Origin of the sequence: Mesonia sediminis (assembly GCF_042684705.1) — a bacterium.
GTDB lineage: Bacteria > Bacteroidota > Bacteroidia > Flavobacteriales > Flavobacteriaceae > Mesonia > Mesonia sediminis.
On record NZ_JBHULZ010000041.1, the window covers coordinates 636890 to 694560 of the forward strand.

General features: G+C 36.9%; 52 protein-coding genes and 3 tRNA genes (1 of these 55 cut by a window edge). 22 read left to right on the forward strand and 33 right to left on the reverse strand.

What is annotated here, in order from left to right; all coding sequences use genetic code 11:
* The first annotated feature begins 539 nt into the window (after nt 1–539).
* The 3 genes from ACFSQ0_RS10955 to ACFSQ0_RS10965 are packed head-to-tail and all read left to right on the forward strand — an operon-like array spanning nt 540 to nt 1763.
* Nucleotides 540–902 carry a DoxX family protein gene (locus ACFSQ0_RS10955; RefSeq protein ID WP_379048198.1) on the forward strand — a complete coding sequence of 121 codons (363 nt, stop codon included), beginning with the start codon at nt 540–542 and terminating at the stop codon, nt 900–902.
* 2 nt (nt 903–904) lie between these two features.
* Entirely contained in the window at nt 905–1501 is a 597-nt protein-coding gene (locus ACFSQ0_RS10960; RefSeq protein WP_379048201.1) for an alpha-ketoglutarate-dependent dioxygenase AlkB family protein, read from the forward strand.
* Nucleotides 1482–1763, forward strand: a complete 282-nt coding sequence (locus tag ACFSQ0_RS10965; protein ID WP_379048204.1) for a TIGR03643 family protein — start codon at nt 1482–1484, stop codon at nt 1761–1763. Before ACFSQ0_RS10960 ends, ACFSQ0_RS10965 begins: the two co-directional genes overlap by 20 nt.
* On the opposite strand, the gene ACFSQ0_RS10970 is transcribed toward ACFSQ0_RS10965, so the two are convergent.
* On the reverse strand, nt 1764–2549 hold the full coding sequence (locus ACFSQ0_RS10970) for a S1/P1 nuclease (RefSeq protein ID WP_379048206.1): 786 nt from the start codon (nt 2547–2549) through the stop codon (nt 1764–1766).
* A gap of 161 nt (nt 2550–2710) precedes the next feature.
* Here ACFSQ0_RS10970 and ACFSQ0_RS10975 point away from each other — a divergent pair, with 161 nt between their 5' ends.
* Both ACFSQ0_RS10975 and ACFSQ0_RS10980 read left to right on the forward strand, forming a co-directional pair.
* The gene (locus tag ACFSQ0_RS10975; protein WP_379048208.1) at nt 2711–3979 is read left to right on the forward strand and encodes a DUF819 family protein; all 1269 of its coding nucleotides are present in this window, start codon (nt 2711–2713) and stop codon (nt 3977–3979) included.
* 20 nt (nt 3980–3999) lie between these two features.
* A complete protein-coding gene (locus tag ACFSQ0_RS10980) occupies nt 4000–4722 on the forward strand; it encodes a DUF4369 domain-containing protein (protein WP_379048210.1) in 723 nt (240 codons plus the stop codon).
* 180 nt (nt 4723–4902) lie between these two features.
* On the opposite strand, the gene dnaK is transcribed toward ACFSQ0_RS10980, so the two are convergent.
* The gene (gene dnaK, locus ACFSQ0_RS10985; RefSeq protein ID WP_379048212.1) at nt 4903–6825 is read right to left on the reverse strand and encodes a molecular chaperone DnaK; all 1923 of its coding nucleotides are present in this window, start codon (nt 6823–6825) and stop codon (nt 4903–4905) included.
* Nucleotides 6826–7176: 351 nt separating this feature from the next.
* Here dnaK and ACFSQ0_RS10990 point away from each other — a divergent pair, with 351 nt between their 5' ends.
* The gene (locus ACFSQ0_RS10990) at nt 7177–8610 is read left to right on the forward strand and encodes an L-serine ammonia-lyase (protein WP_379048214.1); all 1434 of its coding nucleotides are present in this window, start codon (nt 7177–7179) and stop codon (nt 8608–8610) included.
* A gap of 39 nt (nt 8611–8649) precedes the next feature.
* On the opposite strand, the gene ACFSQ0_RS10995 is transcribed toward ACFSQ0_RS10990, so the two are convergent.
* The 14 genes from ACFSQ0_RS10995 to ACFSQ0_RS11060 all read right to left on the reverse strand — a co-directional run bounded on the left by ACFSQ0_RS10995 (nt 8650) and on the right by ACFSQ0_RS11060 (nt 23411).
* The gene (locus ACFSQ0_RS10995) at nt 8650–9051 is read right to left on the reverse strand and encodes a hypothetical protein (RefSeq protein WP_379048216.1); all 402 of its coding nucleotides are present in this window, start codon (nt 9049–9051) and stop codon (nt 8650–8652) included.
* 134 nt (nt 9052–9185) lie between these two features.
* Nucleotides 9186–10454, reverse strand: a complete 1269-nt coding sequence (locus ACFSQ0_RS11000) for a Glu/Leu/Phe/Val family dehydrogenase (protein ID WP_379048218.1) — start codon at nt 10452–10454, stop codon at nt 9186–9188.
* A gap of 174 nt (nt 10455–10628) precedes the next feature.
* Nucleotides 10629–11027: a group III truncated hemoglobin gene (locus ACFSQ0_RS11005; RefSeq protein ID WP_379048220.1), complete on the reverse strand. Its 399-nt coding sequence runs from the start codon at nt 11025–11027 to the stop codon at nt 10629–10631.
* Between the two features lie 14 nt (nt 11028–11041).
* Nucleotides 11042–12310 (reverse strand): acetyl-CoA hydrolase/transferase family protein, encoded by a 1269-nt coding sequence (locus tag ACFSQ0_RS11010; RefSeq protein ID WP_379048222.1) that lies wholly within the window; start codon nt 12308–12310, stop codon nt 11042–11044.
* A gap of 62 nt (nt 12311–12372) precedes the next feature.
* A complete protein-coding gene (locus ACFSQ0_RS11015; protein WP_379048223.1) occupies nt 12373–13098 on the reverse strand; it encodes a sulfite exporter TauE/SafE family protein in 726 nt (241 codons plus the stop codon).
* A gap of 2 nt (nt 13099–13100) precedes the next feature.
* Complete coding sequence (locus ACFSQ0_RS11020) at nt 13101–13547, reverse strand: FixH family protein (protein ID WP_379048225.1); 447 nt, start codon at nt 13545–13547, stop codon at nt 13101–13103.
* Between the two features lie 12 nt (nt 13548–13559).
* Nucleotides 13560–14987, reverse strand: a complete 1428-nt coding sequence (gene ccoG / locus ACFSQ0_RS11025) for a cytochrome c oxidase accessory protein CcoG (RefSeq protein ID WP_379048227.1) — start codon at nt 14985–14987, stop codon at nt 13560–13562.
* A 120-nt stretch (nt 14988–15107) separates the two neighbouring features.
* Nucleotides 15108–15986 carry a cbb3-type cytochrome c oxidase N-terminal domain-containing protein gene (locus ACFSQ0_RS11030; RefSeq protein ID WP_379048228.1) on the reverse strand — a complete coding sequence of 293 codons (879 nt, stop codon included), beginning with the start codon at nt 15984–15986 and terminating at the stop codon, nt 15108–15110.
* Nucleotides 15983–16168 carry a CcoQ/FixQ family Cbb3-type cytochrome c oxidase assembly chaperone gene (locus tag ACFSQ0_RS11035; RefSeq protein ID WP_147862045.1) on the reverse strand — a complete coding sequence of 62 codons (186 nt, stop codon included), beginning with the start codon at nt 16166–16168 and terminating at the stop codon, nt 15983–15985. The genes ACFSQ0_RS11030 and ACFSQ0_RS11035 overlap by 4 nt, the downstream gene beginning before the upstream one ends.
* A 14-nt stretch (nt 16169–16182) precedes the next feature.
* Nucleotides 16183–18375, reverse strand: coding sequence for a cytochrome-c oxidase, cbb3-type subunit I (ccoN, locus tag ACFSQ0_RS11040; protein WP_379048230.1), 2193 nt, complete (start codon nt 18373–18375; stop codon nt 16183–16185).
* A 10-nt stretch (nt 18376–18385) separates the two neighbouring features.
* Complete coding sequence (ccoS, locus tag ACFSQ0_RS11045) at nt 18386–18571, reverse strand: cbb3-type cytochrome oxidase assembly protein CcoS (protein ID WP_379048232.1); 186 nt, start codon at nt 18569–18571, stop codon at nt 18386–18388.
* A gap of 57 nt (nt 18572–18628) precedes the next feature.
* Nucleotides 18629–21016 (reverse strand): heavy metal translocating P-type ATPase, encoded by a 2388-nt coding sequence (locus ACFSQ0_RS11050; protein WP_379048234.1) that lies wholly within the window; start codon nt 21014–21016, stop codon nt 18629–18631.
* Between the two features lie 218 nt (nt 21017–21234).
* Complete coding sequence (locus ACFSQ0_RS11055; RefSeq protein ID WP_379048236.1) at nt 21235–22932, reverse strand: DUF6029 family protein; 1698 nt, start codon at nt 22930–22932, stop codon at nt 21235–21237.
* Nucleotides 22932–23411, reverse strand: coding sequence for a TlpA family protein disulfide reductase (locus ACFSQ0_RS11060; protein WP_379048238.1), 480 nt, complete (start codon nt 23409–23411; stop codon nt 22932–22934). The genes ACFSQ0_RS11055 and ACFSQ0_RS11060 overlap by 1 nt, the downstream gene beginning before the upstream one ends.
* A 147-nt stretch (nt 23412–23558) precedes the next feature.
* Here ACFSQ0_RS11060 and ACFSQ0_RS11065 point away from each other — a divergent pair, with 147 nt between their 5' ends.
* The 3 genes from ACFSQ0_RS11065 to ACFSQ0_RS11075 are packed head-to-tail and all read left to right on the forward strand — an operon-like array spanning nt 23559 to nt 27132.
* Nucleotides 23559–25289: a T9SS type A sorting domain-containing protein gene (locus ACFSQ0_RS11065; RefSeq protein WP_379048240.1), complete on the forward strand. Its 1731-nt coding sequence runs from the start codon at nt 23559–23561 to the stop codon at nt 25287–25289.
* A gap of 49 nt (nt 25290–25338) precedes the next feature.
* Nucleotides 25339–26070 carry a T9SS type A sorting domain-containing protein gene (locus ACFSQ0_RS11070; RefSeq protein WP_379048242.1) on the forward strand — a complete coding sequence of 244 codons (732 nt, stop codon included), beginning with the start codon at nt 25339–25341 and terminating at the stop codon, nt 26068–26070.
* A gap of 12 nt (nt 26071–26082) precedes the next feature.
* Nucleotides 26083–27132 carry an Omp28-related outer membrane protein gene (locus tag ACFSQ0_RS11075; RefSeq protein ID WP_379048244.1) on the forward strand — a complete coding sequence of 350 codons (1050 nt, stop codon included), beginning with the start codon at nt 26083–26085 and terminating at the stop codon, nt 27130–27132.
* Nucleotides 27133–27205: 73 nt separating this feature from the next.
* Here the strand turns inward: ACFSQ0_RS11075 and cmk are convergent, their stop codons facing one another.
* The 3 genes from cmk to ACFSQ0_RS11090 all read right to left on the reverse strand — a co-directional run bounded on the left by cmk (nt 27206) and on the right by ACFSQ0_RS11090 (nt 30114).
* Nucleotides 27206–27904: a (d)CMP kinase gene (cmk, locus tag ACFSQ0_RS11080; RefSeq protein WP_379048835.1), complete on the reverse strand. Its 699-nt coding sequence runs from the start codon at nt 27902–27904 to the stop codon at nt 27206–27208.
* 96 nt (nt 27905–28000) lie between these two features.
* Entirely contained in the window at nt 28001–29026 is a 1026-nt protein-coding gene (gene porQ / locus ACFSQ0_RS11085; protein ID WP_379048246.1) for a type IX secretion system protein PorQ, read from the reverse strand.
* A 143-nt stretch (nt 29027–29169) separates the two neighbouring features.
* On the reverse strand, nt 29170–30114 hold the full coding sequence (locus ACFSQ0_RS11090) for an FKBP-type peptidyl-prolyl cis-trans isomerase (RefSeq protein WP_379048248.1): 945 nt from the start codon (nt 30112–30114) through the stop codon (nt 29170–29172).
* 66 nt (nt 30115–30180) lie between these two features.
* Here ACFSQ0_RS11090 and ACFSQ0_RS11095 point away from each other — a divergent pair, with 66 nt between their 5' ends.
* Both ACFSQ0_RS11095 and ACFSQ0_RS11100 read left to right on the forward strand, forming a co-directional pair.
* Nucleotides 30181–30612, forward strand: coding sequence for an RNA-binding S4 domain-containing protein (locus tag ACFSQ0_RS11095; protein ID WP_379048250.1), 432 nt, complete (start codon nt 30181–30183; stop codon nt 30610–30612).
* Nucleotides 30593–31087, forward strand: coding sequence for a phosphoribosyltransferase family protein (locus ACFSQ0_RS11100; RefSeq protein ID WP_379048252.1), 495 nt, complete (start codon nt 30593–30595; stop codon nt 31085–31087). The genes ACFSQ0_RS11095 and ACFSQ0_RS11100 overlap by 20 nt, the downstream gene beginning before the upstream one ends.
* Here the strand turns inward: ACFSQ0_RS11100 and ACFSQ0_RS11105 are convergent.
* Nucleotides 31076–31594: a shikimate kinase gene (locus tag ACFSQ0_RS11105; RefSeq protein WP_379048254.1), complete on the reverse strand. Its 519-nt coding sequence runs from the start codon at nt 31592–31594 to the stop codon at nt 31076–31078. The two genes, ACFSQ0_RS11100 and ACFSQ0_RS11105, sit on opposite strands and share 12 nt — an antisense overlap.
* A gap of 125 nt (nt 31595–31719) precedes the next feature.
* Between ACFSQ0_RS11105 and ACFSQ0_RS11110 the strand changes: the two genes are divergently transcribed.
* The 3 genes from ACFSQ0_RS11110 to ACFSQ0_RS11120 all read left to right on the forward strand — a co-directional run bounded on the left by ACFSQ0_RS11110 (nt 31720) and on the right by ACFSQ0_RS11120 (nt 32209).
* Nucleotides 31720–31792, forward strand: a tRNA-Lys gene (locus ACFSQ0_RS11110).
* Between the two features lie 144 nt (nt 31793–31936).
* Nucleotides 31937–32009 (forward strand) — tRNA-Lys (locus ACFSQ0_RS11115).
* Nucleotides 32010–32125: 116 nt separating this feature from the next.
* Nucleotides 32126–32209: transfer RNA gene (locus ACFSQ0_RS11120), tRNA-Leu, on the forward strand.
* A gap of 283 nt (nt 32210–32492) precedes the next feature.
* On the opposite strand, the gene ACFSQ0_RS11125 is transcribed toward ACFSQ0_RS11120, so the two are convergent.
* The 5 genes from ACFSQ0_RS11125 to ACFSQ0_RS11145 form a co-directional block, all read right to left on the reverse strand.
* Nucleotides 32493–32738 (reverse strand): hypothetical protein, encoded by a 246-nt coding sequence (locus ACFSQ0_RS11125; RefSeq protein WP_379048256.1) that lies wholly within the window; start codon nt 32736–32738, stop codon nt 32493–32495.
* Between the two features lie 94 nt (nt 32739–32832).
* Nucleotides 32833–34026 (reverse strand): cytochrome-c peroxidase, encoded by a 1194-nt coding sequence (locus ACFSQ0_RS11130; RefSeq protein WP_379048258.1) that lies wholly within the window; start codon nt 34024–34026, stop codon nt 32833–32835.
* Nucleotides 33971–35533 carry a DUF6850 family outer membrane beta-barrel protein gene (locus ACFSQ0_RS11135; RefSeq protein ID WP_379048260.1) on the reverse strand — a complete coding sequence of 521 codons (1563 nt, stop codon included), beginning with the start codon at nt 35531–35533 and terminating at the stop codon, nt 33971–33973. The genes ACFSQ0_RS11130 and ACFSQ0_RS11135 overlap by 56 nt, the downstream gene beginning before the upstream one ends.
* A 10-nt stretch (nt 35534–35543) precedes the next feature.
* On the reverse strand, nt 35544–36899 hold the full coding sequence (locus ACFSQ0_RS11140; RefSeq protein ID WP_379048262.1) for a DUF4876 domain-containing protein: 1356 nt from the start codon (nt 36897–36899) through the stop codon (nt 35544–35546).
* A gap of 27 nt (nt 36900–36926) precedes the next feature.
* Nucleotides 36927–39650: a TonB-dependent receptor gene (locus ACFSQ0_RS11145; RefSeq protein ID WP_379048264.1), complete on the reverse strand. Its 2724-nt coding sequence runs from the start codon at nt 39648–39650 to the stop codon at nt 36927–36929.
* A gap of 270 nt (nt 39651–39920) precedes the next feature.
* Here ACFSQ0_RS11145 and ACFSQ0_RS11150 point away from each other — a divergent pair, with 270 nt between their 5' ends.
* The 5 genes from ACFSQ0_RS11150 to ACFSQ0_RS11170 are packed head-to-tail and all read left to right on the forward strand — an operon-like array spanning nt 39921 to nt 44749.
* Complete coding sequence (locus ACFSQ0_RS11150) at nt 39921–40823, forward strand: MerR family transcriptional regulator (RefSeq protein ID WP_379048266.1); 903 nt, start codon at nt 39921–39923, stop codon at nt 40821–40823.
* Nucleotides 40823–42286, forward strand: coding sequence for a phytoene desaturase family protein (locus ACFSQ0_RS11155; protein ID WP_379048268.1), 1464 nt, complete (start codon nt 40823–40825; stop codon nt 42284–42286). The genes ACFSQ0_RS11150 and ACFSQ0_RS11155 overlap by 1 nt, the downstream gene beginning before the upstream one ends.
* A gap of 1 nt (nt 42287) precedes the next feature.
* A complete protein-coding gene (locus ACFSQ0_RS11160) occupies nt 42288–43127 on the forward strand; it encodes a phytoene/squalene synthase family protein (RefSeq protein WP_379048270.1) in 840 nt (279 codons plus the stop codon).
* Nucleotides 43128–43129: 2 nt separating this feature from the next.
* A complete protein-coding gene (locus tag ACFSQ0_RS11165; protein ID WP_379048272.1) occupies nt 43130–43579 on the forward strand; it encodes a beta-carotene hydroxylase in 450 nt (149 codons plus the stop codon).
* Nucleotides 43580–43603: 24 nt separating this feature from the next.
* Nucleotides 43604–44749, forward strand: a complete 1146-nt coding sequence (locus ACFSQ0_RS11170; RefSeq protein ID WP_379048274.1) for a lycopene cyclase family protein — start codon at nt 43604–43606, stop codon at nt 44747–44749.
* Here the strand turns inward: ACFSQ0_RS11170 and ACFSQ0_RS11175 are convergent, their stop codons facing one another.
* The 6 genes from ACFSQ0_RS11175 to ACFSQ0_RS11200 all read right to left on the reverse strand — a co-directional run bounded on the left by ACFSQ0_RS11175 (nt 44750) and on the right by ACFSQ0_RS11200 (nt 53060).
* Nucleotides 44750–45310, reverse strand: coding sequence for a TlpA family protein disulfide reductase (locus ACFSQ0_RS11175; protein WP_379048276.1), 561 nt, complete (start codon nt 45308–45310; stop codon nt 44750–44752). It abuts the gene before it with no gap.
* Nucleotides 45311–45400: 90 nt separating this feature from the next.
* Nucleotides 45401–47665: an aconitate hydratase gene (locus ACFSQ0_RS11180; RefSeq protein ID WP_379048278.1), complete on the reverse strand. Its 2265-nt coding sequence runs from the start codon at nt 47663–47665 to the stop codon at nt 45401–45403.
* Between the two features lie 236 nt (nt 47666–47901).
* A complete protein-coding gene (locus ACFSQ0_RS11185) occupies nt 47902–48855 on the reverse strand; it encodes an AAA family ATPase (RefSeq protein ID WP_379048280.1) in 954 nt (317 codons plus the stop codon).
* A 3-nt stretch (nt 48856–48858) separates the two neighbouring features.
* On the reverse strand, nt 48859–50295 hold the full coding sequence (locus tag ACFSQ0_RS11190) for a peptidylprolyl isomerase (protein WP_379048282.1): 1437 nt from the start codon (nt 50293–50295) through the stop codon (nt 48859–48861).
* Nucleotides 50279–51163 carry a peptidyl-prolyl cis-trans isomerase gene (locus ACFSQ0_RS11195; RefSeq protein ID WP_379048284.1) on the reverse strand — a complete coding sequence of 295 codons (885 nt, stop codon included), beginning with the start codon at nt 51161–51163 and terminating at the stop codon, nt 50279–50281. The genes ACFSQ0_RS11190 and ACFSQ0_RS11195 overlap by 17 nt, the downstream gene beginning before the upstream one ends.
* Nucleotides 51123–53060 carry a peptidylprolyl isomerase gene (locus ACFSQ0_RS11200; RefSeq protein WP_379048286.1) on the reverse strand — a complete coding sequence of 646 codons (1938 nt, stop codon included), beginning with the start codon at nt 53058–53060 and terminating at the stop codon, nt 51123–51125. Before ACFSQ0_RS11200 ends, ACFSQ0_RS11195 begins: the two co-directional genes overlap by 41 nt.
* Nucleotides 53061–53178: 118 nt before the next feature.
* Here ACFSQ0_RS11200 and ACFSQ0_RS11205 point away from each other — a divergent pair, with 118 nt between their 5' ends.
* On the forward strand, nt 53179–53637 hold the full coding sequence (locus ACFSQ0_RS11205; protein WP_379048288.1) for an SRPBCC family protein: 459 nt from the start codon (nt 53179–53181) through the stop codon (nt 53635–53637).
* Nucleotides 53634–53870 (forward strand): hypothetical protein, encoded by a 237-nt coding sequence (locus tag ACFSQ0_RS11210; RefSeq protein ID WP_379048290.1) that lies wholly within the window; start codon nt 53634–53636, stop codon nt 53868–53870. The genes ACFSQ0_RS11205 and ACFSQ0_RS11210 overlap by 4 nt, the downstream gene beginning before the upstream one ends.
* A 137-nt stretch (nt 53871–54007) precedes the next feature.
* On the opposite strand, the gene carB is transcribed toward ACFSQ0_RS11210, so the two are convergent.
* Nucleotides 54008–56863: a carbamoyl-phosphate synthase large subunit gene (gene carB, locus ACFSQ0_RS11215; RefSeq protein ID WP_379048292.1), complete on the reverse strand. Its 2856-nt coding sequence runs from the start codon at nt 56861–56863 to the stop codon at nt 54008–54010.
* A gap of 103 nt (nt 56864–56966) precedes the next feature.
* Complete coding sequence (gene rpmH, locus ACFSQ0_RS11220; protein WP_013071475.1) at nt 56967–57125, reverse strand: 50S ribosomal protein L34; 159 nt, start codon at nt 57123–57125, stop codon at nt 56967–56969.
* A gap of 345 nt (nt 57126–57470) precedes the next feature.
* On the opposite strand from rpmH, the gene ACFSQ0_RS11225 reads away from it, so the two are divergent.
* A protein-coding gene (locus ACFSQ0_RS11225; protein WP_379048294.1) for a DUF2892 domain-containing protein crosses the window boundary here: on the forward strand, nt 57471–57671 show its start. The gene runs 315 nt beyond the window's last position; 201 of the gene's 516 nt are visible here — the first part of the coding sequence; its start codon is at nt 57471–57473; its stop codon lies off the right edge, out of view.

The window sequence follows — 57671 nt, forward strand, 5'->3', positions numbered from 1 at the left end:
TGTTTCTGCCAAAATAAATTTAAAGTTTTTTAAAAATTTATTTTTGACAACCGCTTAGCTTATTTAAGAAGGCAAAGATAAAAAGTCTTTCTTTATCTCACAACCCCTAAACTAAACTATTTCGCTTTTTAATGAACTTACAATGACTTGCGCCGTTTGCGGGTGCAAATGTAGAACCTTTATTCCATTGCGCAAACTTTTTATGGGCTTTTTTTTGATTTATTTTTTAATGAAATACTAATGGCTTGCTAACAAGTGATTTAACCGCCTGAAGTTTTTTAAAAGTTTTTTTCCAGGCTTACTAAAATGGAAGTTTACTTGCTTATACTCTTATTCTATAGGCTTATTCTTATTGCAAAAATTCAGGATCGGAAAAGGATCAACCCGCTTCCCTCCTATATATGTTAGTACAATTAATAATAGGTAACGAGAATAATTCCGCGAAAGCGAAGGGATAAGAATTCAAGACATCTCTGCAACAAATATTAATTATATGATAAAATGAAAAAACGCGCTATCTAATTTTTTACCTTTATGCAATGGATTATTATTCTTGGCACCTCTATTTAATGTGTGCAATGTATATTTTTGCTGGGGTAATGCATTTTGTAAAACCCAAAGCGTATGTGCGCATAATGCCCAGTATTTTTAAAAATAAAAAACGCTGGGTGTTACTAAGTGGTGCTGCTGAAATTTTATTAGGGGTTACCCTACTTTATGAACCATTTAAAGATTATGCGATTTATGGTATTATAGCGATGCTAATTGTTTTCCTGTGGGTACATTTTTATATGCTTAGTTCAAAAAAAGCCGGACTTGGGATTCCTAAATGGATTTTAATTTTACGTATTCCACTACAGGGAATACTTATTTGGTGGGCTTTCTTTTATTTACAATTTTAATTATGCCAGCTATCGATTTACCAGATGCCGATTTATATTTTGATCCGCTTTATTTACCAGTTTCTGAGGCTGACCTCTTATTTGAACATCTGTTACATCAAACAGATTGGCAAGAAGATTGTATTAAAATATTTGGAAAAGAATACTTACAACCAAGACTTACTGCTTTATATGCAACCAACAAAAACCCGTATTCCTATTCTGGTCTCACTTTACAGCCCGCACCTTTTCCTGAACCGATACTAAAAATAAAAAATAAGTTGCAAAACGATTTTGGTATACAATTTACCACTTGCTTATTAAACCTATACCGCAACGGTGAAGACAGCAACGGTTGGCACGCCGATAATGAAAGAGAATTGGGTAAACAACCTAAAATAGCATCGATAAGTCTTGGAGCCACCCGAAAATTTAAATTAAAACATATCTACAATAAAAGTTTAAAACACGATATAATGCTACCGCACAGAAGTCTTTTATTGATGCAGGGAAACACGCAGCATTTCTGGAAACACCAAATCCCGAAAACTAAAAAGCTTGTTGGGCCAAGAATAAATTTAACCTTTAGAATAATTAAAAATGACAAACAAAAAATTTAGCTTACGAGAAATTGATCGTATAATTGAAATGGCCTGGGAAGATCGCACTACTTTTGAGGCCATTGAATTCCAATTTGGAATTCCAGAAAAAGAAGTTATTAAACTTATGCAACACGAATTGAAACCTTCAAGTTTTAGATTATGGCGTGCACGGGTACAAGGAAGAAAAACAAAGCACCAAAATTTGAGAAATTTTGATGCTGGAACTTTTAAATGTAGCCGACAAAAAATAATAAGTGGCAACAAGATAAGTAAACGCTAATTAACCGTAAATTTCATTTAAAATTTTTGCCAAGCGTAAGCCACCTTTTTCTAATTGCGCTTTTAAAACAGGAAACCATTCATACATATAACTATAACGAAAATTATAGTTTTTAGATGCATCGGCATAAAGTTTAGTTGCTATTTTTTGAGATTCCAACGCCCATTCGGCCGGAGTTCCTTCTTGCAAGCTCATTATTTGATTTTTATTGAGAGAGGGTCTATGCTCTGCTAATTCGGTAAAACTCATATCGTAACTCGCTATCATTTCAGAATCCCAAACACGGTGTAAATTACTGGGTTTTCCAAACCAAATAACATCAATGTCATTTCCGCCCCGATCTTCTGCCCTACCCACATGCATGGGTTGGTGTAAATCTCCTACCAAATGTATAAGCATTTTGAGATGGAACTCTTGTTCTTGCTCTGAATGCTTTGAATCTTTTAAAACTTCAACACATTTTTCAATCGCCCAAACTATATTCTCTTCTTTTAGATTATTGATTTGAGCTATACTGGCACCTTCATCAATATTGATATAATGCCAAGCATTATACTTTCTAAAAGCTCTATCGCTTTTGATTTCATCAGAAAAAGTGGAGGCCACGGCCAAGCTCTCACCTTTTAAAATTTCTTGAACACGTTTTAGGGTATTCTTTTTAAGATATTGCTGAGCGATTTGCGCAGTTGAACGGTGACCGTTTTGCCCCCAATCACTAGGGGTATTTTTTGCTACTGCGGTTAGCGGCAGCAGGATTAAGCAAAAAGCCAAAATTAAATTCTTCATATTTATTTTTTATGCAAATATATTGTTCCCAAAAAAGATTTAAATAAATTAGCTGATTTTTTTTATGTATTTAAATACACCCCTTGTGTATCCCGATTAATTATTGAAATCACTTTCCAGTTTTGTAAAAGTATTTATATTTACCAAAATTGATTTTACCTATGGAGAATACCCCGGTTTTTACCAATGATGCCATCGTTTTTGGTTTATTAATGGTTGTTTTAGCACTGGTCTTTTACACCAATGAATCAAAAAATTCATTTTGGCAAAAGTTTTATAAAGTCGTACCTGCTTTATTAATGTGCTACTTACTCCCTGCAATTTTAAATACATTAGGAATTATTAGTGCAGAAAATTCTCAGCTATATTTTGTAGCTAGTAGATACTTGTTACCAGCATCTTTAGTTTTAATGACGCTTAGTATTGACTTAAAAGCAATTTTTAATTTAGGTCCAAAAGCATTGATAATGTTTTTTACTGGCACATTAGGTATTGTCATCGGTGGCCCCATAGCTATACTTCTAATATCTATGGTCTCCCCAGAAACTGTTGGAGGTGCGGGACCCGATGCCGTTTGGCGCGGATTAGCAACTTTGGCCGGAAGTTGGATTGGTGGTGGAGCCAACCAAGCGGCAATGTTAGAAATTTTTAAGTTTAATCCCGAAAAATATGGGGGGATGGTTTTTGTTGATATTGTGGTGGCCAACATATGGATGGCTATTGTATTAATGGGGATTGCTAAAACAGACAAAATTGACAAATGGCTTAAAGCCGATTCTAGTGCTATAACAGAACTTAAGCAAAAGGTTAGCTATTACACTGCAAGCATCTCCAGAACACCAAAACTGTCAGATTATATAATTATGCTAGGCTTAGCCATGGGAGCAGTAGGTCTAGGACATTGGGGAGCCGATGGAATTTCTAATTTTCTCAAAGACAATTTCTCTGTTTTTAACGATAAAAGCTCTGCCTTATCCTCGTTTACTTCTACCTTCTTTTGGATGATAACCATAGCTACTTTTATCGGTATTATTTTGTCTTTCACTAAAGCCAAACAATATGAAGGTGCAGGAGCTAGTAAGATAGGAAGCATTTTTATTTATATTCTTGTGGCTACTATAGGAATGAAAATGGATTTACTGATGATTTTTGACAACCCTGGCTTAATTGCAATAGGTTTAGTATGGATGGCCATTCACGCAGGCTTATTAATTGGCGTTGCAAAAATAATAAGAGCCCCCTATTTCTTTTTGGCTGTGGGTAGCCAAGCAAATGTAGGCGGGGCAGCCTCTGCTCCTGTTGTGGCTGCAGCCTTTCATCCATCACTGGCAACCGTTGGAGTTCTACTAGCAGTATTAGGTTACGTAGTTGGTACTTGGGCAGCTTATTTATGTGCTGTGCTTATGGAAGTAGCCTCTAACTCTATTTAAATTATATTTTTTAACCTATCATGAAAAAAACAATTACCGCAGTTTTAATTAGCTTTCTTGTATTAGCTTGTCAAGACAAAGAATCCAATTTTACGCTTAATGGAAAGGTAGACGGTCTGAGAAAAGGAACCCTTTATTTACAAAGGGTAAAAGATTCATTTGTAATTGACCTAGACTCGATACACGTTCGAGGCGAAGAAAGCTTTAGTTTGAAAACCAACTTAAAAGAGCCAGAAATCTTATTTGTGTATTTGGATAAAGGAGTTGGTGAAAACAGCGATAATATTGTAGAAATTTTTGCTGAACCCGGTACGCTAAACTTTAAAACTGATTTAAAAGAATTTTCGTACAATGCCAAAATCGAAGGGAGTACTAACCATAAGCTTTTGCAAGATTATTTTGCGGTTATAAAAAAGTTTAATGACGAAAGACTAGATATTGTTGAGGCCAGCTTTAAAGCTTACCAAGATCAAGATGAAGAAGAGACGAAAGCCATCCAAAAAAAGTTCAACCAGCTTTTAAAGCGCAAGTATCTCTACACTGTGAATTTTGCTATCAATAATAAGGACTACGAAGTTGCTCCTTATATTATGATTACAGAAGCATTTGATGCTAATGTAAAATATTTAGATACGGTTTATAATTCGTTGCCTAAACCAATTAAAAAATCTCGGTACGGTAAAACATTTAAAAATTTAATTAAAGAGCGTAAGAAGCTTAGTAAATTAGAAGAGAAGAAATAACCTAAAATTTCTATTTTTTATAAAATCAATTTAGGTAGAACAAAATCTTCTTTTCGATTAAAAGTCTCCACAATTAAGAAAAGATTTACTGCTTTTGAACGTTTAAAAAAGTACTACAAAAATCATAAAAAAACGCGATCGTTACCGATCGCGTTTTTATTTATTGTGATTTAATAAAGTTTATTTTACCTCTTCAAAATCTACATCTTCAACATCGTCTTTAGAAGCGTCTCCTCCTGCTTCACCTTGCGCACCGGCGTTGCCTGCATTTTGGGCGCCAGCTCCGTTTTGCTGAGCTTCTGCCTGCGCTTTGTACATCTCTTCAGATACACTCTTCCAAGTTTCATTTAACTTGTCTAGCGCTGGAGTGATTGCTTCTAATTCTTTGGTTTCATAAGCTTTTTTAAGCTCTGCTAATGCATCTTCAACCGGCTTTTTCTTATCATCAGATAATTTGTCGCCAAACTCTTTCAATTGTTTTTCAGTTTGAAAGATCATCGCATCAGCTTCATTCAGCTTATCTACTTTTTCTTTTGCTTTTTTATCCGCTTCAGCGTTAGCCTCTGCTTCACTCTTCATTTTCTCAATTTCCTCCTCGGTTAATCCAGAAGATGCTTCGATTCGGATATCTTGTGATTTACCAGTAGCTTTATCTGTAGCGCTTACTTTAATAATACCATTGGCATCAATATCAAAAGTCACTTCAATTTGTGGTGTACCGCGTTGTGCTGGTGGTATACCATCTAAATGGAACCTACCAATAGTTTTATTATCGGCAGCCATTGGTCGTTCTCCTTGTAGCACGTGAATTTCTACAGAAGGTTGATTATCTGCTGCGGTAGAAAATATTTGTGACTTCTTAGTAGGGATGGTAGTATTGGCTTCAATTAACTTGGTATTTACACCTCCCATAGTCTCAATACCCAATGAAAGTGGTGTTACATCTAGTAAAAGAACATCCTTTACATCTCCTGTTAATACCCCACCTTGAATGGCAGCTCCTAAAGACACTACCTCATCTGGGTTTACACCTTTACTTGGTTTCTTACCAAAGAAGTTTTCAACCGCTTCCTGTACAGCAGGAATTCGAGTAGAACCTCCTACTAAAATTACTTCGTCAATATCGCTTTTTGATAAACCAGCTGCTTTCATAGCCTTTTCACAAGGTGCTATAGTTCGCTTTACAAGGTCACTAATTAACTGCTCAAACTTAGAACGAGAAAGTTGTTTTACCAAGTGCTTAGGTCCACTAGCAGTAGCGGTAACATAAGGCAAATTAATTTCTGTACTTGAAGAACTTGATAATTCAATTTTAGCTTTTTCTGCAGCTTCTTTAAGACGCTGTAAAGCCATAGGGTCTTTGCGTAAATCGATATCTTCTTCTTTTTGAAACTCATCGGCCAACCAATCTATTATCGTTTCATCTACGTCATCTCCACCTAAGTGTGTATCCCCATCGGTAGCTAAAACTTCAAATACACCGTCACCTAATTCTAAAATAGAAACATCATGCGTACCTCCACCAAAATCAAATACTACAATCTTTTGGTCTTGTCCTTTTTTATCTAAGCCATAAGCTAAAGCTGCAGCTGTAGGCTCATTAATAATTCTACGCACTTTTAAGCCAGCAATTTCACCTGCTTCTTTGGTAGCTTGTCTTTGCGAATCATTAAAATAAGCCGGAACGGTAATTACCGCCTCACTTACGTCTTGACCTAAATAATCCTCGGCAGTTTTCTTCATTTTTTGAAGAATCATAGCCGATAATTCTTGTGGGGTATACAAACGCCCATCGACATCTACACGCGGGGTGTCATTATCTCCCTTTACCACTTTATAAGCAACACGATCTGCTTCTCTATTTGATTCAGAATACTTGTTACCCATAAAACGCTTGATAGAAGCAATTGTTTTTTCTGGGTTAGTCACCGCCTGTCGCTTAGCCGGATCTCCTACTTTAATCTCACCATCTTCAACAAAAGCTATTACAGACGGGGTAGTTCGCTTACCTTCAGCATTAGGAATTACTACAGGCTCATTCCCTTCCATCACAGAAACACACGAGTTAGTAGTACCTAAATCTATACCTATTATCTTACTCATAATTTATATAATTTATTTTTTTTAAACTTTAAATTCGCTTAGCATTATTCAATCTTTGTGCCAGCAGATTAAATATGACATCATGTCACCTTTATACTTTTATTACTTGTCATTGTGCCTGTTGGGGGTTCTTTCTTTTTATAAAAAACAAAAAAAGAAAGCCGGGCTATACGCTTAAAGTCCGCAAAATCAAGCTTTAAAAAAGCTTGATTTTTTACGGGCTAACGCTGCTATCCCTAACCCGATAAAATACTCAAAGCATTTAAAATAGCAAACAAATAAGTAAGCAGACATGTGGAAAGATGAATTTTTTCTTTCATCTTTGTAGTTGCCATAATTTAATTGGAAGAAATGAAAAAAGTTGAGTGCATCAGTGTTTTTGATATGCTAAAAATAGGTGTAGGGCCATCTAGTTCCCACACCCTAGGCCCTTGGCGTGCTGCCCAGCGTTTTATAGATGAATTAAAAGAAGAAGAAATTTTTAATCGAGTTACAAAAATCCATGTTGATTTATACGGCTCATTATCGCTGACCGGTATAGGTCACGCTACCGATATTGCGGTATTATTGGGCTTATTGGGCTATGATCCCGTAAAAATGGATTTAGATTTGCTAGAGCCTAGTATAACTAAAATTAAAGAAAGCCATATACTTCATCTTAACCAAGAACGAGAACTCAATTTTGACCCTGCCAAACAGGTGGTTTTTAATAAGAAATTTCTTGATTTTCATCCTAATGGTATGACCTTTATTGCTACAATAGATGATACAAGTCAATATAAAGCTACGTTCTATTCTATTGGTGGTGGTTTTGTAGTTAAAGAAGAGCGAGAAAATGCTAAGAAAAAGGTAGAGGTATTTAAACAATTCCCTTTTAGTATTGAAAAGGGAACTGAGCTATTGGCTTTTTGCAAGCAAGAGAATAAAAATATCGCTCAAATTGTATTAGAGAATGAAAAATCGCTAAGAAGCGAAAAAGAAATAGACGAGGGCTTAAAAGCAATTTGGCATGTAATGCTCGAGTCTATGTATGTAGGTTGTCATACCCCTGGAATTTTACCAGGCGGTTTAAAAGTACAACGCCGAGCATTTGGAATTCACGAGAAGCTTATTGGCGATCAAGATTATTCCAATCCTCAAGACTGGCTGGAAGCCATACGTAAAACAGAGGTGAAATTCAGACAAATTTTAAAATGGGTAAGTTGTTATGCCATTAGTGTTAACGAAGTAAATGCTAGTTTAGGCCGAGTAGTAACTGCCCCCACCAATGGTAGCGCTGGTACCGTACCCGCGGTAATGATGTACTATATGACGATAGAAAATCATCAAGCTACTTTTGAACACCTTAAAGAGTTTATGCTGGTTGCTGGCGAGATAGGCAGCTTGTTTAAAAAGGGAGCAACCATATCGGCAGCTATGGGTGGGTGTCAAGCAGAAATCGGTGTTTCATCGGCCATGGCGGCTGGAGGTTTAGCGCATCTTCTTGGAGGAACGCCAGAACAAGTACTTGTGGCAAGTGAAATTGCTATGGAGCATCATTTAGGCTTAACCTGTGACCCTATTGCTGGTTTAGTTCAGGTGCCTTGTATAGAGCGTAACGCGATGGGCGCCATTAAAGCGATAAATGCCGCCGAAATAGCCTTAGAAACCGATGCTACCAAAGTAAAAGTACCACTAGATAGTGTTATTGAAACAATGTGGGATACGGCAAAGGATATGAATTCAAAGTACAAAGAAACCTCAGAGGGAGGCCTAGCTGTTAGAGTAAACCTAAGTGACTGTTAAAAAAAATCCCTATTTTGATAGGGATTTTTTTATTTTAAATTATAAGTTTTCTTGTATTAACTTAAACAATACTTGTTTATTATCTTTGTGTAATTTTAAATGGTCGCGAACGCGTTTTTTGTAGTCCTGATGCTCATTGAGGTAATAGGTTTCGCAAGATAAATCGTCGCATTCTTGGATGCCATTAGACACCACATCATAATCGATTAACTCTTCTAAAAACTTTTTGGTAGTCTCTAGATTTTCGGCTAATATCTGTTTAACTTCTTTATAGTTAGGCGAAGTATTAAACTTTAATTCATCTTTAGCCAATAACTGTTTAAAAAAAGTTATTTCAGTAACCATAAACTTAAGTTCGTCTACCCAAAAGTTCAAATCTTTATTCATATTGAGTATTTGGATTTCTTCTTCGCTGTAATGTTCCTGTATTTTATCGGGCATAACCTGAATTTTTGCGTTGCGGCGATGAAATTACAAATTTTTAGGATAAAAAAAACCTTCTCTATATCAATTTATCTTTTTGTTGATAAGATAAATTGATATAGAGAAGGTTTAGTTTCTTTGAAAGAATGATTTTATGGGAAAATTCCGCGTTGCTTATAAGCCATTTCTATTCGATAAATAGCCAAAACATATGCAGCCGTTCTCCAGTCTGTTTGTCTTTCTTTTACCTCGTTTTCAACTTTCTTAAAAACGCCAGTTAGTTTTTTCTCTAAACGAATCATAATTTCATCTAACTGCCATAATTCTCCGTTACGGTTTTGTAACCATTCAAAATAACTACCAATTACACCACCCGAATTACATAAAATATCAGGTATAATAGTAACCCCATTTTCTAATAGTATCTTCTCTGCTGCATCGGTGGTTGGCCCGTTTGCTCCTTCTGCGATTAAGGGCGCTTTAACATCGGCTGCATTCTCTTCGGTAATTTGATTTCCTAGGGCTGCTGGAATTAAAATATCACATTCTAAGCCAAAAAATTGTTTAGGGTCAATTTCTTTATCATCTGCGAAACCAGCTATAGAATTCTTTCTAGGTTTGCTGTGCTCAAACAAATCTTCTACGCTAAATCCTGCTTCATCGTGTATGGTAGCATGTGCATCTTGAACTGCAATTAGTTTTGCACCATCTGCCTCTAAGAATTTAGAAGCCCAGTAGCCTACATTTCCAAAACCTTGCACAATAAAGGTTTTACCTTTTAAAGATTCACCTCTACTTTCATGGTATAATCTTATAGTTAAATAAACTCCAAAGCCTGTTGCACGGTCTCTACCTTCTAATCCTCCAGAACCTACAGGTTTACCGGTCACTACGTGTTGATGTTTTGATCTTTCAGATGGAGATTTAGTACTCATATAAGTATCTGCGATCCACGCCATAGTTTGAGCATTGGTATTTACATCGGGGGCAGGAATATCATGCTCGGCACCAATATTTTCTCCCAAAGCATAAGTAAATCGTCGCGTGATTCGCTCTAACTCGGTAATAGAATATTTTCTAGGATCTAATTGAATTCCTCCTTTTGCACCACCGTAAGGCAATCCTGCTAAAGAGGTTTTCCAAGTCATCCAAATAGCCAAAGCCTTTGCCGCTTCTACATCAACATCGGCGTGATAACGCAAACCTCCTTTGTAAGGACCTAAGGCATTGTTATGCTGAACGCGGTATCCAGTAAAAATTTCTACATCACCATTATCCATCCTTACGGGAAAATGAATAATGATCTCATTATTAGTTACCGCTAAGATTTTTCTGATATTCGGATCTAAATCCATGTAATCTGCAACTTTATTGTATTGCTTCATTACATTATCATACATGGTTTCTTTTTTATTAGCCATATATTTTTATTTTTAAATTTTTAGAGCAGTATAAGAACAATAGCTGCCCTACCCTGCTTTCTTTTTAAACAATTATTTATCAAATTTATGAAACCTAAAAGACCTAATCAGCATGATAATTGAAAAATATTAGAATATTTTAATTATTTTACCAATCGATTAATTTACAGAAACTTACAGCAAACTCTTTCGTTCTCTAGCCATAAAAATTTTCATATGAAAATTGGTTCCTAAATTTCTAGCTAACTCTTTGGCTCTTTCGGCGCGTTCTCCTTCGTACAATTGGTCTATGGTCTGCCACCACAAATTTAACCAAACACCAAAATGCTTTGCCTCAATACTATTATCAAATTTTTGGTCAACCATAATGTGTGCCCTACCGGGGCGGCCTCTAAACTTATCTACATAAAACAAATTGCTTTCCCAAAAGTCGGTTAATTTCTCGAGGTGTTCCTCCCAGTCTGATATGGTCTCATTAAAAAAATGTCCTATTTCTTTATTCTTACGCACCTTTTGGTAGAAGCTTCTTACCAACAAAGCCACGTCTGCTCGTTCTTCAATTTCTTTTAACATCTGCAGGCTTATTTTTAATTATTTAATCGTTCATAGGCTAATTTACTCAACTCTTCTTGATGATCGGGGTGTGCTATAGAAATTAACGCCTTTGCTCTTTGCTTTAAGCTTTTTCCAAATAAATTTACAACTCCGTTTTCGGTAACCACATAATGAACGTGTGCACGTGTTGTGGTTACCCCTGCCCCTTTCTTTAGGTAAGGGGTGATTTTTGAGATGCCTTTGGCGGTAATAGAAGGCATGGCTATGATTGCTTTACCGTCTTCTGAAAGACTTGCTCCTCGTATGAAATCCATTTGGCCTCCAACTCCAGAGAATTGCATTTTTCCAATGGTATCTGCACAAACTTGCCCAGTAATATCTATTTCAATTGCCGAATTTATAGCAGTTACCTTAGGGTTTCTACGTATTATAGAAGTGTCATTGGTATAAGCCGCTTCTTTAAAATGCACCATTGGGTTATCATCAATGAAATCATATAATTTGGGAGATCCCATAGCAAAACAGGTTACAATTTTACCGTTTTTCACCATTTTCTGACTGCCATTTATGATTCCTTTTTCTACTAAAGGAAGAATACCATCTGAAAACATCTCGGTATGAATACCAAGATTTTTATGGTTTTTTAAATTATTTAAGACCACATTAGGTATGGCTCCAATACCCATTTGTAAGGTAGCACCGTCTTCTATCAATTGGGCTACGTGATTACCAATAGCTAATTCTGTAGCCGTCGGTTCAGAAAGAAATACTTGGTGTATAGGTTCATCGACCTCAACCATGGCATCAATTTGCTGTACGTGAATTATTCCATCGCCGTGAGTTCTCGGTACATTTGGGTTTACTTGTGCAATTACACGTTTTGCATTTTCTATAGCCGATAAGGTTACATCTACAGAAGTTCCTAAAGAGCAAAAACCATGTTTATCTGGTGGAGAAACTTGAATAAAAGCTACATCTAAAGGCAATATGTTACGCTTAAACAATAAGTGAACCTCACTTAAAAATATGGGTATATAATCTCCTTGTTGTTGATTGACCGCTTTTCTTACATTGCTACCAACAAAGCAAGAATTTACTCGAAAGATTTGATTGTAAGGCTCTTGAGTATATTTAGCTTCTCCTTCGGTGTGGAGTTGTACTATTTCTACATTATCTAATTCTTTATATCGATCGCACAGCGCTTTAATGATTAACTTTGGGGTCATCGCGGCTCCTTGAAAAAACAACCTAGAATTAGATTTAACTTGTTCTACTGCTTGTTGGGCGGTAATATATAACATAATAAGTACTTTAAATTTTATGCAAAATTACACGTACAGAGCGAAGTAAACTATGATATTTATTAGTTTTGTGGCAAATTTGGTGCACAGTCAAAATTTGCTTCGGGCGACTCAATAAAGTTAACCGATTCTGGCGAAACATAAGGAATACCTAATCCTAACCCTCGTAAAATAAAAAGTATACCAATTACGACCAAAGCATATGGTATTATTTTTTGAAATCTATTGCGCCATTTTTGATTAAGGAAATCTTTTGCATATATCACTAAAGTCATTAAGGGTATTGTTCCTAAACCAAAGAGCAGCATATAAGTGGTGCTTAAGGCCATAGACTCGAATGTGAAGGTTGCAAATACCGCCATATAAAGTAACCCACAAGGTAAGAATCCGTTAAGGAAACCAATAGTAAGGAATGTATCTGGCGTACGCTTTTTTAGTTCTTTACCTAAAGCCGATTTTACTTTAGCAATTAATTTATATATAGGATTAACCACATTTATATTCCTAAATGTACGGCTAGGTAGAACAACCACTACAATCATTATCACCCCAATTAAAATAGAAATAAACTGCTGAAAACCAAATAAGTATAATCCTTTACCAATTAAGCCGAAAAGTAAGCCAATGATGCAATAGCTTATTAATCTACCTAAATGATACAAGCTTAACTGAAAACCTTTACGTATACGATTGGTGCGGTCTAGAGGCAGCATAAAGGCAATTGGCCCGCACATACCTACACAATGCAGGCTGCCCAACAAACCTAATAGAAAAGCAGACCAAAGCATAGTTATAAATGAAGCTCTTTTTTAAATCGGTAATTTTTATTGTTTTCTTCCCATTCTATTATAACCGACCAAATGCCCCCGACCAATTTTTCTTTGGGTACAAACATTTCTCCATTCTTCAGTTGAAAAGGCAAGGTGAAATCTAGTTTTTTGTTTGATGGTCTGTACATAAGAAGTGTACCTTTAGCCAATTCACTCACCTTATCTTTAGGCATTTTGATACGTAAATCTCCAGCTATTTCTTCGACCACAATATCCTTTTTAAATGGTAATACATTTTGCTCTGCCTCAATTTGTCCGTTTAACTTTAACTCTTGTTTGTAATACTCTTCTACTACCAAATCGTGCTCATACGCATCATTGGTAGAGACTTTTATAACAAAATAAAGTATAAAGCTTATAAATCCTATAAAGGCAATCACGATACCCCAACCCCAATTAATTTTCATAATTTTTCTTTTTTATCTGAAACTTCTTGGTCCTAAAAATGCAGTTACCGTAGTTTCAATTAATTTTTCACCGCTGTAAACACCAATTTTCAATCGTTCTCGATCGCTCTCAATGGCTGGCAAAGGAATTTCAATAAATAAAGTACCCTGTGCCATACCTTGTTCTGGAACTTCAAAAGAGTCTTGAGAGACAACCTCTATAGTACCCTTATGGGAAATTAACTTAAAGTTTACATCTTCAATTTTTGAAGTAGTTTTATTAATTAATTTATAAGTGTAGACATTACTTATAATATTATTTTCTTTCTTCTCATACAACTCTCCAGGTAACCGCAAAATACTGGCTTCAACATCGTTACGCAAAAACAACATACCAATAAGGACCGCTATTAGTATACCCAATACAGCGGTATAGCCTTTTAATCTTGGTGAAAAAGTAAAAGGTTTCTTTTCGGCAATGTTTGCTTCACTCGCATAACGTATAAGCCCTTTTGGTAGATTTACCTTTTCCATCATGGCATCGCAAGCATCTATACAGGCGGTACAGTTTACGCACTCAAGTTGGGTGCCGTTTCTAATATCTATACCTGTAGGACAAACTTGAACACATTGAAAACAATCGATACAATCACCCTTACCGCTGGCAGCTCGATCTTCGTTTTTCTTAAATTTAGCCCTTCCTTTTTCTTTTTCACCACGTTTATAATCATAGGCTACAACAATAGAGTTTTTGTCTAATAAAACCCCTTGAAGTCTTCCGTAAGGGCAAGCGATTATACAGACTTGTTCTCTAAACCAAGTAAAAACAAAGTAAAATACACCGGTAAATATAAGCAATGGCAAAATAACATCGGTATGCGCTAAGGGACCTTCAATAATGTATTGAATAAGCTGATCGCTACCTATGAGATAAGCCAAAAATACATTTGCTATTAAAAATGAAATGATAAAAAATATAAACCATTTTAAGGTTTTCTTCTTTATTTTATCCGCATTCCAATCTTGCTTATTGAGTCTAATTTGTTTACCGCGGTCTCCTTCTATCCAATATTCAATGCGTCTAAAAACCATCTCCATAAAAATGGTTTGCGGGCAAATCCATCCACAAAAAATACGCCCAAATGCTACGGTAAATAGAGTAATAAACACCACACCAATTATCATAGACATTACAAAGAGATAAAAATCTTGTGGCCAAAAAGGTAAACCGAAAATATTGAACCGCCTTTCTAAAACATTAAACAAAAGGAATTGATTTCCGTTGATTTTTATGAACGGTGCGGCAAATAGAAACAACAATAAAAAATAGCTTACATATTTTCTATAATCGTAGTATTTACCCACGGGTTTTTTAGGGTATACCCAAGCTCGTTTTCCTTCTTCGTCTAAGGTCCCTATGGAGTCCCTAAACTTTTCATTACCTTCTTCAAATTTACTCATACTGTAAAATGCCTATTATGATAATTCAACCTTTTCTTAAAAAAAAGACTTCTAACCAAAATCAGAAGTCTTTTATCGTGCTAAGATTTAGTTATAATTTTGGTTTGCAAAAACAAGATACTACTCATTACCTGCCCATAAATCGCCTTGTGGTTCTTTTGCGCCTTCTGGGTTGGTACCACCTAATGAAATAACATAGCTAGCTACTTGTGCCATTTCAAGAGGCTTCAAAGTTTGTTTCCAAGCTACCATTCCTTTACCATCACGACCTCCTTCTGAAATGGTTTTAAAGACGTTTTTAACCCCACCGCCAAGTATCCAATACTCATCGGTTAAATTAGGCCCGATACTTCCGCCTCCATCGGCTTTATGGCAAGCAATACAGTTTTGCATATATATATTTTCGCCAGCTGTTAGGTCTGAAGCATCTGTCAATAAGGTTACCGTGTTAATATCGATCAAGTCTTTTGCTGTTCTCTTATACTCTTCTATCTCTTTTTCTGCTTGAGCTAATTCCATTTCAAATTCTTCATGTTGCGTGTAATCTACAAAGATGTGAAAACGTACCATATAGACAACTGCAAAAATAATTGTCGCATAAAACAAGTAGGTCCACCAAGGCGGCAAGTTATTATCGAGCTCTTTAATACCGTCATAATTATGATCTAAAATGATTTCATCTTCATTCTCGATAGGCTTTTTATCAAGCATTTTATGATAAGTTTCTTTTAACCAAAGCATAACTTTTGATTCTTCAGCTTGACTGGCCTCAAAACCAAGTTTTTTATCTTCAGGTAAGGCTTTATATAAAACACTATTTAGCGCCTCAACAGCAATTTCTAAAGCTACCACAACCAATACCGCAACACCAAAAACTAGCCAAGCTATGGGGTACACCATAAAGGTGGATTGATCTCCTGTTTCTACTGTATACTCTATAAGCAGATATGCTAAAAGTACAAATAAGGCTAAGCGGATGTATGAACCGATTGTTTTCATAATTCTTGATCGTTTTGGTTATCTAAAGGCAAGTTACTTACCTCTTTTATATAGTCTTTTTTGGCGGTAAATACCCAGTAGAATAATGCTGAAAAGAATAGGAAAAATATTAGCAATGAAATAATTGGGTAAATCTCGATATTTTCGATGGTCTCTAAATGACCTTTTACAAATTTAAACATCGTGTAATGGTTTTTTAGTTTGTACTAGAAACTTCTTCTTTTACATTAATATCTGTACCTAATCGTTGTAGATAAGCAATAACGGCAACTACTTCTCGATTTCGCATTTCAACAAACTCTAATCCGTTTTCTTGAGCATAAGCTTTATCGGCTTTATAGGTCTCGGCAAAATCGGGATCGGTGTGTAGGTTCTCCTCGATAGCAGCACCTTGTTCCTCCATCCATTTTTGCGCATTGGCAATCTCTTCATCGGTATATGGAACACCCAGTTTTACTAAGGTACGCATCTTCGCTTCTGTATTCGATTTATCTAAGGCATTGGTGATTAACCAAGGGTATCGTGGCATAATACTACCGGCCGAGGTAGTCTGCGGATCATAGAAGTGATTGAAGTGCCAGTTATCAGAATATTTTTTACCGATTCTGTGTAAATCTGGACCAGTACGTTTACTACCCCATAAAAACGGACGATCATATACAAACTCTCCCGCTTTTGAATACTCCCCATAGCGTTCTACCTCACTTCTAAAGGGTCTAATCATCTGTGAGTGACAAGAAACACAACCTTCACGGATGTAAATATCGCGCCCCTCTAGCTCTAGTGGAGTATAAGGTTTAACGGTAGAAATAGTCGGGATGTTGGACTCTACCAATAGGGTAGGTATAATTTGTACAGCTCCTCCAATCAAGATGGCAATAGTGGCATAAATAGTTAATTTAACGGGTCTTCGCTCTAACCAAGTGTGATAACCCTCACCTGCCGTTCTTTTCTTTGTAACTTTAGGTAATGCTGCAGCTTCGGCCAATTCATCGGTAACGGCAGAACCTTTTCTTACAGTCATAACCACATTATACAATAAGATAAATGCACCTACAATATACATAGAACCACCAATAGCACGCATCCAATACATAGGCATAATTTCGGTAACGGTTTCAAGGAAGTTTCCATACACCAATGTACCATCTGGGTTAAATTGCTTCCACATAGAAGCTTGTGTAAATCCGGCTACATATAGCGGAAGCGCATACAGAATAATCCCTAAAGTTCCCACCCAAAAATGCACATTGGCTAGGGCAATAGAGTATAATTTAGTTTTAAACAAGCGTGGAATCAACCAATAAATCATTCCAAAGGCTAAAAATCCGTTCCAAGCAAGTGCTCCCACGTGAACGTGAGCAATGATCCAATCGGTAAAGTGACCAATAGCATTAATGTTTTTTAATGATAGCATAGGTCCTTCAAAAGTGGCCATACCATAACCGGTAATGGCAACTACCATAAATTTAAGAATAGGATCTGTTCTTACTTTATCCCAAGCACCTCGTAAGGTCAATAAACCGTTGATCATACCTCCCCAAGACGGAGCGATAAGCATTACCGAAAAAGCCACCCCTAAATTTTGAGCCCAATCTGGTAAAGAAGAGTACAATAAGTGGTGCGGTCCTGCCCAAATATATATGAAAATTAACGACCAGAAGTGAATAATAGATAGTCGGTAAGAATAAACGGGCCTATTGGCTGCTTTAGGCACAAAATAGTACATTAAACCCAAGAATGGTGTGGTTAAGAAAAACGCAACCGCATTATGCCCATACCACCACTGCACCAAAGCATCTTGAACCCCGGCATAAGCAGAGTAACTTTTTAAGAAAGTTGCAGGCAATGCTAAACTATTGAAAATATGTAAAACTGCCACCGTTACGAACGTAGCCAGGTAAAACCAGATCGCAACATACATATGACGCTGTCTACGTTTTAATATAGTAGCTATTAAGTTCCAACCAAAAACAACCCAAACTACCGCAATAGCTATATCTATTGGCCACTCTAACTCAGCATATTCTTTTGAGCTGGTAAAACCTAAGGGTAAGGTAATTGCTGCAGCTACAATGATGAGCTGCCAACCCCAGAAATTAATATTACTCAAAGCATCGCTAAACATACGTGCTTTAAGAAGGCGTTGAGTAGAATAATACACTCCTGCAAAAATCGCATTCCCTACAAAAGCAAAAATCACCGCATTAGTATGCAGTGGTCGTAGCCTACCAAAACTCAACCATGAAATGCCGTCGGTTAGGTTAGGAAAAATAAACATAAAGGCTAATAGCAAGCCCACAGACATTCCTACGATACCCCAAAATATGGTTGCATACAGGAATTTTTTTACAATCTTATTGTCATAATAAAATTTTTCGATTTCCATAATATAATAATTAGTCTTTGGTTTTTATTGATTGTTTTTGATTTTCTTCTTTAACCAATTCATCTTCAAAAAGCATTCTCACGGCGGGTGTATGCACATCATCATACTGCCCACGTTTTACGGAGTAAATAAATACTCCAAAAAAAATAAGAGCAACTAAAATACTCAATGCCAATAAAAGATAAATTACACTCATGTTTAAATTCTAGTTTTCAAAATTACTTGTGAAAGCTTTCTTAAAAAATGACAATTATCAATTTTTAAATAATTTCAACTTTCTACTGGTATAATTGGTTAGCAAGGTAACAAAAATCAATACACTAATAGAGCTTAAGGGCATTAAAATAGCTGCAATCACAGGTTTCAGCTGTCCAGTTACCGCAAAATAAAGTCCGATTACATTATAAAGGAAAGACAAAACAAAACTATATTTAATCGTGTTCACTGTCTTTCTAGCTGCTAACAAAAAACTTGGCAGTTTATGCATTTGTTCGGCATCTAAAATAGCATCACAAGCTGGCGAAAACACATTTACATTTTCAGAGATAGCTACCCCTACCTCACTTTGAGCCAAAGCTCCAGCATCGTTTAGACCGTCACCAATCATCATTACTTTTTCACCTTTCTCTTGCAGTCCTTTTACAAAATTTAGTTTGTCATCGGGTTTTTGATCAAACAACAATTGGGTGTTTTTGGGTAACATTTTGGCTAGTTGTTCTTTTTCACCTGCATTATCACCCGATAAGACGACCACCTTATAAGAACGGGACAGCGCATTAAATACTTTTTGAACGCCAGACCTATACTGGTTATTAAAAGTGTACTTCCCTTTATATTCTTGATTGGCCTTTACGTGAACCGTAGTTTGTAATTGACTGTCAACCTGCGGGCTACCTACAAACGACGCCGAGCCAACTTGAATGCTATTTTCTGCTTGTCGAGCTACCATCCCCTTACCAGTAATTTCTTCAAAACTGTCTAGGGTGCTAATAGATTGGCTAGCTAAAAAGGTGTACAAAGATCTACTCAACGGATGGTTCGAAGCCCGTAAAGTGTTTTTCAACAAAGAAGCCTCCTCCTCGGTTAAATTCATACCTTCATAAGTAATAGCTACTTTTTTATTAGTGGTTAGGGTTCCGGTTTTGTCAAATATAATCGTATCGAGATCATTTAATTTTTCGATTACGTGGGCATTTTTTAAATAAAACTTAGCCCTACCAAATATACGAAGCATATTTCCTAAAGAGAAAGGAGTTGACAGCGCCAGCGCGCATGGGCACGCGATAATTAGCACCGCAGTAAAAACATTAAGTGCCATGCTAGAGTCATAATAGATCCAAAAGGCAGTTGCTACCAGCGAAATAACCAAAAGTACACTTGTAAAATACTTGCTTATTTTATTGGTCAGATTTACAAAAGAGGCATCTTTATTCTGACTAAACACATCGTTACTCCATAATTGGGTCAAATAACTTTGCTCTACAGATTTTAAGGCCTCCACTTCAATTGCGCCATCAAGTTGCTTACCACCAGCAAACAACTTATCGCCAGACACTTTACGCACTGGGTCTCTTTCTCCTGTAACAAAACTATAATCTATTTGTGCCTCGCCATTAATTAAAATAGCATCTACCGGTAAAAGTTCGCTGTTGCGGATTAAAAGCCTGTCTCCCACTTCAATATCATATACTTGAATGTTCTCTTCGGATTTATTTTGTTTGTCTATCCGGGTAACCGCAATAGGAAAATAAGATTTATAATCTCTCTCAAATGAAAGGAAGCTATAGGTTTTTTGTTGAAAAAATTTACCCACAAGCAAAAAGAAAACAAGACCAGTTAGCGAATCAAAAAAGCCTGTACCCCAATCGAATAATATTTCTATGGTACTCCGTAAAAACAAAACCAAAATACCTAATGCTATGGGTACATCTATATTTAAAATTTTAGCCTTTAATCCTTTATAGGCTGATATAAAATAATCTGTCCCCGAATAAAAAACCACGGGTAGAGAGAAGCTAAACATCAACCACCTAAACAAGTGCTTGTACTCTTCAAGCCAATACTCCTCTACCTCAAAATATTCAGGAAAAGACAAGAACATAACATTACCAAAAGCAAATCCGGCAATAGCCAACTTATAAATAAGGCTGCGGTCTACTTCTTTTTTTCCTTTATCAAAATCATCTAAACTGATGTAGGGTTCATACCCAATGCGACTGAGCAATTGCACCACCTCTTTTAAGCTTAAAGCGGATGATTTATAGGTTATTCTAACTGTTTTTTTAGGGAAATTTACCTGAGCTGTTCGAATATGTGCTTGCAGTTTATGTAGGTTTTCTAAAATCCATATGCAAGAACTGCAATGCATATGCGGAACGTACAAATTTACCACTTGAATATCGCCATCGTCAAATTCAACAAGTTTCTCAACTATTTTCTGATTATCTAGATAATCAAATTTACCAGCTACCTCTTCTGGAATGGCACCTGGGGCATCTTGCAAATCATAATAACAGCCTAAATCATTGCTAGAGAATAACTCATAAACGGTTTTACAACCCCTACAACAAAAAGCTTTTTCGTCAAATACAATTGCATCTTGATCACAAGAGTTGCCACAATGAAAACAATTATCCTGCATAACAGCTTATTTTACCTTGCAAAGGTCTTTTTAATGTACCTATATAACAATGACCAAAATCATCGTTTAATACTGCTCTAAGTTAAAAAACCATTTTGTAGATAACCAATACCAAGCTTAAATTATAATGGTTCTAAATAAAAAACCATTTCGAGTCACAACTGACCTGAAATGGTTTAAGAATAATTCTTATCTCGTAACAGACAAGATAAATTGATTTAAAACGAAGTAGATAAGTTGAGTGTAAACCCTGTATTTTCGGGTACAAAGCGGCAAACGCCACCAACACACACCAAACCTCCTCGTTGGCGTCCGTAATTTAAAGCTATTCGTGTGGCGCCAAAACGATAAGCCCCTCCGAAATTATAGTAATGATTCTTTTCTGCTTCTTTTTTTGTACCATAGTTGTAGATATCCCAAAAGTAAACCGATAGGTTTCTATTGAAGTTAAACTCTACGGTTGCTCCTGCCCAATTGCGTCTATCGGCGTCGGCCCACATATGCTCTAGCTCGACTCTTAAAGATTTTTTATTGGGTAAGCTAATCACATTCTCTACTGCTAAAATATCAGCATTTACTTGATCTCCACCTTCAACCAATCGCTTATCATAATACTGGTGCACGTAATAGAAACCGCTACGCCAATTTTTACTGAAACGCTTACGGATTTCTAGGTTATAATCAGAAAAATACTTTTGCCCTCGTCCAAAAAACTGCGTGTCATAATCTTGAGGAAAATACCGGTATTCTCCCGCCAAATTGTACCAGCTAGCAAAGTTTGCTGCTATTTCGGTTCCGTATTTACCTCCTAAACTTGTTCCCTTTTTAAAGGTATAATATACATCGAGTTGCCCGCCTGTTTCTCCAGACTTTAGAATATCAACATCTAGATTTCCTACACGGTATTGCGCTTGAAATACATAGATATTAGCTAGATTAGAGTGATGTTGTTTGGTAAGACCTGGCACATAGTTCATTATTTTATCGTTGTAATTGATACTGGTATTGTTAGCATCAATCACTTCGGGCTTACGTTCTGAGAAAAACCCCATATTTTCAAGCCTTCTTAAAGTCAAATCTATACCCAAACCACTTTTGGTGTACCCAAGGTTTATTTGATAAGCAGAACCGTCCTTAACCAAATCATTTGAAATATCATTGTTGGCATTAATAACAGCATCTTCCGTTTTATAATTAGCTTCTCCATTTACATAAAAAGAACCCAAGTAATAATTAAATCGAAAAGCCATCGCGCTGGTCAATTCAGAAAAATCTGGATTCTCGATATTGGTTTCCTCATATCGTCCTACATAAGAAGCTCCCACCGATAAATCTGATTTTTCTAATTGCAACCAATCGGTTAGATAAAATTCGCTATCAAATCCGTAAATATCTCCATCGGTCACATCAAAACCACTACGTTGTTTTCCGTAAAGGCCAGTTAAACGGATGTTATGATTAGGTCTGTACACTATACGTGCTCCACGAAGAGCATTATTGATTCCTAAAGCGCGATCTTCCCAGGTTCGTAAAAGCAATCCGCTACCAAACTGTTCATAAAAATGTCCTAAAGTAATATCTATTTTATCACTTTTGTAATTGACATAAAATGTTGCCAGATTAGTCCCTTCAAACTTAGGGTTATAATTAAGCAGCGAGTTAGCTTCGTAGGCTTCTACTTGCACTCCCGCGGTAAACTTCCCATAATTATAATTGGCGTTTAAGTAATTGTTAGATCTAAAACGATCATCGAACTCAAAATCGCCCAATTTTGGGTCATCTACATAATATTGCATATTAGATTCTAGCCCACCATAAAATCTACCTTTTATTTTATTTTCATCATCTGTTTCTTGAGCCTGAGAAATCAAACCTGCCGCCAGAAAAACTACTAGCGTTGATATTCTTTTTATCATTACAAAGCTTTTATTTCTTCGAACAATTCTTCTTCGGCACCTTCGGCGTAGCCATTAGATACGTGCATTACCTTTTGATTCTTAACCACAATGGTATGCGGTACATTGTTGATTTGTAATTTGCGTTTAAGTTCTTGGTTGGTATCTAATAAAATTTCATACTCCCAAGCTTTACCATTTACCATTGGTTTTACTCGTTTTACGGTACGAGCATCGTCTATTGAAATAGCGATTAGTTCTACATCTACCTCTTCTTGCCAGTCTGTGTAAACCGCTTTAATCGCCTCTAATTCATTAATACAAGGCGCACACCAAGTGGCCCAAAACGAAAAAATATACACTTTATCGTCTTCAGCATAATCTTTATATACATTTTTTAATTGATTGTCCATATTTTTCAATTGAACATTAGGCATTTGAGATTGAGCCTGTGAAAAATGAGCCATCATAACGGCTACAAAAATTAGTAGAATTCGCATAGTTTTATTAATTGTTTGTTAAAGCTGAGCAAATATATAATTTATAGCCTAGATAGAAAGAAACTTCATATTTTAAATTAAAAAAAAAGCAACTTTTGATATTAATTGTATATTTGTGATAATCTTAACTTTTAAAACTAAACTTAGATGAAAAGAATTTTACTTAGCTTGGCTTTGCTTTCGGGTAGTATGGCTGGTTTTGCACAGACCATTGTGTCTACCACACCCGAAAACAAGAATGTGATTTTAGAAGAATTTACAGGTATCTACTGTGGTTATTGTCCGCAAGGGCACGCAATTGCTCAAAGTTTAAAAACCAATAACCCAGGTGACGTTTTTCTGGTAAATGTGCACACGGGTGGTTATGCTAATCCTGGACCTGGTGATCCAGATTTTAGAACAAATTTTGGAGCCGCTTTGGCCTCGCAATCAGGCTTAACGGGGTACCCTGCCGGACAGGTAAACCGTCACGAATTTCCTAGTTATGCGATGGCATCGGGAGCAACCGCAATGGGAAGGAATTTCTGGACCGTTGCAGCCAATACAATTTTATCAGAGTCTTCTTATGTAAATGTAGCAGCAACAGCAAACATTGATCTGCAAACAAGAGAACTTACCGTTTATGTAGAGGCTTACTATACTGGTAGTAGCCCAGTATCAACTAATAAGCTTAACATTGCTTTAAACCAAAACAATACCGCTGGACCTCAATCTGGAGGAAATATGGGAAGTAATTACAATCATATGCACCGCCTTATTCACTTTCTAACAGGACAATGGGGAGATGTAATAAGCACTACCACACAAGGAAGTTTGTTTACCCAAACCTATACCTATACCATCCCTGCCGACCACAATAGTATTCCTATAGAGTTAAGTGAATTAGAAGTAATTGCTTATGTTGCAGAAGGTAATGAAGAAATCATTAGCGGAAATGAGGCCGTAATGACTTTAACCTCTAGCTTTAATAACGAAATTGAATTAGCTGAAATTAAAGAAATAGAAAATACTTGTAAAACAGAAGTTACTCCACAAGTTACCATTCAAAATAATGGAATGAACACGCTAACCAGTTTGGCGATTGAGTATAGCATTAACGGTGGTGCTATAAATACGCACAATTGGACTGGTAATCTTTCTATAGGTGAATCTGAAGTTGTTGATTTACCAGTAATCAATTTTACGCCACAAGCTTCTAATACTATTGACATAAACATACCTAATGACGATGATAATACCAACAACTCTGGACAAATAAACTTTGATGAAGCGCTAGAGGGTTCAAGAAATATTACTGTTGATATTAGAACAGATAATTATCCTACCGAAGCTAGTTGGGAAATACTAGACAGTAGCGGTACCGTAGTAGCCTCAGGAGGTAATTATACTGGCCCTCAAAATGGAGGTGGACCCAATGCAATGACTACTATTAGTACGACTCACGTCTTACCAGCTTCAGAGTGCTATACGATTAAACTAAAAGATTCTTATGGTGATGGTTGGTCTTATACCAATTCTATTCAACCTGGTATAGCCATCAAGTCTCAAGGAAACATTATTTACAACAAAGATGTAGGAAATTTTGGATCTGAATTAGTACTTGAAGGAGCTTTTAAAACAAATACTACCTTAGGTGTAGCCGATAATGATACTTCTGTAATTTCGGTTTATCCTAATCCTGCTCAAGATGCTATTTTTGTAAATAACCTAGACAATTTTAACATCGAAATATTTGATATTACTGGTAAGCTGGTACACAGCGCTAAAGAAGTGACAAAAGAGCAAGCGATTGGTATCGGGCATTTAGAAAACGGTGTTTATTTTGTAAACCTAGCAAGTAAAACCGTAACTTACACCACCAAATTAATAAAGAAATAATTCATAAAACGGCACCTAGAGTTTTTCTAGGTGCCTTAAAAAACAAACTATGAAAAAAATTACCCTACTTTTTACCTTATTTTTAGCCAGTTTAACGACGATGGCTCAAATAACAATTACCGACCCTGCACAAGGAGTGACCATTGCAGACGGAGATAATTTTTCATTCTCTACCTTGGGCCAAAAAAATGCGGAGGTACAATTAAAAATAACCAATAACGGCAGTAATACAGTAAACATAATGGCCGAGGTTACTCAAGTGACTAACTCAGATGGAACCAATCTTCAGTTTTGTCTCGGTGACACCTGTTTTAACACAATTTCGGCAGGAGCTACCTATCCGCAAAACGGAGCATTAACGCTAGCACCAGGGGGATCTAACAATGATTTTGACCATTTCTTTAATTCTAATCCAGGAACTGATCCCAACCAACCTGTAGTTTATGGTTTTAGATTTTTTGAGGTAGATGCTAACGGTAACGAAATCGGAGACATCCTTTCCTTTACCTATACTTATGATTCTTCTTTAAGTACAAAAAATTACAACTTAAAAGATATGGGAGTTAACCTAATGGCCTCTACTTTTAAGCAAGAAATAAGCTTTAACGCCCAAGAGATAGGAAAAGTTAGCCTATATGATTTAACGGGAAAAAGAATAGTATTTCAAAACTATCAAGCCGGACAAAACACTTTATTTTTAGGTGATTTAAAAAGCGGAGTTTACCTTTTAGGTTTTGAAACTAAAAATCAAAAAGCTACCTTAAAGGTGGTAAAAAAATAATTGATTATTAAAATGAATCATTTTAAAATACTCATCCTTGGTTTTTTAATTAGCCTTAGTTTTACAGGGTGTAAGGAAGAATATACCATTTTACCTTCTGAGGACCCTATTTTGCTAAGCACCAATAATGTCTCGAGTTTAATAGACAATAGCATTGTTTTTACGGCCACTAAAGGAGGCGAAGAAATTACAGCGCTCACTACTATTTATGTTAATGGTGAAGCCATTCAAGGCGACACATTTACATCAAATGAAACCGGTGAATATACAGCCTATGCAACTTATGATAATTTAAAGTCTAATGAAGTTGTCTTTAATTACCACGATGGTAGCGAAATCAACTTTAAAAAGCGTGTACTTATCGAAGACTACACAGGTACTTGGTGCGGATATTGCACACGTGTAGCCAAGGCAATTGAACAAGTTTTCACGAGTACAGACAATGCCGTAGCAGTGGCCATTCACAGAGATAGTTCAAATCCTAATAGCGCTACCTATGATCCTTTTAATTATGATGCCAGCGTTTTAGAAAATTTACTAAATACACCAGGATATCCTAAGGGATTTTTGAACCGTACCATTTTGTGGAAAAACCCAGAAACCGAATATGTAAACCAAGTACTTGATTTAACCCAAGGAGAAAACCCTAAACTAGGATTGGCCATCACTAATAGTTTAGCTAATAATCAGCTAAATATTGAAGTGAATGTAAAAAAAGCCAAAAATTTTGGAGATTTAAAACTCGTGGTTTATGTTTTGGAAAATGGTTTAATTTATGAACAGAAAAATTACACCAATTATTACAACGGCCTGAATCCTGTTCCTGATTTTGAACACAACCATGTTTTGAGAAGCTGTTTAACCGATTTATTAGGAGACAACATTCCTAAAGAAGAATTCATCAATGATGTGTATACCGTAAATTACGAAATAGCTGTACCAGGCAACGTGGAAAATTCTCAAAATATTGAAGTGGTAGCATTTGTAATTGATGAAAATGGAAAAGCCATTAATGTACGCAAAGCAAATTTAGGAGAAGATCAAGACTTTGAACAGATCTAGCCACACCACTTATAAAATGTTTCAAAAAAAAATCCGCTTTTTGTTCGAAGCGGATTTTTTTATTTTTTAGAATTTAGCTGTTTACCTGCCTAATTTTGTCAAGCGCCATTTGCTTTACAACGGCAAACTGCTCTTTTTCACCCATATTACTATTATCGATCAAAACTGCATCTTCGGCTTGTTTAAGCGGACTGTCTTCCCTATTACTATCGACATAATCACGTTCTTGAATATTTTTTAATACTTCGGCAAACTGAGCTTTTTCACCTTTAGCTTTCAACTCATCATAGCGCCTTTTAGCACGGGTATCCGCGGAAGCGGTCATAAAAATCTTAAGTTCAGCTTCGGGAAAAACCACCGTACCAATATCACGACCATCCATTACAATTCCTTTGTTTTTTCCCAATTCGAGTTGTTGCTTCACTTGCATTTTTCTAACCTCGGGAACAGCCGCAACCGCACTCACAAAATTAGAAACTCTTAAAGTCCTTATAGCTTCTTCTATATTCTTACCGTTAAGGTAAATTTCGCCATAGCCTTTATCCTCATTGAAGACAAAACTTAACTGAATTTCATTCAATTGCGCTATTAAGCCTTCACGATCAAAATGTTCCTCACTTATAAATCCATTATTCATAGCGTAATAGGTTACCGCCCTATACATTGCACCTGTATCTACATAAATATATTCTAATTCTTTTGCGAGTTGTTTTGCAATAGTGCTTTTTCCTGTGCTTGAATGCCCGTCAATGGCAATGATAATCTTCTTCAAATCAATATTATTTTTCAAAACAAAAGTAGTTTTTTTAATTGAATTATATTCGGCTTGACCCATTTAGACACCAAGTTTCAAATACCTAAATATAGGTTAATACCTATTTTGCAAATCGATAATTAAGCCGAAGAAACTCGCATTTGCAGCGCTGCTAAACTGTGCGTAGGTATAACTGAGCCTGATTTTATTGAATTTAATCGATAAGCCTGCACTAATCCCGGCGAAGGCTCTTTGGTCTAAAATTCGTAATTCTTCTCCCCTACGAAAACTATATCCCAGCCGTAAGTTAAAACCGCTCTCGGGAAAAAATTCGGCACCAACAATGGTATGTCGCAATACATTATTAAAAAAACTAGGATCATCTTTGGTAACATTTCCATTGAGATCAGTTTCATTTCGGTTAGAATTGCTAAAGGCTATATTCCATTCTTGAAGGTTTTCAAAAGTTATATGCCAACGAACGGGGATGTTTGAGGCGGTTTGCGAAATGCCTACTATAAATTCAGTTGGCAAAGATTCGTGCAGCTCATGATAGGTGGTAAATTGCGTACCTAAATTTCGTAATGCACCAGCTATGACGAGTTTTAAATCTTCATCATAATAGGTAACACCTAAATCTACGGCTCCACCTAATGAGGTGTATTGCTCTAATTTTGAGGTGATTAATTTAATTTGGGCTCCTATGAAAAAATTTGTTCTAGGCAGGTTGTAGGCATAACCAAAAGACAGGGCGGCTTCCCCTCCGCTAAAACTGCCCGTTGCATTGCCAAATTCATCATAACCATCGAAACTTCCATAATTTATATACTGTATTCCTGTATGAAAAACCTGTGTTCTCCTATCAAATAAATAAGCATAGGAAGCTGAGCCATAATTAACATCGGCTAGGTAATTGATATAGTTTAGAGAAATTTGGTTATCCATTTCGGCATTAATCGCAGCGGGATTGTATAAAGCATCTGTAGGATCATAAGAATATCCTGTAATATTTTTACCTCCTAAAGCAGCTTGCTTGGGTGATGCCGATAGGTTTAAAAACTGATATGTTGCTTGTCCTCCTATTTGAGCCGAAAGACGCCAACCCAGTATTAAAAACAAAATAACCCTATATTTTTGCATAGGCGCAAATGTAAGTAATTATAGTATTTAACGTAGGTTTTCTCTAAATATTTTGCTTAACTGGTTTTGACGAGTACTAAAAAAAACACCCTCACTTAAAGACATAAATGTGGGTGTTTTACAAATAGCATAAATTAAAATCCTTAAAATACCTTAGGATCTAAATAGTCTGGTGTGCCGTCGTTATCGGTATCGATAAAATCAATTTCATCTGCGGTAATAATACCGTCTTCATTAAGATCGTTCACTTCTATTTCATCGGCTGTTGGTACGCCGTCATTGTCATCATCAGGGTCATTGAAGTCAGGTATTCTATCGCCATCACTATCATCATCAAAGAACATATTGTTATTTTTATCTTCTAAATAAGAAGGAATTCCGTCATTATCATGATCCATTTGTTTTCCCGCATAAAGTTGGAAGGTAAACATAATAGGCTCATAGGCACGAATACTAGCACTAGGCGGTGTGGCGTAATAACCCAAACCAGACGGAATAAAAACAGCTCCTATTCCGTAATCATCTGCGTAGGTAATAGTTCCATCGCTGTTTTCAGTAAAATCAGATGCACCTCTAAACTCAATTAATCCTAGCATAAAACCACGAATCACACTTCCATTTAAAGAAGTAGGCAAGGTAAATTCAACGGGGTTAACACTGCCATCAAAATTATCACCGTTTAAACGATATCCCGCATAGCCCGCTATAGCATTATCAGCAAAAGTAGGCTGGTAAGCTGTTTCGGCCCCTTTTCGCACTTGCAAATAATACAAGGTATAATTTACATCATTGGTTGTAATAGTTTTTGATTTTAATTCGGGTGAATCAAAAATAGAAACTTTATCGGCATTAGCCCCGGCTATTGTATCAAAAACAATTTCTTTAAGGCTTGGATTATTTATGTCGGTACGCACTTTAAAATAATGCGTTTTTAGGTATTCTTCAATTTCAACACGATTTTCCTCGTAAACCTCTGCATAATCTCTCAATTTTACCTTACTGCCGCCGTCATCATCGGGGCTACACGCTGCAATTACTATAAGGCAAGCAACACCCAGACCGTAGATCCAATTTTTTACTTTCATCATTTCTTAATTTTAAGCCTGCAAGATACAATTTTCTTTTATTTTTGTTTTTAAATACAAAATAGATTTATGCGAGTAGATAAGTATTTGTGGTGTGTTCGGTATTTTAAAACGAGAAGTATTGCTACGCAAGCTTGTAAAAAAGGCCATGTAAACGTTAACGGTGATGCATTAAAACCTTCTCGCGAAGTTTACCCTGGCGATGAAATTGAGGTGCGCAAAAATCAAATTAATTATAAGCTACGTGTGCTTGACTTACCCCCCTCACGTGTTGGAGCTAAGTTGGTTTCGATCTACGCCACCGATATCACACCAAAAGAGAATTTAGAAAAGTTAGATTTACTAAAATATAGCAAGGATTATTATCGCAAAAAAGGGACCGGAAGACCCACAAAAAAAGACCGTCGTGATATTGATGATTGGTTTGACCATCCCCAAGATACAAATAAATTAAGCGATAACGACTCTAATTTTAAAAAAGATGAAAACAGCCATTCTTAACCAACAAGAGATTCAATACAAAATAAGACGTATTGCCTTTCAAATTTATGAGAGTAATTTAAATGAACCACAAATAATACTAGCCGGTATAAAGAACAAAGGCTATACCTTTGCCGAAAAAATTAAGACATGCTTGGAGGAGATAAGCGATATTAAAATCAAGCTAGTGAGTCTCAAACTGGATAAGAAAAATCCGTTAAACGGAATTGAAGCCAGTATTGCCGTTTCAGAATATAAGAATGAATCGGTTATCATCGTAGATGATGTTTTAAATAGCGGCTCTACCTTGATTTACGCGGTTAATTTTTTTCTCGACCAACCGGTAAAAAAAATACAAACTGCCGTATTGGTAGACCGAAGTCACAAAAAATATCCCATTAAAGCAGATTTTGTTGGTTTATCGCTTTCCACCTCTTTAAGCGAGACGGTAAAAGTTAATTTTGACAAGCCTTACACAGCGTATTTAATGGAGTAATTGCCTTATTGCATTTAAAGTTTCATTAGCGTCTTTAGTGGGATTTAGACTAAAATGGGCTTGCCGGTAATAATATTGGCGCTCAAACAAATGCTTGCGAATAAAATCTTCGAGATCTTCTATTTTATTTAAATGAGCAATCATAGGGCGTTTGTTTTTTTCTTCCCATAAAATATATAAAAGATAACTTAAATCTCGTTTTAAATAAATACTCTTTAGGTTGGGTGTGTTTACAATCAACTCTAAATTATTTCCATAACAAGGTGTACCGCCTCCCAAGGCTAAAACAAAATTATCTTGAGTTTTTAATAGTTCGTCTAGTAATTGGTTCTCAAGTTTCCGAAAAAAGATTTCTCCTCGACTAGAAAAAATAGCGCTTATACTTTTTCCTGCTTTTTTTTCAATCTCAATATCTAAATCAAGGTATTTAAACCCTAACTCCTTAGCTAACAGCTGAGCATAGTAAGATTTACCACTACCCATATAACCCATCAAAACAATTTTCATAAGCGCATATTTTATTGAATTCTCTTTTTTTTTGAAATATATGAAAATTCTCTCATTTTTTTCTTGATAATTTGAATATTGATTATATATTTGCACCCGCGTTCAGGCAATAAAAATATTGATAAGATCTGGTAGCTCAGTTGGTAGAGCATCTCCCTTTTAAGGAGAGGGTCCTGGGTTCGAGCCCCAGCCAGATCACTTTTAAAGTTTTAATTTTTATTGAATTAAAAGTTCATTCTAAGAATAATCTTTTAATTCAAAGAAATTACCACTTAGATTAACAAATGAGACCTAATTACAGGTATCGTTCTTTTAAAGTTGTTTAGACAACAAAAAAATTAAGATCTGGTAGCTCAGTTGGTAGAGCATCTCCCTTTTAAGGAGAGGGTCCTGGGTTCGAGCCCCAGCCAGATCACAAAAACCCTGCTTTTTTTTAGCAGGGTTTCTTGTTTAAACGATAATTTATCCAGGTGAAATTAAACAAAAGTAATTATCTTTATTAGTTTAATTAACCTGTAGCACCTTATAAACGCCCAGGTGCTGGAACTGGTAGACAGGCATGGTTGAGGGCCATGTGTTCATTAGAGCGTGTGGGTTCGACTCCCATCCTGGGCACAATAAAGATCTCTAATACCCTGTAAATGCTACAAAAGGAAATTCCAGGGGTCACTAGAGGGCTAAGTAATCTCCTTTTATTCCGCTTCAAAGTTTTCATCATTTAATGCATAAAATTAGATTACTCAATTATATAATATTGAGTTTGAGATGTCTGTTTGAGTGGAAACAAGAATCTAATCTATAGTCGATTAATAAACCTCGGCAATCTCTAGTGATTCTTTAAGGTAGCAAACAAAAATAACCGAGCAAATGCCCGGTTATTTAATTTTATTCTTTCAGACTATGCTGCCGTATCTGGCGCCCAACTCGAGCACAACATACCCTCTGCTGCTTTCTGCGGATGAGCACACGTTGGTCCCTCATAACGTAAACAAGTTAAACAATTTCGCTCGTTTTGAATTTCTGCCTTCATATCAAATTGATCACAAGTATAGTTAGCACTCACTTTTACCTCATGAATTTTACATTGCATCGCATCATTTGCATTTTTACAATTAACGCAATTATTTCCCATTCTTATAGCCATAACATTAATTTTTTAAGATTATAACCAAATATAAAGTAGATTTGATTTAGAAACAATATAAACTAAGTTAACGGCCTCTTGATTATCTAATTTACTATTGAGGCAATTGGTCAGGTGCAGGTTCTCTATAAATTGTAGATGATAAACTTAATAGGAATGCTTCCAGTTGCTCCTGTTCAAGCGTAGTGAGTTCTAACGGGCGCAACAACTCAGATTTCACTGGAAAAAGGCTGTCTTTTTGTTGCGCCTCATTCGGTTTTAAACTAACCATACCCGCATTATACATATTAATTATACCTTCTAAGTGCGGGAATAAACCATTATGCATATAGGGGGCGGTATGCGCCAATTCACGTAAAGAAGGTGTCCTGAATTTACCTACATCCTCGGCCTTTTTAGTAACTTGATACCTACCCAAATCTTCATATTTACGACCGTAGTAAGATAAGCCTAAATCATGAAATTGCCCGTCAGAAAATAAGGGAGAATGATGACAATTGATACAACGCGCTTTAGTCCTAAATAAATGCAAACCTTGAACCTCATCATTGCTGAGCTGAGTGGTGTCACCTGCGATAAAACGATCAAATCTGCTTTTGCGACTCACAATACTTTTTTCAAAAACGGCCAGAGCCTCTAATAGTTTCTCACTACTGATTTCAGACTCCCCAAAAGCCTGCTTAAAATAAGGTACATAACCAGGTATTTCGCGAACAGATTTAACAGATACTTGCATATGCTGATTCATTTCAATAGGATTCTCCATGGCTTCCCGTGCTTGTTCCGCCAAGGTTTCAGCTCTTCCATCCCAAAAAAATGAAGTAACGTAGGCGATATTTAAAATAGACATGGTATTTCTTTCACCAGTAGCCCGATTATGACCGTGGGCTACCCGTTTTCCATCTGCCCAACCCAAATCGGGATCGTGACAAGAGGCACAAGCTATCTGTTTACTACCCGACAGCCTTGGATCATAAAATAGTAATTTACCCAATAGCCTTTTGGCTTTGTATATTGAATCATCCTGAGCTAGGTTTAAGGGTGGAAGACTCCCGATTTCTTGAAAATCTTGTACACTTGTGTCTAATTGAGGGGCTGGCCATTGTTTCAAATCTCCGCTTCCGTAGCGTGCTTTTAATTCGATAATACTATAAGAATCTGATTTCGATTGCTTGTTTTGACATCCAAAGCAGGCAATCAATAGTATAATATATAAAATTCTTTTCATCGCATTAATAGGATAAGGTGATGCAAAATCCAACAAAGGAATTGATTTTATTATTCGCATCAAAATTTAAATTTTTATCGACCGGATGAAGCGCCGTTTCTAGTGCGTACTGCAGACGCAATCTTAAACTTCTTTCGTTATCAATAGATCGAGTGTAGGCCGCGGTTAACCCGGTTAACAACCTATTAGTCCTCTCATAAGCATGATCGGGAAACACAACTTCATCTATGAAAGTCGTATTTTCTGTTACTTGCTGCCAGTCCAATTTCTGTTGTAGAGCGTGAGAATACAAGCTTTGTAAAGCAACAAATAAATTATGATTGTTTTTCTGATATATCGTACGACCTATTTCGATTTCTGTTACTAAAGTTTGTATTTCTTTATGCGTATAACCCAATAAGTCAATATATTCTCCTACAAACAAATTCATATTAGCTTGGGTTTGCCACAAGATACGCTCCCGCTCTTCTCTCAAAAGCTTTAAATTAAAACCGATTTGTTCTTCGGTTAACCTAAAATTTTGCCCCTCAGCTTGTTCAATATAATTATCGCCTTGGGTATGTTTATAATGTAAACCCCAAGAAGCATCTAGTTTATTACCCTCATAATCCGCTTGAATGCGCAAATTTTGTTTCTCTTTGCGATAGGCGTGACTTACTAAACTTTCATCATAATAAATCTGATTATTGGCATCAGCAGCATAGAGTTTACTCACGCCAGTATGATAAGTATAAGCGCCAGAAAGCGCCCAACTAGTAGCTGAATATTGGTAGGCGAAACCCCAAGTTTTGGGTATTTCTCTTCGTAAATGTTTGAAATAAGACTCATTAAAAGTCACCAAGCCATAACCCGAAGAAAATTGGGTGAAAGTATCAGGATATGCGGGCGAGTTTAATGCATCATCTACATAAAGTGATTGGTGGTTTTCGGTTCTTCGTCCTATCCCTACTTGTGCTGCAATTTTATGCTTTCCTTGAGTGTAACCTAGGTGGGCATTCGCTTTGTAAAAAGCAGCGGTAATTTCGGGCCTTGGGTCTTGTAATCGGTAGGCCTGTTGATTCTCGTAGCCTACATTCAAAGCAAAAGACCAATTTTTGCTTAACAAGTAAGTTGCCCCTCCTGCTATTTGGTAGAATTGACTTTCCCAGTCGGCTTTTTTAGGCGCAAAGAAATAATGCGGATCTAACACAGGCCGGTTGGTACTGCGCTCTAAACCCAAAGTATAACCTAAATCTTTTTCAAAACTTTTGGTAAATAAAAATTTGCCATACAACCTCAACCGTGAATTAATGGCATATAAACCTTTTGTATTAAAACGCCATTCGGTGTTTTTTAAAGGAGTTTGCACTCGTTTGAATCGGCGTTTTTCTTGCACAAAAGCTACACTGCTTTGTGTGAAGTTTTTATAACGGTACTGGCTATACAAAAGAGGTTGTGCCAATAGGTTTTGCAAGCTGTTTTTATGGTAGGTGTTTTGACTTAAATCTACACTATCTTTAAGCTGTGCCCAACTTAAATTAGCCCAAAACGCCAACAGAATAACAATACAACCTCTTTTGTTTAACATACTTTATTGTTTAAAATCCTTTAGGGATAGCTTTATTCATCACTTTAAAGTCCAGTGCAGAGTTGTTGCTATCTTCTAAGATTATACGCCCGTTAACAGTAGTCTTGGTTTTACGCATAACGCTTTGTGAATTATATATACCATCTACGCTTATCGCGGAAGCGTCTACCGTAGGAGGTAACATTTTTGGACGTTGCAAGGATGGGTTATAGTGCTGCAAATCTACTCCGTCAATTAACTGAGCAACGGGAATTTGCAGGTAAAAATTAGTATTATCTTCAATTTGCACCACAGAGGGGTCGCTATAATTAGCATAGGCGGCAAAATCTTGGTCATCTGCTCTGAAAATGGCAAAACTATCTCTCCCAAAACTATCTAACACAAAGTCCTTATTATTGCTAAAGTAATTTTCTCTTCCCCAGAATGCTAAATTTACATCTTGCACTGCCGGGTTTTGAATATCCCATTGGTAAGGCTGCTCGCCAATCGCTACTCTAAAGTCTCCCAAATACACTTCAAACTCTGCAGAGCTTAAATCTACTGTAAGCGATGGATCCCCAATTTCTATAGGATCACCATTATTATCTACTAAGGGTTGTTTATGATTTAGGGCATTTTGAGCTATCACGAAGCTTTCTCCCGGTTGTAAAGGGTAATCGGTCCCAGTACCAGGTATTTGCAATACATAATCTGCATAAACGTAATCTGTGTTAGCTTTAATGCCCATGCTCATACCTATAGACTGACTCCAGTCAAATTGACCTGTGGGTAAGGTGTAAGCTGCACTATTGGTTTTTGATCGTCCGTACAATTGCGCAACGTACAGACCGTCTGCATAAATCACTTCGTTAGAATTGTTATAAATTTCGATAAATTGATCTCGAAAAAGAGCTCCATTTTTAGTGTCTGAACCGGCATAGTAAATTTGCTTAATTACTAAATCTCCAATTCTGGCGGCGTCTAAAGTTAAATTAACCGAAAGTGTATTGGCGTTAACAACAATATTTTCTTGACTGGCATTAAATATAACCTCTTCGCTACTTGGAGCATAACCAAAGTTTTGCTCGAAAGATTGCGCGTTTAACGTTAAACTAGCCGAAACATTATAAGTACCGGGTAATACCGCTTCAAAGCTAGCCACACCCTTACTGCCCGACGTGGCTTGATAGGTATCTCCTGTATTGGTATTGGTTAGAACTACCTTTCCTTGGTTTACAGGTTTCCCGTTAAAACTCTGATCGTCATAATTTAAATACACCGAAAAACTTTGGGTTTCTAGTCCGCTTCCTCCAAAATCATCATCATTTGAGCAAGCACTTAAGCCTAATAGCACTAAAAGTGTAAAACCGAATTGAATTAATCTCATTGTTATTGATTTTATATTTGTTATTGTTTAAAATTGATATTCTATTTTAGTTCCAAATGAAAGCTGTACTACATCTGGATTGGTACGCTTCACCAATTGACCATTTTCTATCACCAGCCGGGTTGGTTTTAGATCTAAGAAATTATTTACATAAAAACTAAAACGAAATCCGTTAAGGAAGTCTTTAGAAATACGCAAATGGTAGTTGTGATATACCTCGGTTTGCGGCTGAACATAACCTGCGTCTGGTTTTATAATGTCACCAAATAAATCGGTATTGTTTTGCTCACTTGGTGCAATACTTACTTTATTTAACTGACTATCAATATAGGCATACGGGTAGAGCGACGCTCCTCGCTGATAGTTATCGATTATGATATGCTCTGACCGAACGTTGATTAGCAAACCTATTTGTGGAATATGATAACTAAGGTTTCCTCCTAAATTAAGTTTCTCTCGGTTTACAATTCCACGTTTATATAACCCAAATTGAATCGGCGTAGATGCATCTGAAGATTTTACAAATCGGTCATTTCCAGGAAAGTCTTGTGTGCGCACATAACTGGCTTGCAAACCAAAGCTTAACTGCTTAAACACCAAAGACGGAAAATTAAGAAATGTTTCTACCCCATAGTCTTCCGACTCAAAAACATTAGCAATTTGTGACTCAGTATAGTAATAGGGCCGATAACCAGTAATTTGCAATTCTGGGTTTTGCAAGTCGCTATCATCAATAGCTACTTCGGCTAAATCACGACGAACGGCGTACGACTGACTGGATATTCCTTGAAAAAGTTTGTTGTAAAAAGCGGTAATATTTAGCGTAGCAAACCCAAACTTATAATCGGCTCCTAACTCTGTTCTTAAACTACGCGAGGGTTTTACATTGGGGTTATCTTCCCGTTCTACAAAAGTTTGAATGGCGCCAATATTATACACACCAGGATACCTAAAATCGGCCAAGACCACATCATAATACCTGTAACCGGTATAAATTTGATTCAGCGAAGGAGCTTTGGCCGTAAGTCCTAAGCCAGCTCTTAATTTTATTTTGTTAAAAATCAAAGCCGAATTTACCCGCGGAGATAGACTTAAATATTCATTTTGTAAATCGGCTCTCAATCCTGCCGTGATACGCAGGGTTTTATTCTTATAAAAACGGGTGAAATCATCTTCTAAGAAAAGAGAGATTTGTGATTCAGCTTGAACTTGATCGGCATAATTATAAGGTCTAAAAGCTGAAGAACCAGAACCGGTTTGATTGGTAAACTGACTGATACTGGTTTTTGGCGAACCCAAACGACCTGCCCCCAAATTATCACTTAATCGGTAATTAAAACCAGCCGATAGGTTATGAGTACTGTTTAAATTGCTAATAGACTTATAAACCAAACCGGCAGCATAAAGCGATAGGGGCTTACCTTCTACTGCTTTAACAGAAGTATAACGCGGTGCGGTATAAACACCTTCATAAACCCCCTCACGCGTTCCAAAACCAACTAATTTACCCCCGTTATTTACTGCTTTACTTTCAAAACTATACTGCGAAGAAAAATTGAAATTAACATTAAAATCAAAATAGTCTAGGAAAGCCTTAGGCTTAAAATGGTAGCTAAACCTATTGGTTAAGCGCCAATCTTTTTGCTCGTTCTTTACTTTCTTTTCACTGCGCTCCTCTTTGTCATAGTTTACATCATCTAAATGAAATCCGTATTGCAAGCTAAGCGAATTTTTGATGTTTTTCTCTTTATTGGCCCAACTCCACATCAATTGGCTATTCACTCTTCTATAATTGGTATAGGCTTCACGCGGATTTGCTTGTGCATCTAGGAAGCTAGTCGAAACGTTTAAGAAGCCTAATCCGCTAGGAAGCGTCAAACCCTTATTTACCCCATACTCTGTAGTACCTTCTCGCAAAGAAGCGTAGGCCAAATAAGGCGAACGCCCAGCTTTTTGATCAATTTTAATTAAACCCGAAGTAAGATCGCCATATTTAACCGAAGGGATCCCTTGTACCACTTCAATTTTTTCTATGTTCTGTGTAGCTATTTGCCTAAGATCTACTCCAAAATTAGCATTGGAAAAGGTGCCATTAAATCCGGTTCCTGCACGGTTATCGCCAAAGCCTAGATAGTTGGCCGCAAAAGGAGAAGCCATATTAGCCGTGTAACTCTGCATATTCTCATTATTGCTCAAAGGTATATCATCAACCACCACAGCAGTTCCAAAAGATTTATTACCAAAACCGTCATCTGAAACTGTATTGGGACGCACCGTTCTAAAGGCAATGGGTTTAAATTCGTTTAAACTAAAATTGCTGATTTGCTGTCCTGGTAGCTGTTCTAAAACTTCATTAAGCGAGAAAGCTTGCACTTGATTTATGGCTTCCTCTTCAAAAAGAACCTCAGAAAAAGTATGACCTTTGGTAGCTTTAACCACAACCTCTTCTAAGCGCAAATTTTCATCTGCTAAAGAAATTTTAATATCATCTAGGCTATTTTTTGTATCAAACCAACGGGTAATTGTCTTTTTTCCTAATAATTGGAATTGCAATTCTACCCGCTTTAATTCACCTACCCCAATACTAAAATTACCTTCCTCATCGGTTAATACCCAAGTATTGGTGGTTAAATTGATAACGCTTACATAAGGTAACCTCTCTAAGCTTTCCGCATCTTGCACACTACCCGTAATCCTTTGCTGAGCAAACACACTGATAGGCAATAAAAAAAACACAATAAAAAACCGCAAATCTATAAGTTTTCTGTTTTTGCGATGCAAAACTAATTAATTAATTTTATTTAGACTTAAAATAAATAATATAATTTAACCAGTACCCAATATACTATTGGTGTAAGCTTTCGCTAATCCAATAGCTTAACACTAGGCTGTTTTTCAATCGCTTAATAGCAGAAAAAAGAGAAACAAAGTATTATTAAAAATTTTGTTTAATGATTTAACTTTTTATTTAAACAAAAATAAACTAAGTTTGTTTAGCTTTGACAGTAAGATACAAGAGTTATGGAATATGTAAAAAACGAATTCAACATCAAGGATTTAGAAGCCCTTAGCGGAGTTAAGGCGCACACCATCCGGATTTGGGAAAAAAGATACCACATCTTAAAACCCGAACGAACCGATACCAATATAAGGGTTTACGACACAAAGGCCTTACAGCGCTTGTTGAATATTGCATTCTTAAATGAAAACGGATATAAAATATCTCGAATTTCAAAACTTAAAAATGATGAAATAGATAAACTCACTCACGAAATTAGAACAGCTAATAATGCAGAGAATAGAGCTATAAAAGCTTTTTTTGTATCCATGTATAATTTTGACCACAGCCTTTTTCTAAATACTTACAATGCGCTGCTTGAAAAAATGACTTTTCAAGAAATTTATGAAGAGGTATTCATCCCTATGTTAAAGCAAATAGGTGATTTATGGCAGACCAATACGGTAAAACCAGCGCATGAACATTTTATATCGCATCTTATCAGGCAAAAACTATTCAGCAATATCGAAAAACTACAAATCGAGCCCGCGTTTAATAAGGAAAAAATATTTATCTTATTTTTGCCCAATAATGAAATACACGATATTGGCCTGCTCTATCTACAGTATTCCTTGCTTAGCTTAGGTTATAAAGTAGTATATTTAGGTCACTCTATTCCTTTAGAAGACTTAACCAGTTTTGCGAGCCAAGACAAATTGGTTTATTTTGTGAGTGTTTTTACCATAAAACCTGAAAGTCCAGAAACTTACCTTAAAGAGTTTTATGATAAGATACTAGCTAATGGAGATTCCAATCGTTTCCAGTTAGCATTACTGGGCTTAAAAACAAAAGCGTTAAATATAGAAGATTTACCGCCACAAATAAACATTTACGAAAATCCAACTACATTTATACGCTCCATTTAATGAAAAAAAATATATCTATAATAGGATCAGGATTTGCCGGTTTGTCCGCCGCTTGTTATTTAGCTAAAGCAGGACACAAAGTGCAGGTTTATGAAAAAAATAAAAGCATTGGTGGCCGCGCTCGTCAATACAGAAAAGACGGTTTTACTTTCGACATGGGACCAACATGGTACTGGATGCCTGATGTATTTGAACGTTTTTTTGCTGATTTTGGTAAACAACCTAGTGATTATTATGAGTTGATTAAACTAAGTCCCGCCTACAGTATTTATTTCAGCCAAAATGAGCGAATTACAATAGGAGATACACTTGATAAAATCTATGCAGAATTTGAACGTATAGAACCAGGAAGTGCTAAAAGTCTGGCTAAATTTATTGAGTCAGCCCAAGATAATTATAATATTGCTATTAAAGATTTAGTATATAGACCAGGAGTATCTCCTTTAGAGTTAATCACTCCAGAGACAAGCCTAAAAATCGGGCAGTTTTTTAGCACCATTTCTAAACAGGTGCGCAAGCGTTTTAAAAATCCGCAGTTGATTCAGGCCCTTGAATTCCCAGTTTTATTCCTAGGCGCCAAGCCAAGCGACACACCCGCTTTTTACAACTTTATGAATTATGCCGATTTAGGTCTAGGTACTTGGCACCCCAAAGGTGGAATGTTTGAAGTAATAAGAGGAATCGCACAATTAGCTCAAGATTTGGGTGTTAGCATTCATACCGATTCGAATATTAGTAAAATAGAGGTCGATGAACAAAACCAAGTGAAAGGTTTAGTTTGTAACGAAGCATTTATTCCTTCCGATATCGTTCTAAGTGGTGCCGATTATCACCACACCGAAAGCCTTCTCGATACAAACTATCGTCAATACAGTGAAAAGTACTGGTCTAAAAAAACATTTGCACCCTCCTCCCTACTCTTTTATGTAGGTTTTGATAAAAAATTAAAGAATGTAGATCATCATACCTTATTTTTCGACGTAGATTTTAAAGCGCACGCTTACAGTATCTACGATAAGCCTAGTTGGCCAGAAGAACCACTGTTTTATGCTAGTTTCCCATCTAAAACCGATAAGATGGCTGCACCCGAAGGCCAAGAAGCAGGTATTTTCTTAATCCCCCTGGCACCGGGAATTGAGGACAATGAACAACTACGTGAATCTTATTTTGATAAGATTTTAAGTAGATTTGAAAAAATAACTCAACAAAAAGTTAAAAAAAATACTATATTTAAAACAAGTTATTGCGTGAATGATTTTGTAAACGATTACAATTCATATAAAGGCAACGCTTACGGGTTAGCCAATACTTTGCTGCAAACAGCATTTTTAAGGCCAAAACTCAAAAGCGGTAAGGTAAACGGACTTTATTTTACAGGGCAACTAACCGTTCCAGGCCCAGGGGTGCCGCCCTCCTTAATATCAGGTAAATTAAGCGCAGAACTTATCGATAAAAAAAATTAACATGAAAGCATTATTCGATCTGGTTTCACATAAATGCAGTAAAGCGGTAACCGAAAGCTATAGCACCTCATTTTCTATGGCCACGAAATTACTGGCACCAAGTATTCGCCAAGATATTTATAATATTTACGGATTTGTGCGCTTTGCTGATGAAATCGTAGATTCTTTTCACGACTATGATAAGGCGTATTTATTTGATCGTTTTGAAAAAGATTTGCAAGATGCACTTGAGCATAAAATCAGTTTAAATCCTATACTTAATGCTTTTCAAGAAACGGTATATCGCTATAATATTCAGCCCGAGCTGTACCAAGCTTTTATGCGAAGTATGAAAATGGATCTCACCAAAAAACAATACCATACACATCAAGAGTACCTAGATTACATTTACGGCAGCGCAGATGTGGTGGGTTTAATGTGCTTAAAAGTTTTTGTAAAAGGCGACGAAAAAAAATACAATCAACTCAAAGATGATGCGATGCGTTTGGGCTCAGCTTTTCAAAAGGTAAACTTTTTAAGAGATCTAAAAGCCGATCACGAAGACCTCAACCGTACTTACTTTCCAGAAACTAATCTTAACGAGTTAGACGAAACGAGTAAACAAAAAATAATTCAAGAAATAGAAACCGATTTTGCCAGCGGCTTACGCGGAATTGTTAAGCTTCCCGTCGAAGCTAAATTGGGCGTATATACCGCTTATATTTATTACTCGAAACTATTAAGTAAATTAAAAAATACACCATCTTTGCAAATCAAGGAAAAACGAATTCGTGTTTCTAATTATCAAAAATTTGGCTTAATGGCGCAATGTTATGTGTCTTACCGATTAAAATTAATTTAACTATGCAAGTATTTTATTGGATATTAGTATTTCTGGCTACTTTTTTCTTTATGGAGTTTATGGCTTGGTTTACACATAAATATATTATGCACGGCTTTTTATGGAGTCTTCATAAAGATCACCATCAAAAAGATCACAGCCACTGGTGGGAACGCAACGATTTATTCTTTATTTTTTATGCTTTGGTTAGTATAGGTTGTTTCCTTTTGTGGCGATATGAGGACATATGGTTTGCACTGCCCATCGGTTTAGGTATTTTTGCCTATGGTCTAGCCTATTTTACGGTACACGATATTTTTATTCATCAACGTTTTAAAATGTTTCGAAATGCTAATAACTGGTACGCTAGAGGCATAAGACGTGCACACAAAATTCATCACAAGCATTTAGGTAAAGAAAAAAGTGAAAACTTTGGAATGCTAATCGTACCTTTCAAATATTTTAAAAAATAAACTACCTCAAGGCATCAACGGCTTATGCTCAATACTGGCTTTCATTATGTAATTGTTGGTGCAGGATGTGCAGGACTACAACTTGCCTTAGCTTTGGCTGAAGAAACCCAAGCAACAAATAAGAAAATAGCTTTAATCGATAAGCGTAGGCCCCGTGAAAACGATAAAACCTGGTCATTCTGGGAGGCTGGTGTAGGGAAATGGGATAGCATTCTATCTTCTTCTTATTCATATGCTTTTTTTAAAGCACCAAACACAAAGCTAAAGCTTAAACTGACTCCGTATACCTATAAAAGCCTTAACGCCGCAGATTTTTATAATTACTCATTTGAGAAGTTAAAGGCCTACCCTCATGTAATTTTTATAGAGGAAGAGGTTGTTGGAATTCAAGAAAACAGAAAGAAAGCAATTGTCACCACCGCTTTGTGTAGTTACCATTGCAGCCATGTTTTTGACAGTAGAATTCCAGCGGCTTTCTATAACCAAAACCGCTACCTTAAAATTCAGCAGCATTTTAAAGGAATAAGAGTTAAAACAAAAAATCCCGTTTTTAACACCCAAGCCTTTACAATGATGGACTATCGCTTATCTTATCCCAACAGTACCAGCTTTATGTATGTTTTGCCTTATAGTCCAAATGAAGCTTTAATCGAATTTACCTTTTTTAGTCCGTTTACGGTAAAAGAAAGTGTTTATGATCAATACAACAAAGACTACCTCAAGAATTATCTAAACACAACAGATTTTGAAATTTTAGAAACCGAAACGGGCAATATTCCGATGAGTAATTACCCTTTTCATAAACACCACACGAGCCGCATCACAAAAATCGGCACCGGAGGGGGTTGGGTGAAACCCTCTAGTGGTTATTCTTTTAAAAATACCGAAAAAAAAGTCAAACATATAATCAAAAACATCCAGAAAGATAGATTTCCTTCTTATGGTCTTTACAGCAAAAAATACAATTTCTACGATACTATATTTCTAAAAGTTTTACATGATAACAACCATTTAGGTCCTTGGTTATTTACTCAATTTTACACAAAAAATTCTGTACCCACTATGTTTCGATTTTTAGATGAAGAAAGTCGATTTAAAGAAGAGTTTAAAATTATGCGAAGTCTTTTTAGCTGGGCATTCATCAAAGCTTTTTTTCAAACCCGCTTTTGATCAATCGGATAATAATTGATCTAAAATATTTCTTGTTTTATCGCTGTTCCAACTTGCCGCTCCTGTTTTTTCTAGCACGATCTTCCCTGATTTATCAATAAAAAAAGTTGTTGGTAAAGCATTGCTTTGTAAATTAGTAGGAGGCTGACTTTGCGGATAATATACAGGCATGCTATAATTGTGTTTATCCACAAAAGCTTTAACCTTACTCGCATCATCTTGGGTAATAAAATAAAAACGTACACGATCTTTATAAGCAGTGTACAAGTTTTCAAAATCGGGCATTTCGGCTACGCAAGGCGGACACCAAGTTGCCCAGTAGTTTAAAACGATAACCTCTCCTTCAACCTCTTTCAAGTTATGCATTTGTCCATTTGCATCGCGCAAGGTCCAAGAAAAAGATTCTAAGCGCTTTTGGTCAGCGGCATCTTTCATACTCGGACTAAAAGAAATAATTCGGTTTACCGTAACCATAATAGGCATTCGAGTTTGCGGAATGATTAGTAAAATCAAGAACAACCCAAATAAAATACTACTCCAGTGTTTTTTAAGAAACTTCATTTTTAGGTTTAGTCGATTATATACCTTAAAACTAACAAAAAAGCCCCTGAAATCAGAGGCTTTCTTAGATATTTAAATAGAATTTCTGGCTTAAGCATTCATCTTCTTAATCAAGTTAAGCGCAGAACCTTCTTTATACCATTCGATTTGATTCTCGTTGTAAGTATGATTTGCTTTTATCACATCTTTAGAACCATCGGCGTGTACCACTTCAATGGTTAACGGCTTGCCCGGTGCAAACGATTCTAAATCCGTAAAGTTAAAAGTATCATCTTCCTGAATTAAATCATAATCGGATTCATTCGCAAAAGTGATTCCCAACATACCTTGTTTTTTCAAGTTGGTTTCGTGAATACGGGCAAAAGATTTTACCAATACTACATATACCCCAAGGTGTCTAGGCTCCATAGCAGCGTGCTCTCGTGAAGAACCCTCACCGTAGTTGTGGTCTCCTACTACAACGGTAGGAATACCTGCAGCTTTGTATTCACGCTGAGTATCGGGAACACCTCCGTACTCGCCAGTCAATTGATTTTTAACAAAGTTGGTCTTCATGTTAAAGGCATTAACCGCACCAATCAAACAGTTGTTTGAGATGTTATCAAGATGCCCTCTAAAACGCAACCAAGGTCCGGCCATTGAAATATGGTCGGTAGTACATTTACCATGTGCTTTAATTAACAATTTAGCACCGATGATATTTTTACCGTCCCAAGGCTCAAATGGTGTTAACAATTGTAGACGCTCAGATGTTGGCGCTACTTTAACTTCTACCGAGCTACCATCTTTACGAGGTGCTACATAACCCGGATCTTCAACATCAAATCCTTTAGGAGGAAGTTCTAATCCTTTTGGTTCTTCTAGCATTACCTCTTCCCCATCTTCATTGATTAGTTTATCGCGTGTAGGATCAAAATCTAATCTTCCCGAAATTGCAATTGCGGCTACCATTTCTGGCGAACCTACAAATGCGTGGGTATTTGGGTTTCCATCGGCACGTTTTGAGAAGTTTCGGTTAAACGAGTGCACAATAGTATTTTTCTCTTCGCCCTTACGGTCGCTTCTATCCCATTGCCCAATACAAGGTCCGCAAGCATTGGTAAAGATGGTTGCATCTAAATCTTCAAAAATTTGAAGCAATCCATCGCGCTCAGCCGTATAACGAATTTGCTCTGATCCTGGGTTGATTCCGAAATCTGATTTTGCTTTTATGTTTTTATCTACTGCTTGTTTAGCAATCGAGGCGGCACGAGTAAGATCTTCATAAGAAGAGTTGGTACAAGAACCAATAAGTCCCCAATCTACTTGAATAGGCCAACCATTCTTTTGCGCCTTCTCGCTCATTTCTGAAATAGGAGTAGCTAAATCTGGAGTAAATGGTCCGTTTAAATGCGGCTTAAGCGTTGACAAGTCAATTTCGATAACTTCATCAAAATACTGCTCTGGGTTCGCGTAAACTTCGTCATCTCCCGTCAAGTACTCACGCACTTCGTTCGCAGCATCGGCCACGTCATCACGATTAGTTGCGCGCAAGAAACGCTCCATAGAGTCATCGTAACCAAAGGTTGAAGTAGTTGCTCCTACTTCGGCTCCCATATTACAAATGGTTCCTTTTCCTGTACAAGACATAGCCTTAGCTCCTGGCCCAAAATATTCTATAATCGCACCAGTACCTCCTTTTACGGTTAAGATACCTGCTACTTTTAAAATTACATCTTTAGAGGCCGTCCATCCGTTTAATTCACCGGTTAACTTTACCCCGATTAATTTAGGGAATTTCAACTCCCAAGGCATTCCCGCCATTACATCAACAGCATCTGCACCTCCAACACCAATAGCTACCATTCCTAGTCCACCAGCATTTACCGTATGTGAATCGGTACCAATCATCATTCCACCAGGAAAAGCATAGTTCTCTAATACCACTTGGTGTATAATACCAGCTCCTGGTTTCCAGAAACCTATGCCGTATTTGTTTGAAACCGACTCTAAGAAATCAAAAACCTCATTACTGGTTTCATTGGCACGTTTTAAATCTTTTGCTGCTCCCTGTTTAGCTTGAATTAAGTGATCACAGTGCACCGTAGTAGGCACCTCCACCTTCTTTTTACCAGCTTGCATAAACTGCAATAAAGCCATTTGTGCCGTTGCATCTTGACAAGCAATACGGTCTGGTGCAAAGTTTACATAATCGGTTGCTCGCTTATAAGCCGTTGTAGGTTCTCCATCCCAAAGATGGGCGTAAAGTATTTTTTCTGAAAGCGTTAAGGGTTTACCCACAATCTCACGCGCTTTGTCTACACGCTCTGCGATTTGGTTGTAAACCTTTTTAATCATATCAATATCGTATGCCATAGGTTTAATTGTTTTAAAGTGCTGCGAAATTAAGCAATTCCTATCAAATTAAAAAATAACTAGGCTTTTTAGCTTTTATCAGAAAAATAAGCAACAAAATCAAGAAAACCTTACTTAAAACGAGTCTAAATAAGGTTTTTTACTTAAAATTTAGCAGTATGAAAATTTTAATCGACAATCTTACGATTCTATTAAAAATAAGGATAAAAACTTAACATAAAATCAATTTGTGGTACTTACAGTATTTCAGCAATAATACGCTCTTCGGTAAATCCTTCTGCTTCGGCTTTGTAATTTTTAATGATTCTATGCCGCAATATTCCGGTGGCAACCGCTTTAACGTCGGCTATATCGGGCGAAAACTTGCTTTTACTTGCGGCATGGGTTTTAGCAGCTAAAATTAAATTTTGTGAGGCACGAGGACCAGCACCCCAGTCTACATACTCCTTCACTAAATCGGGTGCAAATTCTCCCGCGGGTCGGGTTTTACCTACCAGTTTTACCGCATACTCTATCACATTGTCGGCAACTGGCATCTGCCTTATAAGATTTTGTAACGAAGCGATTTCATCGGCAGTAAATAGGGCTTTAATATTTTCTTTACGGATATTAGTCGTATTCTTTACCACGTTTACTTCTTCCTCATAGCTGGGATATTCTAACAATATAGAAAACATAAACCGGTCTAACTGAGCTTCTGGTAAAGGATATGTTCCCTCTTGTTCTATAGGGTTTTGGGTAGCCAAAACAAAATAAGGTAAGGGTAAGGCATAACTTTTACCGGCCACAGTAACATGCTTTTCTTGCATAGCTTCAAGTAAAGCAGCTTGGGTTTTAGGTGGGGTACGATTGATCTCATCTGCCAAAACAATATTGGCAAATACCGGCCCTTTGATAAATTTAAATTGACGTTTTTCATCTAATAACTCTGCACCTATAATATCACTCGGCATTAAATCGGGTGTAAACTGTACCCGTTTAAAATCAAGCCCCAAAGCTTGCGAAATGGTTTGTACCATTAGGGTTTTTGCCAATCCAGGTACACCGATTAACAAAGCGTGACCTCCAGAAAAAACCGACCATAATATCTGATCAACAACTTTCTCTTGACCTACGATTACCTTGGCGATTTCGCTTTTTAATTCTTGGTATTTAGCTACAAACTGTTTTAGTTTTTGAACTTCTGTCATATTTTATTGCTTTAACCAGTTACTTTTAAAATCGCATTGCTTGTAGTCATCGCTAATTTTGATATAGGTATCCATAATCTTTTCACGCTGCCATTTTTCAATCGATTTCAATTGTTTTTCGCGTAAAGCAAGCTCTTTAATTTTGGTGTAGTCTTGGGCATAATTTGCCAAGTGCTCCTCATGTTTTTTATTAACCGTTACTAATTTAAAGAATTTAGTTCCGGTTCTTGTTTGATCCATTAAAACGGAAGAAACTTCCCCCTCTTCCAAATTGTTTACCTGATCGTAAATAAGCGGATCGATATCGGTCAATTCAAAACGGGTATCCCCCGATTTTGGATTGATTAATTTACCTCCATCTCCCTTGGTTTCCTTTTCTTCAGAATATAAACGTGCCGCCTCGTCAAAAGTAATTTCATTATTTACAATTCGCGAACGAATACTATCGATTTTCTTGCGTGCCGCTTGCACGGTTTCTTCGGTTACCTGAGGTATTAAGATAATATGTCGAATATCCAGCACCTTCCCTCTTATCTTATCTAACTGTACAATATGGTAGCCAAACTCGGTTTTAAACGGCTTACTTACCTCGCCTTCTTGCAAACTAAAAGCCACTTGCTTAAAGTCTTTATCTAAAGGATCATTACGGGTAATACTCATTTGCCCTCCACGCATACTGGTTCCGTCTTGAGAATACAATACGGCCTTGGTTGAAAAACTAGCTCCGTTTTCTACAATGTCGGTTCGCATTTCATTTAAACGGTCAATTACCTTTTGCTTTTCGCTTTGGGGTACTTCGGGTTTAATTACCAAATGTGCAATTTCTACCTCATCGCCAAACAAAGGGCGTTCGTCTTCAGGAATAGAGTTAAAAAAGCTACGTACTTCTTCGGGGGTTACTTCCATCTCGCCAACAATTTTATCTTGCATACGGCTACTTAAAGTACGTTCTTTATTGATTTTAAAAAGTTCCTCGCGTAAATCAGCTTCGGTATCTTTGCGATAAAAAGCCAATACTTTCTCAATATCGCCCACTTGAGCCATCATACGATCTAACTGCTGATCGATCATCGCGTTAATTTCATCGGCGCTTACCACGATGGTACTGTCTAGCTGAGCGTGATGCGCATAGAGCTTATTCTCCATTAATCGTCCTACCAATTGGCAGTCGTTAATCTGGCTCATATCCATACCTTGGGTTTTGGCATCGGCCTTCATCTTTAAAATATCACTTTCTAAAATCAAGTAATCTCCCACTACGGCAGCAATTCCATCCGCTTTAAAGCGCTGAAAGGTTTTCACCGAATCGGCTTGTTGAGCGAGTAATAATTGCTCTTCCTCGCCGGTGATTACCAAAGTACTGTCTTGTGGTGTGGTTTGCCCCCAGGCAGTTGCCAGAAGACCTAGACAAAACACCATGCTGCTAATAAAACTCTTCAAATTTTCTATTTTTAATTGCATTATCTATAATTTCTTTTTCTAATTCATCGGCCAGTTTCAACTTGCGTCTGTTGATTAAAATTTGTTTAATCGTCGGCTCCACATATTCTACCGGAGCCAATTCATTCCGGGCTTTAAAGTCTTTAATTTTCACTAAAAAGACGCTGCTCGAATCTTCAAGTTGCAAAAGCTTGGCTTGATTTTCTTTTATTTTTTGCTCGTCGAGCAAAGGTACATCTTTTATCACATCTGCTAAGTTATACCAAGTAGAATCATTAAATCTAAATTTTAAATAAGTGATGGCCTGATCTTGAATATCGATTTGATCATCAAGATTAAACCGGTCAAAATTCTTTTTCAATTCTTTGGTGTTCTTAAAATCCAACGGAATTTGAATATAACGCAAGCGCACTAAATTCTGATTGAGTTTAAAGTTTTCCTTATTCTCTTGGTAATAATCACGAATGGCTGTTTGGCTCACCGTAGTGTCTATACGTTGCCCTATAAGCATACTCTTATAAGCTTCACTGTATAGGTTTATTTTATACTGCTCTACCAATCGGTTAAACTCTTGTTGTTTTTCTTGAGATAGATTTATCTTCGCACGGTGCAGCAACAATTGCTCAGTGGCCCAATCTTTTACATAATTGCGCAAAAAAATTACACTATCTTCACCAGTTAATTGCTTAGGCATTAAATCTAATACTTGCTCTTCATACAAGTAGTTGTCATATACCTTGGCCAGCGGAGTTTTTGATTCTGCGGGAACCAAAAGATCACACTGCACCAGTAGAAGTGCCAGTAAGCTAAGCAGGCTTAAGCGGATTTTATTTAAGTTCTTCTTGTAATTTTTCAAAAACCGACTCATTTATGGTTATATTATTTTCGGCGCGCAACTGGGCAATCCAGTTTTCTTCCAATTGGTTTTGGTAAGCATTGGCTACTTCCCCTCTAATTTCGGCCAAAGGCGGTATACCGGCTGGCTTCAACTCTTCTACCCATAACCAAACATACTGTCCGTTGTGTTTGTAAATCTTACTACTACCTGGTTTTGCTTTCAACTTAGATGGTATTTGCTTATCCTTAAGCGAATAGCGCCCTTGATCAAATAACAGATTTTGTGCTCTATAACGCTGTCTTAAAGCCGATGCATCTTCTGGATTTTTCGACCAGGCTTTACGTAATTTTCTAAGTGTTTTCTTATCTGGCCCAGAGGCTATAGTTGCTTTAAATTGCGCTGGTTTTTTAAAATCTTTTGCATGTTGTTCATAAAACTGTTGTAAACCAAGCGAATCCTTATTGCTTGCCTCCCATACTTTCTGCTGCATCAAATCAAACAAAAGCAAACCGTTTTTGTACTCTTCTATAATACCGGCATACTCTGCATTATACTCATCTAAATATTCTTTATAGTAGCGTTTCTTTTCAAGCTTAATGTAGTTTTTAAGCAATTGTTTTACCCATTGGTTTTTAACAAATTCATTTCGCGGCGTTTTCACTTGATTAATCACTAAGTAGCTAAAGAAATTCGCGTAGGTTTTGGTTTCTTTAGGAAATTTAACCACAAAATCTTCGGGTAGTTTTTCGCTTAAGGCGGATTTATCTTTAATAGTAAAAAAATCTTCATCAATAAAATCCGTAAAGAAAGCTAAGGCCTCAGGGTTTTCTTCTACCTCAATAGTCGAATCAATTTTTTTAATAATATCGGCATCTATCATTTGCGCACGCACATCTTGTTGCACTTGTCTCGCCAATTGATCTTTCATATCGCTAAATGGAAGTAAATCTTGCTTAAAAATGAGCTTAATCAAGTGCCAACCAAATTCGGTTTTTACCGGCTCAGAAATAGGGTTTTCTTCGCTCAAAGCAAAGGCAGCCTCTTCAAACTTAGCACTCATCAAACTAGCTTTTTCAAAGGCTTTCAACTCCCCACCATTTGCAGCGGTATTGGTATCTTCGCTGTATTGCTTGGCCATATCGGCAAAACTTGCTCCTTGTTTTATACGCTCGGCAATGGCTTTAATCTTTTGTTCTGCATCTTGCTCTCCTTCTTTATCGGTAAGCATAATGTGGGCCACTTTTACACGCCCGCCAGCCTCGCGTTTTCCCGTTACATGTATGAGGTGATAACCAAATCGAGTTTTTACCGGATCAGATACTTCCCCTACAGGCGTAGCATAGGCCGCCGTTTCAAAGGGGTAAATCATTTTAAAGGGTCCGAACCAACCCAGCTGACCTTGGTTCTCGCTTACACTAGGATCATCTGAATATTTCAAAGCAGCCGCTTGAAAACTCATCCCCTCGTCTATTTCTTTCTTTATAGCCACAGCACGCTGGTAAACTACCAGTGAGTCTTTTGCTGTGGCATCTTTTGGCCATTGCAATAAAATATGGGATGCTTCAAGCACGTGCTGCTTGCGTTTGTACGCTTCTTTAACCAACTCATCTGTAGCGGTGGTATTACGCATAAATTTATCGGCCAATTGCATGCGGTAAATATCATACTCTGCGCGATGACTCTGTAAAGTATCTAATTGCAGTGCATAGGCTTCGTTTAATTTTAACTTATAATCAATAAATAAATCTAAGTACGATTGCGCATCCCTATCTTCTGGATCTAACAAATCAAGGTTTTTAGAGAACACTCGTTTAAACTCTTCGGCCATTACCGGCTCATCGTTAATTTGAAGTAAAACTTGTTCTTGGTCTTGAGCCCACACTACACTAGCAAAGCTTAAAAAACAAAGTAAAACGATTTTTTTCATGATTTCTTTATTAATTCGCCCAAAAATAACAATTCTATAGCGTTAAACAAGCATAAATAAAACGCATAAAATAGAAAATTGATATCTTAGCTACCAAAATATTTTTAGCCCATCGATTATGAAATACAAAATTGAAATAAAGGTAGCGGTTCCTCGCCACGTTTTTATCGAAAAAATGGATTCGATAGAAAATTTAAAGCACTGGCAGGAAGGATTGCTAAAAGCTAGTCCGATTACTGCTGTTCAAGGCGAAGCAGGCAGTAAAATGAAACTGCGCTACAAAATGAATAATCGTGAAATTGAAATGGTCGAAGAAATCATCAGTATTAAGCTTCCCGAATCCATGACAGCTGAATACACCACTCGAGGGGTAAAAAACATTCAACACAATACATTCGTCGACAATGCCGATGGCACCACTACTTGGATAGCCGATAACGAATTTATTTTCTCGAGTTTAGCATTGAAAGTCATGGGATTTTTGATGCCCAAAGCTTTTAAAAAGCAAAGCTATAAATACATGGAGGCTTTTAAAAATTTTGCCGAAAACGGCACCAGTTTAGTAGAAGAAGCATGAGAAACTTAGAACTAATTTGGGACTTCCGCGGTCCTGATGCCGAAAAAACTGCACAGCACCACCTGGTTCATCTAAAAGAATACAACCAACGAGAAAATTTAGGGCTAAGTGTTTTTAAACAAGTACAAATCAACCCTATGCATTGGGAGGCTTATTTGGTTTGTCCTGAGTCGTTAATGATTCGTTTACGCGACGCACTGAAACCCCACCGAGCAAGGCTACATCAAGCTTAATTAACATTTACTACTTTTTGGAGACTATAGCAATTAAGCTAAAGTTTATGGAAGACTCGCCTTTAGCATCAGCAATAAAAAAATCCCTTGCGGTATTAAGGCAAGGGATTTTTATTTTATCAGCATTAGGCTTTCTCCTAGCTGGTTAGGTACATTTTTCTACGCGCATATAAATCATAAAAAGCATCATCGCGTAAGCTATCGATAAACAAAATACTCTCTCCAGTACTCTTCATTTCTGGCCCTAGTTGTTTGTTTACATTTGGAAATTTGTTAAAAGAGAACACCGGCTGCTTGATGGCATAACCTTCAAGTTGAGGGTTGAAATCAAAATCGGTGACTTTCTTTTCTCCCAACATTACTTTTGCAGCATAATTCACATAAGGTTCGCCGTAGGCTTTTGCGATAAATGGTACGGTTCTCGAAGCACGCGGATTGGCTTCAATAATATATACCTCATCGTCTTTTATAGCAAATTGAACATTGATTAAACCAACCGTTTTAAGCGCTAGAGCAATTTTCTTGGTGTGGTCTTTTATCTTTTGAATAACCAAATCACCTAAGTTAAAAGGAGGTAGCAGTGCATTTGAATCTCCACTGTGAATACCACAAGGCTCAATATGCTCCATAATTCCTATAATATACACATTTTCGCCATCACAAATAGCATCCGCTTCAGCTTCAATTGCACCATCTAAATAATGATCTAATAAAAGTTTATTATTAGGTATGCTACGCAATAAATCCACTACGTGCTGCTCTAATTGTTGTTTGTTAATGACAATCTTCATTCCTTGACCTCCCAGTACATACGAAGGACGCACTAAGATAGGAAAGTTCAACTCATCGGCTAAAGCCAAAGCCTCATCGGCTGTTTCGGCAGTACCAAACTCAGGATAAGGAATGTTGTTCTCTTGTAATAATTTAGAGAAACTACCTCGATCTTCGGCCAAATCTAGGGCTTCATAACTGGTTCCCATAATTTTAATACCGTATCGGTTCAGTTTCTCGGCCAGTTTTAAAGCGGTTTGTCCGCCCAACTGTACGATTACCCCTTCGGGTTTCTCGTGACGAATAATATCATAAATATGCTCCCAGAATACGGGCTCAAAATACAACTTATCGGCCGTATCAAAATCGGTCGAAACCGTCTCGGGGTTACAATTAATCATAATGGTCTCGTAACCGCATTCGGCTGCAGCCATCACCCCGTGTACACAGCAGTAATCAAACTCGATACCTTGACCTATTCGGTTAGGCCCCGAACCAAGCACTATAATTTTTTTCTTATCGCTCACCTCACTTTCGTTGTGGCTGTATTGTTTACCATCTGCCGTTTCGACTACATCCTCAAAAGTAGAGTAGTAATAAGGTGTTTTGGCAACAAACTCAGCCGCACAAGTATCAACCAGTTTGTATACGCGTTTGATATTTAGCTCTTCTCGTTTTTTATAAACTTCGCTTTCTAAGCAATTTAGCATATGGGCAATTTGCCGGTCTCCATAGCCTTTTTGCTTAGCCTCGAGCAAAATTTCTTTGTCGATGTTCTCTATAGTATAATTACTAGCAATTTCTTTTTCTAGATGATACAGCTCTTCATACTGCTTTAAGAACCACATATCTATTTTGGTGATTTCGTGAATTCTACTCAGCGGAATACCCAATTGTATCGCATCATAAATAACAAACACGCGATCCCAGCTTGGGTTCGCCAATTTTTGTACTATGGTTTCGTAATCGTTATAGCCTTTACCATCTGCCCCCAAACCGTTGCGCTTGATCTCTAACGACTGGGTTGCTTTATGCAGCGCCTCTTGAAAAGATCGCCCGATACCCATTACCTCACCTACCGATTTCATTTGTGGTCCTAACAAGCGGTTAGAGCCTTCAAACTTATCAAAATTCCAGCGCGGTATTTTTACAATAACATAATCTAAGCTAGGCTCAAATAATGCCGATGTAGTTTTGGTTATCTGATTTTCCAACTCGTCTAAGGTATAACCCAAAGCCAACTTGGCGGCTATTTTTGCAATAGGGTAACCCGTTGCTTTTGACGCTAAAGCGGATGAACGCGAAACCCTTGGATTGATTTCAATGGCGATGATGTCTTCTTTTTCATCTGGACTCACAGCAAATTGTACATTACAACCCCCGGCGAAATCTCCGATATTACGCATCATTTTGATGGCCATATCGCGCATACGCTGAAAAGTTTTATCACTCAACGTCATAGCAGGGGCTACAGTAATAGAGTCTCCGGTATGAATTCCCATCGGATCCATATTTTCTACCGTACAAATAATCACTACGTTATTGTTATTATCGCGTAATAACTCCAACTCATACTCTTTCCAACCCTGCAAAGCTTTATCAATAAGCACTTCGTGAATAGGCGAAACTTCAAGTCCATGGGCTAAAGCCTGCTCAAATTCTTCTTTGGTTTCAACAAATGCGGCACCAGCTCCTCCTAAAGTAAAAGAAGCTCGTATTAAAAGCGGCAAGCCAAATTCTTGGGCGATTTCTTTCCCCTCTAACATCGATTTGGCTGTTTTGGCAGGTGCTACCGGTATATCGATACGTGACATCAACTGCTTAAACTCTTCTCGATCTTCGGTTATATTGATCGCGGCGATATCTACCCCGATTATCTTCACATCAAAATCTTTCCAAATACCTTTTTCATCTGCTTCAATACATAAGTTCAAGGCTGTTTGCCCTCCCATTGTGGGCAATACCGCATCGATTTGCGGATGTTCTTTTAATATTTCAATCAGCGATTTGGTGGTAAGCGGCTTGAGATACACATGATCGGCCATGGTGGGGTCGGTCATAATGGTGGCCGGATTAGAGTTAATCAAGATGGTTTCAATTCCATCTTCGCGCAGAGAGCGCAGCGACTGGCTACCAGAATAATCAAATTCACAGGCCTGCCCAATTACAATAGGACCCGAACCTATGATTAATATACTTTTTAAATCTTTATTTTTTGGCATAACGCTAGCAGTTATAGATGTTTAAATTTAAGTAGATTCTAGATATAAAAAAAGGCGTTACCACCGGTAACACCTTTAAAAAATTTTGATAACACAATCATTATTAGTGCTTATGTCTATTTTCTGAAGAAACAGAAAGTTTCTTTCTACCTTTAGCTCTTCTTCTTGCAAGCACTTTGCGACCGTTAACACTGGCCATACGCTCTCTAAAGCCGTGCTTATTTTTTCTTTTTCTTTTCGAGGGTTGAAACGTTCTTTTCATCTTAAAATATCTTTAATCTTCTGTTGAAATCTTAATTCTAAAAATATAAAAGCCTTGCTGCTTTTAAACTGCGGGCAAATATACAACAAGTTTTTAGTCTCACAAATGGAATATTAATTTTTTTACGGTTTTTTTAAAGCAAACCAAATGGCTTTTCATCGCCCGGGCAAAGTAACAAATAAATACTTGGTTTTAGGCACTTTAAATCTTAATTCTTGGTCTCCCTTAGACATCAAAAATAATTTTCAAGTCTCCCTAGTATCCAGTCTAGTGGGTTTAGCCCTTTTTCACCGATACGGCATTCATTTTTTTTCTTACCTTTGCGGACATTAAAAAAAACAAATTATGTTTAATAAGAACCTTAAACTGGTTTTAGCTGGGGCCATTTTTGCCTTTGCGATTTATCAATTTATAGAAGGCCAAATTGGAAACGGTATTTTTCTAATTTTGCTTGCCGCAATTTTTGTTTTCCTTTATTTTAAAAACGAATTGATTCTACTGGCTTTTTTACGCCTGCGTAAACAAGACTTTGACGGAGCCAAAAAA

Coding starts and splice junctions, on each gene's coding strand:
- ccoS (WP_379048232.1), bottom strand. CDS start 18,571: ATGAGTGTAATTTATCTTTTATTGGCATTGAGTATTTTAGTTGCTCTT.
- ACFSQ0_RS11175 (WP_379048276.1), bottom strand. CDS start 45,310: ATGAAGTTTCTTAAAAAACACTGGAGTAGTATTTTATTTGGGTTGTTC.
- ACFSQ0_RS10995 (WP_379048216.1), bottom strand. CDS start 9,051: ATGCCCGATAAAATACAGGAACATTACAGCGAAGAAGAAATCCAAATA.
- ACFSQ0_RS11155 (WP_379048268.1), top strand. CDS start 40,823: ATGAAAAAAAATATATCTATAATAGGATCAGGATTTGCCGGTTTGTCC.
- ACFSQ0_RS11005 (WP_379048220.1), bottom strand. CDS start 11,027: ATGTTAAAAGAAATTGAAGAACGAGCAGACGTGGCTTTGTTGGTAAGA.
- rpmH (WP_013071475.1), bottom strand. CDS start 57,125: ATGAAAAGAACGTTTCAACCCTCGAAAAGAAAAAGAAAAAATAAGCAC.
- ccoN (WP_379048230.1), bottom strand. CDS start 18,375: ATGGAAATCGAAAAATTTTATTATGACAATAAGATTGTAAAAAAATTC.
- ACFSQ0_RS11135 (WP_379048260.1), bottom strand. CDS start 35,533: ATGTTAAACAAAAGAGGTTGTATTGTTATTCTGTTGGCGTTTTGGGCT.
- carB (WP_379048292.1), bottom strand. CDS start 56,863: ATGCCAAAAAATAAAGATTTAAAAAGTATATTAATCATAGGTTCGGGT.
- porQ (WP_379048246.1), bottom strand. CDS start 29,026: ATGCAAAAATATAGGGTTATTTTGTTTTTAATACTGGGTTGGCGTCTT.
- ACFSQ0_RS11055 (WP_379048236.1), bottom strand. CDS start 22,932: ATGATAAAAAGAATATCAACGCTAGTAGTTTTTCTGGCGGCAGGTTTG.
- ACFSQ0_RS11105 (WP_379048254.1), bottom strand. CDS start 31,594: ATGAAAATTGTTTTGATGGGTTATATGGGTAGTGGTAAATCTTACTAT.
- ACFSQ0_RS11160 (WP_379048270.1), top strand. CDS start 42,288: ATGAAAGCATTATTCGATCTGGTTTCACATAAATGCAGTAAAGCGGTA.
- ACFSQ0_RS11000 (WP_379048218.1), bottom strand. CDS start 10,454: ATGGCTAATAAAAAAGAAACCATGTATGATAATGTAATGAAGCAATAC.
- ACFSQ0_RS11210 (WP_379048290.1), top strand. CDS start 53,634: ATGAGAAACTTAGAACTAATTTGGGACTTCCGCGGTCCTGATGCCGAA.
- dnaK (WP_379048212.1), bottom strand. CDS start 6,825: ATGAGTAAGATAATAGGTATAGATTTAGGTACTACTAACTCGTGTGTT.
- ACFSQ0_RS11015 (WP_379048223.1), bottom strand. CDS start 13,098: ATGCTTTGGTCTGCTTTTCTATTAGGTTTGTTGGGCAGCCTGCATTGT.
- ACFSQ0_RS11150 (WP_379048266.1), top strand. CDS start 39,921: ATGGAATATGTAAAAAACGAATTCAACATCAAGGATTTAGAAGCCCTT.
- ACFSQ0_RS11100 (WP_379048252.1), top strand. CDS start 30,593: ATGAAAACAGCCATTCTTAACCAACAAGAGATTCAATACAAAATAAGA.
- ACFSQ0_RS11035 (WP_147862045.1), bottom strand. CDS start 16,168: ATGTTTAAATTTGTAAAAGGTCATTTAGAGACCATCGAAAATATCGAG.
- ACFSQ0_RS11165 (WP_379048272.1), top strand. CDS start 43,130: ATGCAAGTATTTTATTGGATATTAGTATTTCTGGCTACTTTTTTCTTT.
- ACFSQ0_RS10960 (WP_379048201.1), top strand. CDS start 905: ATGCCAGCTATCGATTTACCAGATGCCGATTTATATTTTGATCCGCTT.
- ACFSQ0_RS11010 (WP_379048222.1), bottom strand. CDS start 12,310: ATGTTATATATTACCGCCCAACAAGCAGTAGAACAAGTTAAATCTAAT.
- ACFSQ0_RS10975 (WP_379048208.1), top strand. CDS start 2,711: ATGGAGAATACCCCGGTTTTTACCAATGATGCCATCGTTTTTGGTTTA.
- ACFSQ0_RS10965 (WP_379048204.1), top strand. CDS start 1,482: ATGACAAACAAAAAATTTAGCTTACGAGAAATTGATCGTATAATTGAA.
- ACFSQ0_RS11020 (WP_379048225.1), bottom strand. CDS start 13,547: ATGAAAATTAATTGGGGTTGGGGTATCGTGATTGCCTTTATAGGATTT.
- ACFSQ0_RS11140 (WP_379048262.1), bottom strand. CDS start 36,899: ATGAGATTAATTCAATTCGGTTTTACACTTTTAGTGCTATTAGGCTTA.
- ACFSQ0_RS11200 (WP_379048286.1), bottom strand. CDS start 53,060: ATGAAAAAAATCGTTTTACTTTGTTTTTTAAGCTTTGCTAGTGTAGTG.
- ACFSQ0_RS11070 (WP_379048242.1), top strand. CDS start 25,339: ATGAAAAAAATTACCCTACTTTTTACCTTATTTTTAGCCAGTTTAACG.
- ACFSQ0_RS11060 (WP_379048238.1), bottom strand. CDS start 23,411: ATGCGAATTCTACTAATTTTTGTAGCCGTTATGATGGCTCATTTTTCA.
- ACFSQ0_RS11065 (WP_379048240.1), top strand. CDS start 23,559: ATGAAAAGAATTTTACTTAGCTTGGCTTTGCTTTCGGGTAGTATGGCT.
- ccoG (WP_379048227.1), bottom strand. CDS start 14,987: ATGAGTAAATTTGAAGAAGGTAATGAAAAGTTTAGGGACTCCATAGGG.
- ACFSQ0_RS11205 (WP_379048288.1), top strand. CDS start 53,179: ATGAAATACAAAATTGAAATAAAGGTAGCGGTTCCTCGCCACGTTTTT.
- ACFSQ0_RS11075 (WP_379048244.1), top strand. CDS start 26,083: ATGAATCATTTTAAAATACTCATCCTTGGTTTTTTAATTAGCCTTAGT.
- ACFSQ0_RS11195 (WP_379048284.1), bottom strand. CDS start 51,163: ATGAGTCGGTTTTTGAAAAATTACAAGAAGAACTTAAATAAAATCCGC.
- ACFSQ0_RS11170 (WP_379048274.1), top strand. CDS start 43,604: ATGCTCAATACTGGCTTTCATTATGTAATTGTTGGTGCAGGATGTGCA.
- ACFSQ0_RS11180 (WP_379048278.1), bottom strand. CDS start 47,665: ATGGCATACGATATTGATATGATTAAAAAGGTTTACAACCAAATCGCA.
- ACFSQ0_RS11030 (WP_379048228.1), bottom strand. CDS start 15,986: ATGAAAACAATCGGTTCATACATCCGCTTAGCCTTATTTGTACTTTTA.
- ACFSQ0_RS10955 (WP_379048198.1), top strand. CDS start 540: ATGGATTATTATTCTTGGCACCTCTATTTAATGTGTGCAATGTATATT.
- ACFSQ0_RS11090 (WP_379048248.1), bottom strand. CDS start 30,114: ATGATGAAAGTAAAAAATTGGATCTACGGTCTGGGTGTTGCTTGCCTT.
- ACFSQ0_RS10970 (WP_379048206.1), bottom strand. CDS start 2,549: ATGAAGAATTTAATTTTGGCTTTTTGCTTAATCCTGCTGCCGCTAACC.
- ACFSQ0_RS10980 (WP_379048210.1), top strand. CDS start 4,000: ATGAAAAAAACAATTACCGCAGTTTTAATTAGCTTTCTTGTATTAGCT.
- ACFSQ0_RS11130 (WP_379048258.1), bottom strand. CDS start 34,026: ATGCGAATAATAAAATCAATTCCTTTGTTGGATTTTGCATCACCTTAT.
- ACFSQ0_RS11095 (WP_379048250.1), top strand. CDS start 30,181: ATGCGAGTAGATAAGTATTTGTGGTGTGTTCGGTATTTTAAAACGAGA.
- ACFSQ0_RS10990 (WP_379048214.1), top strand. CDS start 7,177: ATGAAAAAAGTTGAGTGCATCAGTGTTTTTGATATGCTAAAAATAGGT.
- ACFSQ0_RS11125 (WP_379048256.1), bottom strand. CDS start 32,738: ATGGCTATAAGAATGGGAAATAATTGCGTTAATTGTAAAAATGCAAAT.
- ACFSQ0_RS11050 (WP_379048234.1), bottom strand. CDS start 21,016: ATGCAGGATAATTGTTTTCATTGTGGCAACTCTTGTGATCAAGATGCA.
- ACFSQ0_RS11185 (WP_379048280.1), bottom strand. CDS start 48,855: ATGACAGAAGTTCAAAAACTAAAACAGTTTGTAGCTAAATACCAAGAA.